Raw genomic sequence first — 57671 nt, 5'->3', positions numbered from 1 at the left:
TGCGAGCTGGGGCACTGGAGTTTTATACGGTGTCGGGCGCAAATACCTTGTCGACTCTGGTTCCGAAGGCATCCATTTCTGGCGTCGGCTTCGCGTATAAAGACTATGACCAGGTATTCGCGGCATTCGATGGTGACCTTGGCGCCCATATTCGCGGGCTTATTGGAAAGGCGAATCTGGTTGTTCAGGACAAGATCTGGAACAATGGGTTCCGCCAGATCACGACCAGTACGAAGCCCATCAAGACTCCTGCTGACCTGCAGGGCATGAAAATCCGGGTACCGGGTGGTCGTCTCTGGATCTCGCTGTTCAAGTCGCTTTCCGCCGCCCCGGCGTCGATCAGCTTCAACGAAGTCTATTCCTCATTGCAGACAAAGGTCGTCGACGGACAGGAGAACGCGCTGGCTGTAGTAGACGCCGCGAAGCTTTATGAAGTCCAGAAATACTGCTCGATGACAAACCACATGTGGGACGGCTACTGGTTCTTGGGTAACAAGGCAGCGTGGGAAAAAATGCCGCCCACCGTCCGTGACATTGTCTCAAAGCACCTCAATGCGGGGGCACTGAAGCAACGACAAGACGTGATCCAGTTGAACGCCTCCCTGCAAAAGACGCTTGCGGGCAGAGGGCTTGCGTTTAACACCGCTGACACGAACGCGTTCCGCCAAACCCTGAAATCCGCGAACTTCTACACGGAGCAGAAGCAATTCTTCGGAGACGAAGAATGGAGTCTCATGGAGAAATACACGGGGAAGCTCGCATGAGAACGCAAATGCTGAAAGACGTGGATGACGCACTCGAACAACAGACCAGCGCAACAGTCCATCACGCAACGAAGACTATGCCACGCTGGCTGTCCCGTGTGGACTTTGCGCTTGGCGTAATCGTCTCTGTGCCTGCGGCACTGCTGGTGCTAGCAGAAGTTATCCTGCTTTTCAGCGGCGTTGTTGCTCGTTATGTCCTGCACCACCCGTTAATCTGGAGCGACGAACTCGCTGCCATCCTGTTTCTCTGGCTAGCAATGACAGGTGCCGCTACGGCGTTGCACCGAGGAAGCCACATGCGCATGACGGCACTTGTCAACCGCATGGGCGAGCACTGGGATCCGTTCTGGGACACCATTTCGACGGTGGCGAGCATGCTTTTTCTCGGGCTCATACTTGTTCCATCGATCGCTTACATCAAGCAGCAGTGGGACATTTTGACCCCGACAATGGAGATCAATGACGGCGTACGCGTTGCGGCTATCATCTTCGGGGTTGTGTCGATGCTGCTGATCTGCGTGGTCAAGTTGTTAGCAATCGGCTGGAGGACCGCTATCGCTGGGGTTGCGGTGTCGCTAGTAAGTGTGTTTGCGTTGGAACATGCCGGACCCGTTTTGCAATCGCTTGGAAACCTTAACCTGGTGATTTTCTTCGTTGGAGTGGTCGGCTTCACGGTCTTGAGCGGCATGCCCATCGCATTCTCCTTCGGTCTTTCCGTGTTTGCTTACCTTTCAATGTCAACCTCCATGCCGCTGGAAATCGTCGTCAGCCGCATGGACGAAGGAATGTCTCAAATCCTTCTGTTGGCGGTGCCGATGTTTATTTTCCTCGGGCTTCTCATTGAGATGACAGGGATGGCACGGGCGATGATCAACTTCCTGGCATCGTTGCTGGGCCATGTGCGCGGTGGTCTTTACTATGTCTTGGTCGGTGCGATGTATCTGATTTCGGGGATCTCCGGCTCGAAGGCAGCCGATATGGCAGCTGTTGCTCCGATTCTGTTCCCTGAGATGAAGAAGCGTGGCGAGAATCCCGGCGAGCTCGTGGCGTTGCTATCGGCTACCGGCGCGCAAACTGAGACGGTCCCACCAAGCATTGTGCTCATCACGATCGGATCGGTTACGGGGGTATCAATCTCTGCGCTCTTTACGGGCGGTCTGTTGCCGGGCCTTGTACTGGCGTTCATGTTATGCATGCTCGTCTGGTGGCGGGCTCGAAAGACTGAACCCACGTCGTCCGGGAGACCCGCGTGGTCCTTTGTCGGGAAAGCGTTTGTGGTATCGATCCCGGCACTCGCACTTCCGGTTGTCATCCGTTTGGCGGTGGTGGAGGGAGTGGCAACGGCAACGGAGGTCTCAACGGTTGGAATCGCCTATGCCGTCGTCGCCGGACTCTTGGTGTATCGATGCTTTAATTGGAAGCGAATCGGCCCCATGCTCGTGGAGACGGCTGCTCTTTCGGGAGCTATCCTTATCATCATTGGTACGGCTACCGCGATGGCGTGGGCGCTCACCCAGTCTGGCTTCTCCCATGGACTGGCCGACTTCATGCAGCATCTGCCTGGCGGCGCATTCTCCTTCATGGTCGTGTCAATCTTCATGTTCATCATATTGGGTAGCGTCCTTGAAGGAATCCCTGCAATCGTGCTCTTCGGCCCGTTACTGTTCCCGATTGCTCGAGCTGTTGGCATCCACGAAGTTCAATATGCAATGGTCGTGATTCTCTCGATGGGACTGGGGCTGTTCTCGCCGCCGTTCGGAGTCGGCTACTATGGGGCGTGTGCAGTCAGCAAGATCTCGCCGAATCTGGGCATCCGACCCATCATGGGTTATATGGCCGCGTTGTTTATTGGGATCACGATGATCGCCGCAGTGCCTTGGATTTCCACCGGCTTTTTGAAGGGTTAAGAGTCGGGGCATCATGACGGAGCCGAAGAGGCGGGGTGCAAGCCCCGCCTCTTTTTTGGTTCTTCGTGGATTTCCGTGGACGTCGCTTGCCAACCCGTTGCAGCCGGTCGAGCAGTCTCTGTCCTAAGGGTAGGTATCGGAGTGGAGCGGTCATTCCGTGCCGTCGCCTGGAGGACAAGTCATCGGCCTCTGCGGACGCTTAGACCCCTGAGTTCGTGAGGCGGCTTAAGCCGTGCAAGGATGCCTGCCTGCGCGGGCAGCCTTTGCGCTCATGTAGCGGCCTCGCGCATCAGTCGTTCGCGCGTCATCCAAAGATTGCTCAAAGCGAACAGCGTGTGCAACTCTGCGGGTTCTTCATCAAGCCGCGTTAGCGCACCCTTAGATGTCACCGTGCGAGGCGATGAACATGGTGACGGCCGACCGGCAGTAGGATTCGATTTCGTTGCTGTCCTCTGCTCTCGCCTCATCGAAGCGTGCGATAAGCAGTAGATCGGATCCTTTGAAAAGCGCGGCAAACAAGCGGGCGGACCGGAGAGGATCGGGTACGTTCAGCAGCCCTTTCGCGTGCAGCTGAAGCAACACGGCCTCGATGTGGGCGATGACACGGGCGGGCCCGGCTTCGTAATGAAGCTTGCTTAAGGACTTTTGATTCGTCTTGTCGGCCAAAACCATGGCTTCCACACTGCGGACATCGGGGCTCAACAGCGTGCGAAGCAGGGATGATCCCACCACCATGAGCTGATCTTCGGCCGAACCGTCGACGCCTTCAGAAAGGGCCTGCGGTGCAAACTGATCACAGCGGGCCACCATGGCCGCGCTGAACAGCGCCTCCTTGTTCTCGAAGTGCCGATAGATGCTGAGCTTGGATATCTTCGCCCGCTGGGCGACTTTGTCCATGGTCGTCGCTTGAAACCCCAATTCCACAAAGAGTTCGCAGGCGGCGTCGACAATCGTTTGGCGAAGCGCCTCGTTGGCGGGCCGGCCGCGCCGGCCGTGGCTGTTTTCGGTCACGACAATTCCAGTACTTGACAGTATTTAAATTCGCGCATTAGGATACCATGTGGTATCGCAATGTGCACGTCAAGGGCAGGTTTGAACCGGTTGTCCAGATCAGGTTTCCCCGGGCCGCCCGGCGATATCGAGCGGCATTGTCGAGCAGGTCAATACAACATGGGCAACTTTGTCGCCAATGCCGAAGGCCTGTTCGCTGACCATCTCAAGCGAGTATCGCCGGACGATCTTGCACACCACGCGCGGCCCACCCCTCCATCCACCACTCGGAGCCCATCACCATGAATGACGTCGTCATCATCGGCGGCAGCTTTGCCGGTCTCGCCGCCGCCCTGCAGCTCGGCCGTGCCCGCCGCAAGGTCACCGTTCTCGATACCGGTCGGCCGCGCAACCGCTTTGCCGGACATTCACATGGCCTGCTCGGCCACGATCACAAGCCGCCGCTGGATATCCTGGTGGAGGCTCGGCAGCAACTGGCGCGCTATCCAACGATCAGCCTCGTCAATGCCCGTGCCGAGAGTGTGTCTGGCGCCATCGACGATTTCTGCGTCGTCACTGACGATCACGAAAGCCTGAGGGCGCGCCGCCTGATCCTGAGCTATGGCGTCGCCGACCAGATGCCTGATGTTCCGGGCTTTGCCGAAAGCTGGGGCACGTCCATCGTGCCCTGCCCATATTGCGACGGCTTTGAAGTCGCCGGCCAGCATTGGGGTCTCGTTTGGTCCGGCCCCCAGTCGCACCAGTCTGTCAGGCTGTTCCGCGATTGGACTGACAAGTTGACTGTCTTCGCCGATGGTCACGACATTGCGCCCGATATCCAGTCTGATCTGGCGCGCCGCAACATACCTGTCGTCGATGGCCGGATCGTCGGGATCGCCCATCACAACGGCCATATCACCACCGTCAATCTCGATACCCGCCGCAATGTCGCGGTCGACATCCTGTTCGCCCAGCCGCGCAACAAGCCGTCGGCAAGCCTGCATGAATCGCTGGGTCTCGCCACGGTTGATACGTCCACCGGCATCGTCCTCAAGGTCGATGAGCGTCGCCAAACCAGCATGCCTGGCATCTACGCCGCCGGGGACCTCGCCACGCCCTTCTTGCCCTCGGTCACCCAGGCATCATCGCAGGGCGCAATGGCGGGTATCTTCGCCCAACAGTCAATGGTGGTTTGAGAGCACAGATTCCCCTTTCTCGTTGCGTCGTCGCCTTCGAAAAGGTTGGCGTAGATCGGCGCGGCGAAGGACGGATCGTCGAGTCAAGGAGATGACGTGACAAAGCAAAGTGCTGATCAGGTGGGTGACTGGAATGGTCAAAGCGGGGAGCGCTGGGTCGCCAACCAGGACCGGCTCGACGCGCTGGTGGCGGTGTTCGGCCAGGCCGCGATAGAAGTCGCCGCGCCCGCGACGGGTGAGCGCGTGCTGGACATCGGCTGCGGCGCAGGCGCGTCGAGTCTGGCTTTGGCCGCCCGTGTCGGCGCGGGGGGCCAAGTGCTGGGCGTGGACATATCCGAACCCCTGATCGACCGAGCGCGCGCGCTTGCGCGACACGATACGCCGGCCCTGTTTCAGGTGGCCGATACCAGCAGCGCAGAGCTGCCCGAGGGCGCGTTCGATATCCTGTTCTCGCGTTTCGGCGTGATGTTCTTCGACGATCCGACAGCGGCGTTCACCCATATGCGACGCGCACTCCGGCCGGGCGGCCGGGTCGCCTTCGTCTGCTGGCGCGGTGCGGCTGAGAACGATTGGATGCGCCTGCCGGTGGGCGCGCTCGAGGGCATCCTCCCGCCGAGTGCGCTGCCCGATCCCGAAGCGCCCGGCCCGTTTTCGTTCGGCGACCGGGAGCGCGTGGCACGCATCCTGACGACGGCCGGCTTTACCGATATCGCTATCTCGCCCTTCGACGCGGCCGTCCGATTCGGCGAGGGCGAAACGCGGGACGCTGCGATCGACGACGCAGTGAAGATGACGCTTGAGGTTGGCCCGCTGTCGCGTGCGCTCGCTGATCAGCCCGACGACATCCGCGCCCGCGCCTCGGCCGCGGTTCGTGCCGCCTTCGCGGGCCTCCCCGGCGACCGGTCGGTGATGATCAACGGCGCGGCGTGGATCGTCATGGCACGCAATCCGGCAAGCTGACAGGTTACGTCGACCAATGTGTCAGAACCGGCAACTCCTCGTGTCTCGGGGAGGGGCTACCTTGAGCGCCGAACGGCCGGAACGCGGCGCTGATTGGCCATTGAGGGCGAAAGGAGCAGTGGCTCTTGATGGCCGAACGCCGACGTTCCTCCCCGGCGTTCCCCGGAATTCCGCGATGAACCTCTTTTTTGAGGTCTACGACTGTTCCGAATGGCTGACGTCGCCGCTCGAGTCGCAATTCTCGTATCGTCAGTGCGATGGATCTCGGATGGCCGGTGGCAACGCCACATGTGATACAAGTGCGAAGAAAATTTGCATCATGCGGCACGTTCGCCGGACGAGTACGGCATGCTGGATGGACCTCAATCCCCATCGGTTCAAACCGCTCGGATGGCGTCATCGCGCTGTACTAAAGTGTCCCCGAATCGGACGACCAACTCGCTGAGGAGGTGCTCCAGCTTTGTGTGGCATCGTGCGAAGAGCCCCGACGATATACCAGCCAAGCTGGCTGTCGTAGATACAAACGATTTTCTCGAGAATGCACCTGGCTTTCTCACTGAGCGTCCACGGCCCGCCACTTGCGTGACCAGCCGCGATAGCCTCTATCTCGCGCTCAGCGTCACAGTAAAGCTGATAGTTGCCGCCGCCCAATCCTTCGTTCCACATCAAATATGAGAGATACGTCGTTCGGATCAGTTGATATACCAGATGCTGGCTACCATGACCGGATTGAAACGAAGCGAGGGCGAGGTGCGAAACCGGTGACCACTCTTTGACGAACGATAACGGAAGCGGGAGAAGCATCTGTCGCGACTGCGTTGGCCCGTGCCGTGTTTTTTTGAGATTCCGTTTTGTCGTTACCATCGCGAATACCAACGCCCGTCGAATTTCATTGAGACATATGCTGTGAGTCCATGACTGTCAGGAGGGGTAGACAATTCTGAGAAGATTGCTGACGCCGGGCGTGCCAAACGGGACCCCTGCGGCGATCAATAGCGGTTTGTGGCGGGCGACACCGATCCGATGCGCCGCAGCTATAGCTTTCGTGACCATATCTTCGATGTTGTCCGCGTCGTCGACACGCAGAGGACAGACGCCCCACGTCAACGCAAGTTGACGCGCAACGACCTCATCAGGCGTGAGTGACAGAATGCGAGAGCCGGGACGCTCGCGAGCAATTCTCGCTGCGGTTGCGCCGGAAGTGGTATAGGCAACGATCGCTGAAACCGACAACATCGAGGTAATGGTAAAAATCGCTGAACTGACCGCTTCTGGTGTGTCGGCGGTGGCAGGAGGTGCCACCGCTTTCAGCAGTTGACGATATGTCGGTGCATTCTCCGTGTGCTCGATGATTCTATTCATCATCGAAACCGCTTCAAGGGGAAAGGCACCGGACGCCGACTCCGCGGACAGCATGACGGCATCGGCACCGTCAAAAACGGCGGTCGCGACATCGGACGTCTCTGCTCGGGTGGGCATGGCAGAACTAACCATCGACTCCAGCATTTGCGTCGCCACAACGACTGGTTTTCCTGCCTCCCGACATAGACTCACGATTCGCTTCTGGATGACAGGGACTTCCTCCGGTGGCAACTCAACACCCATATCGCCACGCGCGATCATGATTCCGTCGGAGGCCTCGATAATCTCTTCGATCGAATCGACAGCGGATGGCTTCTCGATTTTCGCCATGATCTTCGCCCGGCCTCTAATCAGATTACGCGCATCGCGCACATCGTCCGGCCGCTGTACAAATGACAGTGCGATCCACTCTACGCCTTGCTCAAGGCCAAATTGCAGATCTTGCCTGTCCTTATCGGTCAGTGCCGGAATGGGGAGGACGACGCTCGGAACATTGACTCCTTTTCGGTCCGAGAGGACTCCACCGACAACGACTTCGGTCGTAATGCGGGTGAGCGACGTGTCGACAATCCTGAACGTCAGCAGGCCGTCGTTGGCGAGTAGAGTATCGCCATTCGCGGCGACTGCGAAGATTTCCGGGTGCGGCAGGCAGACCCGCGACGCGTCGCCTGAGGCGCTATCAAGGTCGAAGCTGAAAGTCTGTCCTGGCCGCAGCTCGACTTTCCCATCTTTGAATCGCGCCACACGTAGCTTTGGTCCTTGCAGATCGAGCAGTACGCCGACCGGCCGCCCATGCCGGGCCTCGATGCGTCGAATTGCAAGCAGTCGTTGAGCCTGCTCCGCGTGGCTGCCGTGACTCATGTTCAACCGGAAGACATCGGCGCCGGAGATATAGAGGCTCTCAATCAAGCTTTCGGACGAGCTAGACGGTCCGAGCGTCGCCACGATTTTCGTGGAGCGGTTTCTATTCATCGATGAAAATCTTTACGTTGAGGTGAGACTTCCTGCGGGAGAGGCGAGACGAGATGTTCGCGCAAGCAGAGATGAGGCTACTCGGCATTGCGAGCAGCCTTCTAACTTCGAGATGCGACGCGATATTGCAACTGGTCCATATCCGTACGGTAAGAGGGCTGACCGACGTGGTGCAGCGCCTAGCAGGCTGTTGAAATTCGGAACGGTGTAAACGGGCGTTGCGAGCGGTGCGTTAGAGATATCGTGTTCATGACCTTGGGCAGATAAGAGCGATGCGCGGAATGGACGAGATGCAGGAACCGCTGTTCACGACGGTGAAGCTGGAAGATTTCGTGCCGGCCGATCACCCGTTGCGGCCGCTCCGGCTGCTGGTCAATCAGGCACTGAAGCGGCTCAACGGGTTGTTCGGCACGATCTACGCGGACAGCGGCCGCGCGTCGATTGCACCGGAGAAGCTGTTGCGTGCGTTGTTGCTGCAGGTGTTCTACTCGGTACGCAGCGAGCGCATGCTGATGGAGCAGATGCGCTACAACCTGCTGTTCCGCTGGTTCGTCGGCTTGGCCATCGAAGACGCCGTGTGGGACCACTCGGTGTTCTCGAAGAACCGGGATCGACTGCTGGAGCACGACGTGGTCGAAGCGTTCTTTACCGAAGTCATGAGCCTGGCCGACAAGCAAGGGCTGCTGTCCAGAGAACACTTCTCGGTCGATGGCACGCTGATCCAGGCTTGGGCCAGCCACAAGAGCTTCCGGCCCAAGGACGGTTCGGACGATCCGCCAGCCGGCGGTGGCCGCAATGTCGACACCGACTGGAAGGGCAAGCGGCGCAGCAACGACACGCATGAATCGAGCACCGATCCGGATGCGCGCCTGTTCCGCAAGGGGCGGCAAAGCGGAGCCATCCTTTGTTATCAGGGGCACATCCTGATGGAGAACCGCTCGGGCTTGGTGGTCGGCGCAGTGGTCAGCCACGCTGATGGTTTCGGCGAACGCGCGAGTGCGTTGCGCCTGCTCGATTGCGTGCCGGGTCGTCACGCCAAGACGCTCGGCGCCGACAAGGGTTACGACATGCGCGACTTTGTGCGGGATTGCCGAGCGCGCAAAGTGACGCCACACGTCGCGCGCAACGACACGCATCAAGGCGGCAGTGCGATCGACGGCCGCACCTCGCGGCACGCCGGTTATGGCATTAGCCAAGTGATTCGCAAACGCATCGAAGAGCACTTCGGCTGGGGCAAGACCGTCGGCAGGATTCGACAGACCGCGTATCGCGGCCTCAAACGGGTCGACCAGCACTTCAAGCTGACGATGCTGGCGAGCAATCTGACTCGAATGGCGCGAATGCTGACGGTGGTGCCGCCGCAAGGAGCGGTGCAATGAGCCGCCCAAGCGCGGCCGTCGTACGGCAACGCGCCGGCTGGATCGCTCGCGAACGGTCCAGCTTCGGCGATTCGTTGGCAACTCGGCAGCCAAGCGCATACGAAATCCTTTTAAACAGTGCCCCAGTCATCAAAGCGAGGCGCTTTTCAACAGCCTGCTAGGTCCTGCTGCTTTCAATCACCGTAAGGTCGACCGTCTTCCCACATTTCTGGGTGATGCAGTGGGGGGCATGCTTTCCGTGGCGGTTCCCGATGTGAGGCTCCACTTTACGGAGCAAGCAATGTTGCAGCATCGCGCCGGAGTCATCTCGTGATGCCATCGCGTGCGATGACAAAAAAGTTTTGGTCGCCCATTTGCCCACCTTTCAGAGCAAGCTGAAGGTTTCGCAAATGAGGCTTTTCGGAAATTACACGGCACAGCGGTGCGCCCACGGCCAGGCGACCGTCAATCTCAAGCGCGTCAGGGCCAAGGACTTGTGTGACCTGGCTGGACGTATCTCCGCCTGAGAGAACCAGTCGTTGCAGGTGAGTGGCTTCGAGGACATCATTCGCAATTGCGCCAAGCCGTTGCCCAAGCAATCGACCACCTTGATGCCGAGCGTCGTCCTGGGTCAGTCCGCGAGCGGTAAAGTACTCGAGCATTTCGACGATGCGTGCATCGCTCGGGCCACGGGCGGTATGCAAAATGACGCTGCGCCCTTCACTGAGCAGCGCAATCGCGCGGACGGCGATATCTTGAGCTGTCCGTTGCCAAGAATCTTCTCGAACGAGCGCTTTTGCGTCGATGGCGATTTCGGCGAAGCCTGCAGTGATCGCCGCGTCGATCTGTGCGGACGACAGCAGTGAGGCGCTCCCGGAAATGGCAAGGATCTGATTCGTCGGCGCAATACGGTCATAACACCGCTGCGTTTCGGGAAGGCTACCGAGTTCCCGCCACCATTGAGTCAGCGCATATTCGACACCAGACGAGCCGATTGTAAATACGGAGCCGACCGCCGTAGCGTAGTTGTCGAGGAGCCGGCCGACTTCGGTTAGATGACGTGGAGTCACTGAATCGAGCAAGATTCCCGAGTCGCCCGTTGAAATTGCTTTCGACCATGCCAGATCGACTTCTTCGCGAGTACCTTCCAGATTCGGCAGCTGGAAGCCGGAGAGAGGCAAAGCGGTCTGCAGGGCCAGATGACGCAGAAGATCTCCCTCGGCCATCGGTGTGACCGGGTGGGCGCTCATAATTGGATGGCGATCGATTCGATAAGTCTTGTTGTCGGTACCAGACCGAGCGAACAAATTGCCAAATGCGCAGTAGCGCTTCAATGCCGGCGTACCGGCAACAACCGGAACTGGATTCCGAGTGATGCCCGCCCGGGCTATCTCCAAGACTCTGCCGATGCTTCCTATCGCCGGGCCGCTATCGAAAGTCGAACAGACTTTGTAGTGAAGGATCGGAGCATCGAGGGCGTGCAGAGCTTCGAAAAGCGGTGGAAGAGACCGATCCATTTCGGACGGACTCATGCCTCGGCTGTCGCCTGCGACACCGATGGCGTCGAATCCGCCGAGTTGCGATAGTTTTTCGGACGAAGGCGCTTTCAAAAAAAGCGCGCACCTAAGCCCCGCGAAGGCCAGGACCTCGAGAGCGTCCGTCGATCCGGTAAAGTCGTCGCCGTAGAAAGCCAGCCTCAGTGCCGCAGCTGATTGTTCGGATTTTGCGCTCATCCGGGTCACGCCGATTGAAAGTGAGACAGCGCAGCACGCAGCGCAGGTCGGGACTCCGCGAAGGTGTTCAGGTCGATCCCTTCGACAGCTGCTTCCCACCCTTCCCGCATACTTGCAACGCCCGCGGCAATTCCATGCGGATGTCCGATGATTCCGCCGCCCGCCAAATGCATCAGGTCTACGGAACCCAACTGAGCATAAAGATCAGGGGCTTGCGACGCCCACTGGCCAGATGAAAAAACGGGCATCAACGGCTGCACGCCCGCGAACGGTGTCAGGCAGGCACGGGCCGATTCGATGACGGACGCGTCTGGTTCCCAGAACTTGCTGCGAATGCCGTTGACGTGCAGTTGATCCACCCCAGCAAGTCGCCACAGCTTCTGATACGCCTTAAAGGAGAACCCGAGTTGCGGATAGCGGGTGAGTGCGCCCCAACCATTGCGGTGACCGTGGATGGGCAGCTGGGCATGCTTGCGAAGGTGCTCGACGCCAGCAAAGCCGACCCAATTAATGCAAACCATCACGCAAGTACCGCCCGCCCGTACCACCGCGTCGTGTCGCTGGAGCATCTCTTCGATTGTGCCCGAGATGTTGATTGCGTACATGGGCATACGTCCCATGCGGTCGGCGTGCCGATGCAGGACGGGCATGACGGCTGCGAGACGCTCGTCGAAGCTCGCGTATGTGGGATCAGCGAGAAGCTCGTCGTCCTTGATGAAATCGATGTCTGCGGCACAGAGACTGTCGACGATCTCTGCCGTCTGTGCGGGAAGCAAGCCAATGCTCGGCTTAATGATGGTGCCGATCATTGGTCTGTCGTAGACCTTAGCGAAGTCGCGGGTTCCGCTAATGCCGAATTGAGGGCCGGGGAACTGGGCGGCGTAGGTTGCTGGCAGATCGATATCGAGCAAGCGTAGCCCTGTCACTTCTCCCAACTCAAACAGATTACCCGCGACCGTTGACAGGAGGGTCGGCAAGTTAGGACCAATGTTGTCGACCGGAAAGGCGATCTCGATCTCACCCCGGAAATATACACTCGGGGATCCCTTGCGTTCGACATGAGCACTGTACAGGGAGGGCTCCAGAACAGGAGAGTGCGAATCCACCTTCACTACACGGGCCCTGGCACGGTTCTTCAGCGCATCAGTCTCCCCCGGCAGCGCAAGAAACGTCCCGCTGGACTGTTCGCCTGCGATTACCTCTGCGGCTTTTGCAATCGGTACTGAACTCTCGACGAAATAGCGCGCAGTGAATTCGGCTCTTCGATGGGGGATTTCGACCATGTTTGTCTCTTCGTACTAGGTATTCGAGCTGAAACCGGGCACATGAGGCCTGCGTGGCCGCGTGCGCTTTAGCCGGGGGATGAGCAGAATATAGATTTGACGTCTCGCGACATCAAACGATATGATTTCTTGACCCTGAGCGAAAAACTCACAATAGGCAGCTTCCGCAAGCAGTGGGCTTCGGGCCCAACAGGAGTCCAGGTGCCTCGTCTTTCATTGAATGCGCTGCGAGCTTTTGAAGCCACGGCGCGCCTGCGAAGTTTCGGTGCTGCCGCTGAAGAACTCAACGTGACTCACGGCGCGGTGAGCAGACATATACGCGCACTTGAAGACCAACTGGGTGTCCTGCTGCTGTCACGCAATGCACACTCGACGGAGCCGACGCCCGAAGGTGCCCAGATGGCGGAAGGCCTGAGCGTGGCGTTCAACCTCATCCAAAAGACCGTCGATCAGTTGAAGCCGGGTCCGTTGACGCTCTCGTGCTCGGCTTCGATCATGATGTACTGGTTGCTGCCACGCCTCTCAAAGCTGAAGAATGCGATCCCGTCGCTTGACCTGAGTTTCAACACCGGTCATGGTGAAATCGACTTCACGCGGGACAAGATAACGGTAGCGATACGGCTGTCCTCCATCCCTGTACCCAAAGGCGTAACCCCTGTTCCGTTGATTGAGGAATGGATCGGCGCGGTTTGCTCCCCGGAATACATGCGCACGAACCGGATCGAAAAACCGGGCGACCTAGCGCGCGCGCGGCTTTTGGCAACCAATACACGACCGTCCGCGTGGGCTGACTGGTACAAAGCGACCTCGACCGTACTCGAGCCTCCGCCCGATATTGCTGAATCGTTTGATCATTTCTATCTTCAGATTCAGGCCGCCAAGTGCGGGTTGGGAGTTGCGGCAGTGCCGAGAATGCTCGTCCGAGACGAACTGGACTCAGCTGGTCTTGTCGCGCCGTTCGGTTTCGTCCCGGGACCGGTGCACCTTGTGCTCTGGGTTGCTCCTCATGCCGAAAATCAGCCGAAGACAGTCGCCCTAGTTGAATGGCTGAGGAACGAGCTGCGTGAGATGGAGACATGAAGCCAACTGCGGCGTGCTTTCTTGTAGACGAAATCTCTGCATCCTGGCTGTGACTTTTTCTCACTGCCTGTTGCTTTATTATCCTTTGACCTAGCCCGCTGCGGCTTCAATAATCTGCTCATGAGATGGCGCGTAGCGCCATCATTCGATCCGCTTCCAGGTATCGGAATCGAAGCCTGCAGCGGTCTTACGCTAAAGGAGACAGCGTGGAGCAGATGAAGCAAAGCGACGCGAGCCGCGTTGCAGTGGTTACAGGTGGCGCGATGGGCATCGGGGCCGATTCGGCGGAACAGCTCGCGAAACGTGGCTATCACGTTGTTCTTGCCGATATCAATAAGAGCGCGGCTGAAGAGGCGGCGTCGAGATTTCAGCGCGCGGGCCTGTCAGTGTCGGCCATTGAGATGGACGTTTCAAATTCAGAGTCGATTGCCGCTGCGTTCGGTGAACTTGACAAAAGACATGGGCGTTGCGACGTGTTGGTCAACGGCGCCGGTATTGCGAAGCTGGTGCCGTTCATCGACTATCCACTGGACACGTTTCTTAAAACGATGCAGGTCAATGTAACGGGGGCGTTCTTATGCTCCCAGCACGCCGCACGTCTGATGGTAAAGAATCGCTGGGGCCGCATAATCAATATCGCCTCGGTGGCAGGCATGCGAGCGGTCGGTAAAGGCCGCACGGCATACGGCACCTCGAAAGGGGCCGTTATTGCTTTAACCCGCCAGATGGCAGTGGAGCTCTGCGATTACGGCATTACAGCTAACGCAATCGCGCCAGGCCCAGTCGATACGCCGATGACCAAGGCGCTGCATAGTGAAGAGTTCCGCGCCGAATATTCAAATGCGATTCCTATGAAGCGCTACGGCACGACGTCGGAAATCGCTGCGGCGGTGTGCTATCTGGCGTCGGAGGAGGCGGGGTATACGAACGGAATTGTGCTTCCGGTGGACGGCGGATTCCTTGCGTGGGGAGCGGGTGCGGTTTGAACGGGACATGACGACGCTGGCTCGAAGCGCGTCAGAACAATCTGCTGGTTGTGACGTGGTTGTCGCTCGCCAATCACCTTCAGCCGTCTCCGATATCAAGGCACTGTGAATAATTTGCTCACCGAACGAATGCTCGATGACGATCATTCGACAATCGTCTTTCCGAGCACGCGAGGCGGTGGCATCTTTTAGCCGTGGTTCCCGAGAAGAACCTTTGTTACCTTCCGGCTGCGGCTATAAGGTCTCGGGATGGATTTGTAACGGAGGAGCGCGTTCCAATAGAGCACGTGAGGCGATGAGGACGCGTCCTACATTTTCTCGGCCAGCACGGCCTTTTGCCGTCGCAAGTGCGCTAGAAAAAGGGCCTGATAATCTACAGAAACGGCGCCGATCACACTAGCTCTTCCTCGGAGATTTCTACGCCAGGCGTTGATTTTGGGAACGTCCGCGAAAATTGACGCGACACCATCTATCTCTAAAGTGTCGAAGTAGCGAAAGATGGGGGCAAAGACCGCGTCTACCATGCCAAAGGTCTCACCGTCGAAGTACGGACCGAGGCCTGGGACGTTTTCGAGTTGGACCAGCCGTTCTTTGAACGACGTGGCTTTTACTTCGGCGCTGGCATGGTCCTTGGCGTTCAAGTACCCCCACGCCTCGCCCAGGGTCGCTGAGCCAAATTCAATCCAGGCTCGATGCTTGGCGCGTGCCAATGGATTGGCCGGGTAGAGATGTGGGCCGGGTTGCGTTTCGTCCAGATATTCGCAAATCGCCATACTTTCAAACAAGATCTCTTCTTCGCCGTCGGGCTGCTGGATTTGGAGCAAAGGGACCTTGGCAGTCGGTGACAGTGCCAAAAACCAAGCCGGCTTGGCGTTGAGATCCACGTTGATACGCTCGAACGCAACTTGCTTTTCAAGCAAAACGATGGCGGCCCGCTGGACGAACGGGCACAGAGGGTGACTGATCAGAGTAAGCGAGGGCATTGTCATGTAAGGCTCGAATGGTCTGTATGCAGCGGCAGTGCACCAGGATGTTTTCCGTGTCTCTGCTCTTTTTGCTTCGCGGGAGGGGAAAGCGTGATGCCGAACGCAGCGCCTGCCACTCGTGCGCGAACAGAAGACGCTTTCCCCGGGCTCCGGCGTTGCTCGATCAGCGGTTGAGCATGCGACCGCCATCCACGACGATTTCCGATCCGACCGTCCAACGGGACTCGTCGGAGGCCAGGTACAGCACGGCTTTGGCCACCTCCTCCGGAGTACCGAAGCGGCCGAGTGGGATGGTGGCGGCAATATCCCTGTTGACTTGTTCGCGGTAGGCGTCGGGGATGCCGAGCTTGTCGTACAGCGGCGTGTCGACCGGGCCGGGGCTGACCGCATTGACGCGGACGCCGCGTCCAAGCAGTTCCGCCGAAAGCGTCTTCGACATATTCAGCACCGCAGCCTTGGTGGCCGCATAAACGGAGGAGCGCTCTGCGCCAACATGCGCACTGACGGACGTGTTGAGCACGACCGACGCCGGGCGAGCGAACACCGGAAGCAACGCCTGGAGCAAGAAGTACGGCCCCTTGACATTGACATCGAACGAGCGATCGAACATCTCTTCCGTCCATTCCTCAATCGGCAACCAGACGGATACACCAGCATTGAGAAAGGCAACGTCTAGTTGACCATAGTGGTCCTTGATGGCTTGTGCCAGTTCCTTTTGGGCAGCGACACTGGCCGAGTCGGCCCGTAGAACCGGAACCTCGGATCCAAGTTCGGCTTGCGCCTTGGCGATCGAATCGGGATTGACTCCCGTGACGACGACGCGGGCGCCCTCGGCCAAAAACTGCTTCGCGGTTTCCAGACCGATGCCGCTGGTGCCGCCGGTGATAAGGGTGCGTTTACCTTGCAAGCGCGACATTGACTTCTCCTATAAGTGACAACCAACCGTGGTCGACAGGGAGAAATGTGCACCTATGCTGGTGTGGCGATAAGATGTCTGCTTTGAATATATTTCATGCTTCCATTGCATGAATTGGGGGCCGCGTGAACCGATTTCTCTTGATGACGTGCTTCGCACGGGCAGTCGAGACGGGGAGTTTTTCTGCTGCAGGGCGAGATTTGGGATTGGGCCAGCCCAACGTCAGCCGCTATGTAGCCGCGCTGGAGGACCATCTCCAAACGCGGCTGCTGCACCGATCCACACGAAAGCTTGCCCTGACGCCCGAGGGTGAACGCTACTACGCAGATATCCGCCGGATTCTTGACGCGGTGGACGAATCTGAATCGTCTTTCAGGAACAGTGTCGATCCATCGGGACTCTTGCGCGTGGCCTGTCCCACGGCGCTAGCGCATGCATATGTGTTGCCTCAGGTCCCGGGTTTTCTGGAGCGGTATCCCAGATTGACGCTGGATCTTCAGATCAGCGATCGCTACGTGAACCTGGTAGACGAGGGAGTCGAGCTCGCGATTCGCATCGGGCATCTGGAGGACAGTGCGCTACGCGCCAGGCGCATAGGAATGTACGAGCGTGTGGTCGTGGCCAGCAAGGACTATCTGGCGAAACGCGGAGTTCCGGACACACCTGATGACCTGCGCGAACATGATTGCGTGGTCTACACTTTGCTGTCGTCCGGTGCGACATGGCGCTTTCGTGACGGCGATATTCCGGTCTCTGGCCGGCTGAGGGTTAACTCACCCGAGGCCGTTCGCGCAGCGGTCACCGCGGGGTTAGGGGTCGGGCATGGGCCGGAATGGCTGTTCGAGGAAGGGTTAAAAAGCGGTCGTTTGCAGTTAATTCTGACCGGGCACTTTGCTCCGGCCGTCCCTGTTCAGATTGTCTATGTTGCAAACAGGTTGCTTCCAACACGGGCCATGGTTTTTACTGAATTCATTTCCGACGTATTTTCAGGGATTCCGGCTTTCAACAAAATCGCATTTCCGAAGCCTTAGAAGCTGTTGCGAAATTACGGATTAGGTCTGTTAATTTTTTCGATAGGGTGTTAGGCAGTATGACTCCGCGTGGCAGGGGCTGACCTCTCGTGAGGAATCAAACGTGGGTTAGCATTTCTGCCAGAGCGACACGGTGTGGACAGGGCCACACCCGGCAATTTCCGGCACGGAGGCCCGCAATGGAACACGATAGCACGCTTCTCTATGTAGGTTTGGACGTCCACTCGCGCAGCCAGGCGGCACACTGTGCGGCTTCGGACACGGGCCAACTGACCGTGATCGACTGATCGCCCCGGCGCACCTCGATGCGGATCTCGTCGATGTGTTACCGCGCGAAGGTCGGGCTCGAATGAATCGATGGACCGTGAGCCACTGCACTTGAGCGGTATACGTTCGTGGCCGCAGCACCGCCGTGCCTTAATTCGCCTGCGACAGGGTGCGAGCGGCGATGGCCACAGCTGGTTTTGCCGCACCACATTTGTAGGCCATACGGTCCATGAACGGCGAGCGCTTCCCGAAGTTGTAGGCCATTGGATCGGCGAAGAATGACGCCAGGGCATGGCCTTGAGGAGCTTGGTTGGTTTGCGAAATACTTTCGGTTGGGCGCTCTGGAATTGGCCATTGACGTGTGCGCGGCAATGTGCGGGCTTTCCGAAAGGACCTCCAGAAGCCGCTTTCGAATAGATACGGATACGCCTTGTGCCATGGGCGTTCCAGCGATGCTTCAGGCTCCCGTATCCAGATCTAATCGAAAGTCGTATCCGCATCTAATCGAAGGCTACACTGCGGGTCCGATCCGTCCGTATTAACCCTGATTAAAAACCCTTATCACGGTGAAAAATTCCGCATCTTATTGAACCGATATCGGCTGGCTATAGTGGCTCGCTTTCCCGCACGCGCCACCGGCGTGCGCAGACAAACGCAGGAGCCCCTTGATGACCACCACCGATACCCGCTTCACCGAAGTCGAGGATCTGATGCCCGCCGCCGGCGGGCTACGCGAGATCCGTCACCACATCCATCACCACCCCGAACTCGCGTACGAAGAGCACGACACGGCCGCGCTCGTCGCCGACAAGCTCGAGCAATGGGGCTGGCAGGTGACGCGCGGGGTCGGCAAGACGGGTGTGGTCGGCACGCTGCGGGTGGGCGACGGCACGCGCAGCATCGGCATTCGCGCCGACATGGATGCGTTGCCGATCGTCGAGGCGACCGGCCTGCCGTATGCGAGCGGCACGCACGGCAAGATGCACGCGTGCGGCCACGACGGCCACACGACGATGCTGCTCGGCGCCGCACAGCATCTCGCGAAAACGCGTCACTTTTCGGGCACCGTGCACCTGTATTTCCAGCCGGCGGAAGAGCACGGCGTCGACAGCGGCGCGAAGAAGATGATCGACGACGGCCTGTTCGAGCGCTTCCCGTGCGATGCGGTGTTCGGCATGCACAACCATCCGGGCGCGGCGCCCGGCGTGTTCCTCACGCGGCGCGGCCCGTTCATGTCGGCGGGCGACAAGGCGATCATCACGATCGAAGGCGTCGGCGGCCACGCGGCGCGGCCGCACCTGACGGTCGATCCGGTCGTCGTCGCCGCGAGCATCGTGATGGCGCTGCAGACGATCGTCGCGCGCAACGTCGACCCGTCGCAGCCGGCGGTCGTCACGGTCGGCTCGATGCACGCCGGCACCGCGAACAACGTGATCCCGAACGGCGCGCGCCTCGAACTCAGCGTGCGTTCGTTCAGCCCCGAAGTCCGCGCGCTGCTCAAGCGCCGCATCACCGAGCTGGCGCAAACGCAGGCCGCGAGCTACGGCGCGAGCGCGAACGTCGAGTACATCGAAGGTTATCCGGTCGTCGTCAATACGGATGCCGAAACGGATTTCGCCGCGCAGGTCGCGCGCGAACTCGTCGGCGATGCGCACGTGGTCGAGCAGACCGACCTGCTGATGGGCAGCGAGGATTTCGCGTTCATGCTGCAGCAGCGGCCGGGCTCGTTCGTGCGGCTCGGCAACGGCGAAGGCGAGGACGGCTGCATGGTGCACAACCCGAAATACGACTTCAACGATCGCAACCTGCCGATCGGCGCGGCGTTCTGGACGCGCCTCGTCGAGCGTTACCTCGGGCAGTGATCGCGGCGGCGGCGCGCGGTCGGCGCTTCCGGCCGCATTGACAGGAGAGGATAGCGATGCAGAAAGACCATCTCGCGCTGCACCCGGCGTCGGCGGGCGTGGCCGAAGCCGACACGCCTGCCGTCACGCGGCGCGGCGCGATCGCAGCGGCCGTGATCGGCAACTGGCTGGAATTCTTCGATTTCACCGTGTACGGCTTCTTCGCGGTGCTGATCGGCAAGCTGTTCTTCCCGTCGAGCGACCCGACCACGTCGCTGCTGCTGTCGGTCGCGACGTTCGCCGCCGGGGCTTCTTCACGCGGCCGCTCGGCAGCGTCGTGCTCGGCGTGTACGCGGACCGCAAGGGGCGCAAGGCCGCGCTGAACCTGACGATCATGCTGATGGCGCTCGGCACCGGCCTGATCGCGATCGCGCCGACCTATGCGCAGGTCGGCGTGGCCGCGCCGTTGCTCGTCGTGTTCGCGCGGTTGCTGCAGGGCTTCTCGCAGGGCGGCGAATTCGGCGCGGCGACGTCGACGCTGCTCGAACAGGGCGGCACGTCGCGCCGCGGATTCCGCGCGAGCTGGCAGCTCGCGACGCAGGGCGGCGCCGCGCTGATGGGCTCGGGCTTCGCGGCGCTGCTGTCGAACACGATGACGAAGGACGCGCTCGAAGGCTGGGGCTGGCGGCTGCCGTTCCTCGTCGGCGTGCTGATCGCGCCGGTCGGAATGGTTCTGCGTCGCCGGCTCGCGGACGACGCGCCCGGCGACCGCCATCACGGGATCGAGCGCGGCGTGCTGCACGAGCTGTTCTCGAAGCACACGCGCACGGTGGTGCTGCTGATGCTCACGGTGATGGGCGGCACGGTGTCGACCTACATCCTGACGTTCTACATGCCGACCTACGCGATCCATACGCTCGGCCTGCCGATGAAGCTGTCGATGTTCGTCGGCGTCGCGTCGGGCTGCGTGATGCTGGTCACGTGCCCGCTGTTCGGCTGGCTGTCGGACAAACTCGGCAGCCGCCGCCTGCCGATCTTCGTCGGCCGCGGCGTGCTGGTCGCGCTGCTGTTCCCGGCGTTCTGGCTGATGAACCATCATCCGACGCTGTCGGTGATCCTGCCGCTGACCGCGCTGATGCTGCTGTTCTATTCGCTCGGCTCGGCATCGGAAATGGCGTTGATGTGCGAGTCGCTGCCGCGCCACGTGCGCGCGACGGGCATCTCGATCGCGTATGCGCTCGCGGTGACGATCTTCGGCGGCACCGCGCAGTTGATCGCGACCTGGCTCGTGAAGACGACCGGCAGCAAGCTCGCGCCGGCCGGCTACGTGGCCGCATGCGTGGTGCTGTCGCTGATCGCGGTCGCGATGCTGCGCGAGACGGCGCGGGAATCGCTGGACTGACGCGCGAGGCGGGCGGCAGCCTGACGTGACCGGGCAGACTGGTCGGCATGACCGGCAAGGATCTGTATCGCCAGATCTACGACATCACGTTCGTCGATAAGTCGGGCGCGACGTTCCAGGGCATCACGAGTAGCGAAGCGTCGTCCAGCGAATGCTCGATGAGCGGTGTGGACGTTTATGTGGTCACTCAAAAGATCGACGGTGGGCAGTAACACTATCGGCCCTAATCTTACTGTGTCAATAAATTCATGCCATTATAGGAACTTCTTCATCCATGACGTGAGGAATGATGGACTGGGAAAGATCATTCGATGCGTATCTGGAACATTTGTGTGAAGCGCTTGGGCATAACGATCGTGAATCAGGATTGAAGGGCATTGCCAAGGGCTGATGCTGCCAATTCGGCGCAAGAGCGTCGAGCCGCTGGCGGCACATCTGGAACCGGAGCATGTGAGCGCGCGGCACCAGTCACTGCATCATTTCGTGGCGAAGTCGGAATGGTCCGATACGGCGCTGCTCGAGCAGGTGCGGCGCTGGGTGCTGCCGCACATGGACCCGGCTGGCGGGTTGTACTGGATCATTGACGACACGGGATTTCCCAAGAAGGTTAAGCATTCGGTCGGCGTGGCACGGCAATACTGCGGTCAACTGGGCAAGCAGGACAACTGCCAGGTCGCGGTGAGCCTGTCGGTGGCGACGGAAGGCGCGAGCCTACCCGTGTCGTATCGACTGTATCTGCCGCGTGAATGGAGCGACGATCCCGTGCGACGACAGAAAGCCGGCGTGCCCGAGGAAATCGAGTTTGCAACCAAACCAGGGATTGCGACCGGGCAGTTGCACGAAGCACGGCAAAGCGGTGCGCCCGACGGTATCGTGTTGGCCGATGCGGGCTATGGAGACGACACCTCGTTTCGCGAGGCCGTCAGCGAGCTCGGGCTGCAATATACGGTGGGCATTCGCTCGAACACGCGCGTATGGGCGCCGGGCACGGCTCCTCTCCCTCCCGAGCCCTCCACGGGGAAGTCGGGTCGGCCACGCAGCTTGTTACGGCGCGCACCGGGACATGAGCCGACCGGAGTCAAGGATCTGGCCTCTACGCTCGATGCCTCGTGCTATCGTAACGTTATATGGCGCGAAGGCACGTGCGCCGCGCTCAGTTCGCGCTTTGCTGCCGTGCGCGTGCGTGCTTCACACCGAGATTACTGGCGCTCCACACTGCGCGATGAGGAATGGCTGTTGATCGAATGGCCCGAAGATGATGCGGAGCCACTCAAGTACTGGCTTTCGACTTTGCCCCAGACACGACGCTCGAACGACTGGTTCATGTCGCCAAGATGCGCTGGCGTATCGAGCGGGACTATCAGGATCTCAAGCGGGAGTTTGGCCTGGGACACTTCGAAGGACGTGGCTGGCGTGGCTTCCATCACCATGCATCGTTGTGTATTGCTGCCTATGGATTTCTTGTTGCTCAACGCCTCATTCAAGGCGACAGTAAAAAAAACTCCGCGATCGGCGACCCGTTTGCCTTACCCTCGGATTACGTGCCACGCGGGTCCCCAGCGCGCACAGCGCCACGTGGCTGATTCCATCACCACGCTGCGCTGGCGTATCGCTGCATACATCGCGCGCCGGCTTGAGCGATGTCCGTTTTGTTCAGCATCCAATGCTGATTTATTGACACAGTAAGATTAGATGCCGGTCGGCTGGCGACAGTCGATCGAGCGCGAGGTGCGGGGCAATGCGGCCAGCGATCTCAATAGCGTCAGGTTGTAGGTTGCCATTGGTAGCGGCAGCAGTTGTTCCACTTTCTCGAGTCCGCGAACCATGCTTGTCCGAGCGGGCCTATCGTTTTGCCGCTACTAACCCGCTATCAGGAGTGAAATCAGGGGTCAATTATACGGGCCCACATTGTCAAGAACGATTCCAAGGCACGTCATCTTTGCGATATATCGATGGCCATCGGATCGATACGGAACCTTCCATTGGTGGAGATCAGTGACGTATTCGAAATTCTCGTCAAAAATTACTTGAGATAAGCCATTCTGTTTGGCGTATTTTTCAACGAATTCCGTTATTTCGTGGCGAGTCATTTTGGGGCACGTACCATCGCCGCCGTCCCAATTCCTTACGTAAGCTAAAATTGCAAATAAAACTAATGCGCAGGCTAGTAATGCGCCGCCGGCGGCTATCGTGTATTTGAGTATTTTTTTAATCAAAATTCTCTCCGCAATCAAAAAATCCAGTTTGTCGATGTGAGGAAAGCTTTTGAGCTTTCCTCATGCCGGTTCACGGATCAGCAAAATTGACTCATGGTCTGCGCCCGAAACCACCAGGCCTTGCCGTATGGATCGCCGCTGGCGTTCCGTCTGGATTCGTTGCTTTGATGCTGGCTCTGGTTCCATTGACGTTGAGTGGCTGCGATCCAGTAAAATAGATCATGAAATCTTTGTGATCAGTAAATTCTCCAATCTTACGGACGAAAGTAGTCAAGGCCTCTTGTATCGACGGACGAGACCGCGATGCATCAAAGTCGAATTTGTCTGGGTTGAGTGTGTATTCGCCTCTGAAATAGAAACTATCATCACTTCCTAAAAATAGCTCACCCTGGATGTGGCCGCTCACTCGTCCGAGTGCCGATCCGACAATTAATTCTTGGTTGCTCAATAAATTCGTGCTGAACTGGGCGTCGATCCGATAGGTTCCTGGGCCCATGGCATCGTTGACAATAATGTCTCTTATTGGGGAGATCTGCTGAACACCGATTCCGAGTTTCAAAGATTTTAGGTCGACCGATTTCGGGTCTCCGTTTCCTCTGATCCAGTTATAGTAAGCTGAAAGGGTGAAGAATGGAGTGGCGTAGAATTTGAAGCTCTCAATGGGTGGAGCTGGGAGGTGACTGAAATAATAGTCGCTGAACAACCCGAATGCTGTTGTGAGACCACTAAACGTCGTATCGGAGAGGCCATACTGGGTCGCGCCAGTGATGCCTTGCCAGCCCATGTCTGCAATCCACGAAGTGAAAAGGGCATAGGTTGAAATTTGCGCTTGCACAACTTGCTTGCTTGCAAGTTCCATCCCATACCCAAATTCAGAAAGCACGTACCGGGAACGTCCGGCGGCGGCAGCTTCGAGAATCTTTTTCCCATTGACTAATCTGAATTTGCCAATTTGAAATATGCCACCGCGAATATTATCTCCATTTATTGCCCAATGATAACCTCCAGCGGGGCCATTGGGTGTTGCTATGGGGAGTGCAAGTTCGGTGGGTGCCGTAACGCTGATTGGTGGCAAAAGATCGTCGGCTGGACCGTGTCCTTGCGCGAGTGATCGAACAGGATTGCTTACTAAAAAAGCAGTGGAGGCGCCAAGAAAGTTTCGTCTTTTCATCTAATGGTCCCAGTAGCGTTTGGTTTTCTGTGAAAAAGTTACATCGATTTTAGAGTTGACGAAGTCAAAACGCTTTGCCCTCGGAGTTGCAGCAGGCATGACACGCGTGACTGAGATTGTTGCCACTCGGCCATTCTTTCAATGTGACTTCATCAACATTACTAGTATCTAACCAATTCGTATGATGTTGCAACCAGAGTGAGATAGGCGTCCAATCGAACTCGTACGATGTCGTCAACAAAACTCCCATGACGTCGGCGGCAGTGCCCCGAGCAGCCGGTCCCGGTCGACGAGCTTGCGCGCGATCAGATGCCGCACGTTACCCTCGGCTTGCCATACGCCATGGATCGCAAGCAGCGCGCGCGGCGCAGTGACCCCGTGTGCTTACCGCCCGCGCACCACCCTCAGATACGACGCGAGCATCGTCGCAAGTTCCTGCGCGGCCGGCGTCAGCGGCACGGCCGCGCGTTGCAGCAGGCAGACGTCCTGCGCGTCGGCCCGTTCGCATACGGGTACTTTCGCAAGCGCGCCGGCGAACGGCCCGTGCCGCGTGATCGCCTCGGTTTCGAGCGCGAGGGAATCGGTCTGCGTGACGATCTGCAGCGTCTCGAACATCCCTTCGACGGTCGCGAGAATCCTCGGCGGCGGCTGGCCGTGCGCGTCGAAGTACGCGAGCAGCCGGTTGACGACCGGATCGGCGCTCAGGTTCGGCGAGCGCGTCGACACCCATCCATAGTCGGCCAGCTCGGCGAGCGATTGCGCGTGCATCGCCGGGTGCCCGTTGCGGCACACGACCACCGGCGCCGACGTGCGCAGCGGCGTGACCGCGAGATCGGTCGTGTCGGTCTGCTTCGCGACCAGCGCGATCGCGAAATCGACCGCGCTTTCGCGCAGCCAGCCGATCATCATCCGCGACGTGCCGGTGCGCAGGTGCACGTCCACCTTGTCGAAGCGCGCGCGGAACGCGGTCAGCACGGGCGCGAACGCGTCGATCAGCGGCTCGGTCACGAGGCCGAGCGTGACGGTGCCTTCGTAGGCGCCGCTCAACTGACGGATTTCCCGCTCGACCTGCTCGCATTCGCCGAGGATCGAACCGGAGCGCGCGAGCAGCCGCCGGCCGACCGCCGTCGGCACGATTCCGCGATTGGTCCGCGTGAACAGCGTCGCGCCGAGCGTCGCCTCGAGGCCCTGCAGTTGCTGCGTGACGCCGCTTTGCGCGAGGTCGAGCGCGCGGGCGGCCGCGCGCAGGCTGCCGTGCTCGACGACGGCCTGGAAGATGCGGAGCTGGGACAGCGTGAACGCCATGGGAAGCAGCGAAGCCGGTGATCGGAAATACCGATCATGATAAGTCAGCCGATGGTTCCGGCGTGGGCCCCGCGCTTCTACGATCGCAGGCAGTCCGGCTCATGCCGTTTGCCTCGCTTCCTGCCCATCGTCGACCATGAAACGTTTCCTCGTCCCGCTCGTTTCCCTGTGCCTTGGCCTGGCCGCCACGTCCGCGTACGCGCTCGACGCGCACGTGGTGCGGCTCGGCATCGACCCGACCTATCCGCCGATGGATGCGAAAGCGCCCGACGGCAGCCTGAAGGGCTTCGACGTCGATCTCGGCAACGAAATCTGCCGCCGCGCGCAGTTGCGCTGCCAGTGGGTCGAGCTCGAATTCTCCGGGATGATTCCCGCGCTGCAGGCGCGCAAGATCGACGCGATCCTGTCGTCGATGGCGATCACCGCGAAGCGCGAGAAGCAGATCCTGTTCTCGTCGAAGCTGTTCCGTTTCAAGTCGCGGCTCGTCGCGCGGCCCGGCAGCGGGCTCGACGGCACGGCGGCGTCGCTGGCCGGCAAGCGCGTCGGCGTGCAGTCGGGCACGCAGTTCGAATCGTGGGCGCTCGCGCACTGGGCGCCGGCCGGCGTCGGCGTGGTGCCGTACAAGAGCCAGGACGACGTGTTCGCCGATCTCGTCAACGGCCGCCTCGACGCGGCGCTGCTCGGCACCGTGGAAGCCGATTACGGGTTCCTGCGCCAGCCGCGCGGCAAGGGTTTCGCGTTCGTCGGCGCGCCGCTCGACATGGGCGATCGCGGCGTCGGCATCGGCATGCGGCAGTCGGATACCGCGCTGAAGGCGTCGATCGACGGCGCGATCGCGTCGATGCTGAAGGACGGTACGTACGAGCGGATCGCGAAGCAGTATTTCGATTTCAACCCGTACGGCGACTGAACGCCGGGCGACCTCGACGTTTCACCCGCTTCTTCGTTTTCATTTCGTTCGAGACCATCGATGCAGATTCGCACTACGCCGCTCCTGTCGCCGTCGATCGGCACGCAGCGCACGCTGACGAGCTTTCATTTCGGGCCGGCCGACAGCGGCCGCAAGATCTATCTGCAGGCCGCGCTGCACGCGGACGAGACGCCCGCGATGCTCGCGGCGTTCGTGCTCAAGCAGCGCCTCGCGCAGCTCGACGCCGAAGGCCGGCTCGCGGCCGAAATCGTGCTCGTGCCGGTATCGAACCCGATCGGCCTCAATCATCATCTGCTCGGGCAGTTCATCGGCCGTTTCGACCTCGCGAGCGGCCGCAACTTCAATCGCGGCTTCCTGCCGCTCGCGGAGATCGCCGCGAGCGCGCGTGACCGGCTCGGCGACGACGGCGCGCACAATCGCGCGATCGTGCGCGAATGCGTCGGGGCGGCGCTCGCGGAAATCGCGCCGCGCACCGAATTCGATGCGCTGCAGCTTGCGCTGCTGAAGCTGTCGCACGACGCCGACGTCGTGATCGACCTGCATTGCTCGCTTGAAGCGGTGATGCACGTGTACACGAGCGATAGCGCGTGGCCGGACGTCGAGCCGCTCGCGCGTTATCTCGGTGCACAGGTGTCGCTGCTCGCCGAGGACTCGGGCGGGCACGCGTTCGACGATGCGCATCACCTGCTGTGGTCGCGGTTGAGTGCGCTTTTGCCGGCCGGTACGCCGATGGCGGCCGGCACGGTGGCCGTGACGGTCGAGTGCCGCGGCCAGCGCGACGTGACGTACGAATATGCGCAACGCGACGCCGACGCGCTCGTCGACTATCTGGTGTGGCGCGGCGCGGTGCGCGGCGAACCCGCGCCGCTGCCGCCGCTGGCCGCGCCGGCCACGCCGCTCGCGGGCAGCGAGCAGTTCTACGCGCCGGTGAGCGGGATTCTCGTGCACCGTGCGGCGATCGGCGCGACGATCCGTGCGGGCGATCCGCTGTTCGACATCGTCGATCCGCTGACGGATGCGGTCACGACGATCTCGAGCGCGACCGACGGCGTGTTCTACATGCGCCGCGCGATCCGCTTCGTGACGGCCGGCGCGCCGCTCGGCCGCGTGACGGGCACGGTGCCGGTGCGCAAGGGGATGCTGCTGGGCGCGTGAGCGGCGGGACGGGCGCGTGTCCGAGTGGTGCCCCGCAATTTCGTTCTCGTCAAATTGACCGGGCGTGGCCGCATCCCTAAATTGATTGATGCGGAGCGCGCTCCGTGTTCCGTGAGAAGGACGTTGCAAGCAGAGTCAGAGAGTTGAGCGGGCGGCCCATGCCGCCCGTCTTTTTATCCGCGCGATCCGCGAATGACCGTCGTGCCGGTCCCGCGAGCGAAGTAACCGCTCACCCGCGCCGCGCGACCAGTTCCGACACCGTCTGCGCGGCCTGCTGCAGCGGCCCGAGAAACTCCTTCACCATCTGCTTCGCGGTATGCCGCTGCGCGTTGCCGCTGATGTTCATCGCGGCGATGATCTGCCCGCGCCGGTTGCGGATCGGCGCGGACAGCGACATCAGCCCCACTTCGAGTTCCTGGTCGACCACGGCCCAGCCCTGCTGGCGCGCCTGAGCGATCGCCGCCTTCAGCTCGCCGAGGTCGGTGATCGTGCGCGGCGTGTGCGCGCGGATGCCGCTCTGCGCGAGCGTTTCGTCGAGCGCCGCGTCGTCGAGCGCGGACAGCAGCACGCGGCCCATCGACGTGCAGTACGCGGGCAGCCGGCTGCCGATCGACAGGTTGATCGTCATGATCTTGCGGGTCGGCACGCGCAGCACGTAGACGATCTCGGTGCGATCGAGCACCGCGGCCGAGCAGCTTTCGTGGATCTGCGCGGACAACTGCTCCATTACCGGATCGGCGAGATTCCAGAACGGCATCGACGTGAGATACGCGAAGCCGAGCTCGAGGATCTTCGGCGTGAGCCGGAACAGCCGGCCGTCGGCCTCGACGTAGCCGAGCGTCTGCAGCGTGAGCAGGATCCGGCGTGCGCCCGCGCGCGTGAGGCCGGTGGCCGACGCGACCTCGGTGAGCGTCTGCTCCGGGCGCGTCGCGTCGAACGCGCGGATCACCGCGAGGCCGCGCGCGAACGACTGCACATAGGAGTCGCCGGGTTTCTGGATGTCTTCGGTTGTCATGAACGGTTGGTTTGTCGTGCAGCCGAGAAGATAGCGCATGGGGCCTGACACGCCAACCGCCCGGCGGACCGCGCGCTTGACAGGTCGTCCCCGCACTCCCTATGATGCGTTGAACGTTCGATACACGATCTTATGTTCGTATATAGAACATTTAAGCGCATCCCGGCGGGCAATGCAAGGGGCGCGCCCTGTTCATTTCCCAGCCTTCCGTGGGACCGGAGACACTGATGACCGAAGCTTTTCTGTGTGATGCGATCCGTACGCCGATCGGGCGTTACGGCGGTGCACTGTCCGGCGTGCGCGCCGACGATCTGGGCGCGGTGCCGCTCAAGGCGCTCGTCGAGCGCAACCGCGACGTCGACTGGACGGCGATCGACGACGTGATCTACGGCTGCGCGAACCAGGCCGGCGAGGACAATCGCAACGTCGCGCGCATGTCGGCGCTGCTCGCGGGCTTGCCGGAAGGCGTGCCGGGTTCGACGATCAATCGCCTGTGCGGGTCGGGGATGGATGCGGTCGGCGTGGCCGCGCGCGCGATCAAGTCGGGCGAAGCCGCGCTGATGGTCGCGGGCGGCGTCGAGAGCATGACGCGCGCGCCGTTCGTGATGGGCAAGGCCGCGAGCGCGTTCGCGCGCCAGGCCGACATCTACGACACGACGATCGGCTGGCGCTTCGTCAATCCGCTGATGAAACAGCTGCATGGCGTCGATTCGATGCCGGAGACCGCCGAGAACGTCGCGGTCGACTACAACGTCAGCCGCGCGGATCAGGACCTGTTCGCGCTGCGCAGCCAGCAGAAGGCCGCACGCGCGCAGCAGGACGGCACGCTCGCCGAAGAAATCGTGTCGGTCACGATTGCGCAGAAGAAGGGCGATCCGCTGGTCGTGTCGCGCGACGAGCATCCGCGCGAAACGTCGCTCGAGACGCTCGCGAAGCTGAAGGGCGTCGTGCGCCCGGACGGCTCGGTCACGGCCGGCAACGCGTCGGGCGTGAACGACGGCGCCGCCGCGTTGCTGCTCGCGAACGAGGCAACCGCGAAGCGCTTCGGCCTGACGCCGCGCGCCCGCGTGCTGGGGATCGCGACGGCCGGCGTCGCGCCGCGCGTGATGGGTATCGGCCCCGCGCCGGCCACGCAGAAGCTGCTCGCCCGACTCGGGATGACGATCGACCAGTTCGACGTGATCGAGCTGAACGAGGCATTTGCGTCGCAAGGTCTTGCGGTGCTGCGCATGCTCGGCGTCGCCGACGACGATCCGCGCGTGAACCCGAACGGCGGCGCGATCGCGCTCGGCCACCCGCTCGGCGCATCGGGTGCGCGCCTCGTGACGACCGCGATGTACCAGTTGCATCGTACGAACGGCCGCTTTGCGCTGTGCACGATGTGCATCGGCGTCGGCCAGGGCATCGCGATCGCGATCGAACGCGTGTGAGCGGCGTGATGCGGTGAAGCGGCCGGATACGCGCCGCTTTGCTGCTGCGCTGTTTCCCCTACGAAGGGCGGCACGAGACATCTCGCGCCGCCCTTCGTCGTTAACCACCGGCCCGCGACAGTTGCCTGAAGCGCGCGCCGCCATCCGCGCGCCAGCCGTCAGGCCATCGGCCCTTCCAGATGAATGTCGTCGGGCTCGAGCGCGTAAAGCTCGGGATCGGGCGACGCGCTGACCGTGAAGCCGAGCCGCAGGTAGAAGTCGATCGTGCGCTGCGACGGCGTGGCCGATACGTACAGCCGCTCGGCGCCCATTGCACGCGCCTGCGCGCGGGCCGTGCGGTAGAGCTGTTCGCCGAGCCCGCAGCCGCGCCAGTCGTGGCTCACGTGCAGGAACTTCAGCTGCAGCATGTCGCGTTGCGGGCCGAGCCGCCGGCTGTCGACGACCGCCGCCGCGACGAGCCGCGCGCCGTCGAACCTGCCGAGAAACCAGCCGCCGCGGTCGTGGCAGTCGAGCAGGATCGGCGTGTAGTGATCGGCTTCGCCGTCGGGCCAGCCGGCCACGTCGTAGAACTCGGGCACGAGATGCAGCGTGCCGTCGCGCAGCACGTACAGGTGTTCGATGATTTCGCGCCGGTCGATGGTCCATACGAGCGGTACGTCGTCGCGCGCAAGCGGGCGGGCCGACAGCGCGTCGCGTTCGGCGGCGGTGCGGCGCGTCATGCGGCCCTCCGGTGCGCGGCGATCGTACCCGTCGGCGGCAGGCGCGGCATGCGGTCGGGCGGCGCCATCCGATAGCCGTCCGGTTCGCGTTGTCCCGGAAACCGCGTGGCGTCGCCATTCCGGAAAAACGCGGCCTGATCGCGTTGATGGCGCTCATGCGCGGCCGTCGCGGTATTCCAGGACAGCCGATTCAGCTCATGCAATGCCTTTTTCATCGAATTCGAATTCCAGTGGAATGGAGCAGGATAGGCCAATCGTTTCGCTGCACGCAACAGCGGCCGGCATTGCCAATGTCGTTCGGCGCTTCGTGACCGACAGATAAACGTGCGCGGGGATTATCGGCGGATTATTTGATCTGAATCATGGTAATGGCCGGATTGCCCGTTTTATTCGCATCGAAATTAAGGTTTGCCGGTGAATTGCCGACAGTAAGGACGAGAGTGTCGTAAAGCGAACAACCGTTTTTCGGCTACTGAGCGCGATTTCAGCGCGGCGCGGACGACAGATCCGCCTTTCGGAGCCTTGCATGCGCAACAACCAGCCCGTTACCCAACAGGAATTCGATTTTCCCGACGACGTCACGCTGATGTCGACGACCGATGCCGACAGCATCATCACCTACGCCAACACGACGTTCGCGCAAGTGAGCGGCTTCTCGACCGAGGAGCTCGTCGGCCAGCCGCACAACGTGGTCCGTCACCCGGACATGCCGAAGGAGGCGTTCGCCGACATGTGGGCGACGCTGCGGCGCGGCGAGCCGTGGACCGCGCTCGTGAAGAACCGCCGCAAGAACGGCGACCACTACTGGGTGCGCGCGAACGCGATTCCGGTGATGCGCAACGGCGCGCCGCAGGGCTATATGTCGGTGCGCACGAAGGCGCCGCACGACGAGAGTACTGCCGCGGACGCGCTGTATCGCTCGTTTCGCGACGGCAAGGCCGGCCGGCGCCGGTTCCACAAGGGGCTCGTGATCCGCACCGGGCTGCTGCGAGTCGCGTCGCTGCCGCAGACGATGTCGGTGCGTGCGCGCGTTCATGCGGCACTGTGCGTGCTGGCGCCGGCCGTCGTCGGCGCGGGATGGGCCTGCGGGCTCACCGGCGGCGGGCTCGCGGCGTTTGCCGGCGTGACGGCCGGCGTGGCGGTCGCGGCAGGCTGGTGGCTCGACGCGCAGATCGTGCAACCGCTGAAGCGGCTGCACGAGCAGGCGCTGAACGTCGCGACCGGCGAGAGCCGGCGCGGCGTACGGATGAACCGCGTCGACGAGATCGGCATGACGCTGCGCACGATCAACCAGCTCGGGCTGATGTTCCGCTGGCTCGTCGACGACGTCAGCGAGCAGGTGCACAACGTGCAGCGCGCGAGCAACGAGATCGCGCAAGGCAACAGCGACCTGAGCGCGCGCACCGAACAGGCCGCGTCGAGCGTGCAGCAGACGGCCGCGTCGATGGCCGAGATGACGGCGACCGTATCGAGCAACGCGGAGACGGCGCTGCAGGCGAATCAGCTGTCCGTTTCCGCGAGCGGCGCGGCCGAGCGCGGCGGGCAGGCGGTGAGCGAGGTCGTCGCGACGATGAGCGAGATCACCGACAGCTCGCGCAGGATCGCGGACATCATCGGCGTGATCGACGGCATCGCGTTCCAGACCAACATCCTCGCGCTGAACGCGGCGGTCGAGGCCGCGCGGGCCGGCGAACAGGGGCGCGGTTTCGCGGTGGTGGCCGGCGAAGTGCGCGCGCTCGCGCAGCGCAGCGCGAACGCGGCGAAGGAAATCAAGACGCTGATCGGCGCGAGCGTCGAGCGCGTCGAGTCGGGTGCGCGGATCGTCGACGGCGCGGGCAAGACGATGGAGGACATCGTCACGCAGGTGAAGCGCGTGTCGGACCTGATCGCGGAGATCAGCTCGTCGACGGCCGAGCAGAGCACCGGCGTCGCGCAGGTCGACCAGGCAGTCGTCCACCTGGACAACATCACGCAGCAGAACGCGGCGCTCGTCGAGCAGAGCACGGCGGCGTCGGAAAGCCTGAAGCAGCAGGCGACGCGGCTCGTCGATGCGGTGAACGTGTTCAGGTGAGGGTTGCAAGCGTGCGCGACGTGCGGATTCGATCAATGAATCCGGCATGTCGCGCACGATACATGTTCGGATTGGCGAATTCGATCGAATGACGCCAAACGCGAAATATTCGTATTTACGACTTTATCGTTACGCGCTAAATCGGGCCGAACGCATTACGTCGAACGATCGGGCGAATGGCCGTCAGGCCGTTGTCCGGCCACGCATTCTGGTTTATCCATAAACAAATCATTCGGCAAAAACACGATCATGCATCTTTAATGCATATTTACCCGAGTACGGCATCATGTTTTGGCGGAATTTGCCGAAAGCGCAGGAGTCGACTCACACGCGGGCGAATCGATCGCCATGCGTGGAGTCTCGAATCAATCGACGAACGGACGCAAGATCCGTCACCCGGAGCTCCACACCATGCGCAACAACCAGCCTGTCACGCAACGCGAATTCGAATTTGCCGATGATGCGACGCTGATGTCGACGACCGACGTCGACAGCCACATCACGTACGCGAACGCGGCGTTCATCCAGGTCAGCGGTTTTTCTCCCGAGGAGATCGAGGGCCAGCCGCACAACGTGGTACGGCATCCGGACATGCCGAAGGAAGCGTTCGCCGACATGTGGGCGACGCTCAAGGGCGGCGAGCCGTGGACCGCGCTCGTGAAGAACCGCCGCAAGAACGGCGATCACTACTGGGTGCGCGCGAACGCGATTCCGGTGATGCGCAACGGGCAGCCGAAGGGCTACATGTCGGTGCGCACGAAGGCGACACGCGACGAGATCGCGGCCGCCGAGGCGCTGTATCGCGATTTCCGCGAAGGCAAGGCCGGCAGCCGCCGGTTCCACAAGGGATTGATCGTGCGCACGGGCGCGATGCGCGTCGCGTCGCTGTTCCAGACGATGTCGGTGCGGGCCCGGCTAGTGTCGACGCTGTGCGTCCTCGCGCCGGCTGTCGTCGGCGCCGGCTGGGCGGCCGGGTTGACCGGCGGCGCGTTCGCGGCGTTTGCCGGTGCGGCGGTCGGCGTGACGGCGGCGGCCGGGCTGTGGCTCGATGCGCAGATCGTGCGGCCGCTGGGGCAACTGCGCGACGAGGCGTTGCGCGTGGCGACCGGCGAGAGCCGCAGCGGCGTGCGGATGAACCGGGTCGACGAGATCGGCATGACGCTGCGCACGATCAACCAGCTCGGGTTGATGTTCCGCTGGCTCGTCGACGACGTCAGCGAACAGGTGTTGAACGTGCAGCGCGCGAGCAACGAGATCGCGCAAGGCAACAGCGACCTGAGCGCGCGCACCGAACAGGCCGCGTCGAGCGTGCAGCAGACGGCCGCGTCGATGGCCGAGATGACGGCGACCGTATCGAGCAACGCGGAGACGGCGCTGCAGGCGAATCAGCTGTCCGTTTCCGCGAGCGGCGCGGCCGAGCGCGGCGGGCAGGCGGTGAGCGAGGTCGTCGCGACGATGAGCGAGATCACCGACAGCTCGCGCAGGATCGCGGACATCATCGGCGTGATCGACGGCATCGCGTTCCAGACCAACATTCTCGCGTTGAACGCGGCCGTCGAGGCGGCGCGCGCGGGCGATCAGGGGCGAGGCTTCGCGGTGGTGGCCGGCGAAGTGCGCGCGCTCGCGCAGCGCAGCGCGAACGCGGCGAAGGAGATCAAGACGCTGATCGGCGCGAGCGTCGAGCGGGTCGAGTCGGGCGCGCGGATCGTCGATGGCGCGGGCAAGACGATGGAGGACATCGTCACGCAGGTGAAGCGCGTGTCGGACCTCATTGCGGAGATCAGCTCGTCGACGGCCGAGCAGAGCACGGGCGTCGCGCAGGTCGACCAGGCAGTCGTGCATCTGGACAACATCACGCAGCAGAACGCGGCGCTCGTCGAGCAGAGCACGGCGGCGTCGGAAAGCCTGAAGCAGCAGGCGACGCGGTTGGTCGAGGCGGTGAACGTGTTCCGCTGATCGCGGGAGGGGAAGGTGACGCGGGCACGGCGGAGAGGGATACCGGCCCGCGTCGGGCCGCCCGGTTCCGGCCGGGCGGCCAGGGCCTGTCGCCGAGGCGGCAGGCCCCGAACCGTCAGACGGCGAGGCAGAGGTACTTGATCACGACGTAGTCGTCGATGCCGTAGTGCGAGCCTTCGCGGCCGAGGCCCGACTGCTTGACGCCGCCGAACGGCGCGACTTCGTTCGAAATCAGGCCCGTGTTCACGCCGACCATCCCGTATTCGAGCGCTTCGGCCACCTTCCACACGCGGCCGATGTCGCGGCTGTAGAAGTACGCGGCCAAGCCGAACTCGGTGTCGTTCGCGAGGCGGATCACCTCGTCGTCGCTGCCGAACTTGAACAGCGGCGCGAGCGGCCCGAACGTCTCTTCCTTCGCGACCTTCATCGCCGGCGTGACGCCCGTCAGCACGGTCGGCTCGAAGAAGCCGTGGCCGAGCGCATGGCGCTTGCCGCCCGTCACGACGGTCGCACCCTTCGCGAGCGCGTCCTCGATGTGCGCCTCGACCTTCAGCACGGCCGCTTCGTTGATCAGCGGGCCCTGCGTGACGCCCGGCTCCGTGCCGCGGCCGACCTTCAGCTGGCCGACGGCCGCCGCGAGCTTCTGCGCGAACGGGTCGTACACGGCTTCGTGCACGTAGAAGCGGTTCGTGCACACGCACGTCTGGCCGCTGTTGCGGTACTTCGACGCGATCGCGCCCTGCACGGCCGCATCGAGATCGGCGTCGTCGAACACGATGAACGGCGCGTTGCCGCCGAGCTCCAGCGACACCTTCTTGACCGTCGCCGCGCATTGCGACATCAGCAGGCGGCCGACCGGCGTCGAGCCGGTGAACGACAGCTTGCGCACGATCGGGTTCGACGTCAGTTCGCCGCCGATCGCCTTCGGGTCGCCCGTGACGACGCTGAACACGCCGGCCGGCACGCCCGCGCGCTCGGCCAGCACGGCCATCGCGAGCGCCGAGAACGGCGTCGCTTCGGCCGGCTTCACGACGATCGGGCAGCCTGCGGCGAGCGCCGGGCCGACCTTGCGCGTGATCATCGCCGCCGGGAAATTCCACGGCGTGATCGCCGCGCACACGCCGATCGCTTCCTTCGTCACGACGATGCGCTTGTCGCTCGCCGGCGTCGGGATCGTGTCGCCGTACACGCGCTTGCCTTCTTCCGCGAACCACTCGAGGAACGACGCCGCGTAGCCGATCTCGCCCTTCGCTTCGGCGAGCGACTTGCCTTGCTCGGTCGTCAGGATCAGCGCGAGGTCGTCGGCGTTTTCCATCATCAGGTCGTGCCACTTGCGCAGGATCGTCGCGCGCTCCTTCGCGGTCTTCTTGCGCCACGCGGGCCAGGCGGCGTTCGCGGCTTCGATCGCGTGACGCGTCTCGGCCGTGCCCATCGCCGGCACGGTGCCGAGCAGGCCGCCGGTCGCCGGGTTGCGGACCTCGAACGACTCGCCGTTCGTTGCGCCTTGCCATTCGCCGTTGATGTACGCCTGCTGGCGGAACAGCGACGGATCTTTCAGTGCCAGGGTTTCCTGAACAGTGCTCATATGAATCGCCTGCTATGAAAAGGACGGATGAAAACGGCCGCCGCCGTCTTCACGACGGCGGCGGCGCATTCAGTGGAAGCGGACGGGCACTCAGGCCGGCACGCCGACCGTTTCCTTCAGCACTTCCTCGAGGATCACGAGCGCTTCGTCGAACACGGCTTGCGGGATCGTCAGCGGGAACAGGAAGCGCACGACGTTCGAGTACACGCCGCACACGAGCAGCAGCAGCCCGCGCTCGAGCGCACGCGTCTGCACGCGCTTCGTGAATTCGGCATCCGGCTCGCCCGAACCCGGCTTCAGGAATTCGACCGCGATCATCGCGCCCGGGCCGCGCACGTCGGCGATCTGCGGCACGTCGGCCTGCAGCGCGTTCAGCTTCGCCTTCAGCACGTCGCCGAGCTGCGTCGCGCGCTCGCACAGCTTCTCTTCGTCGATGATCTCGAGCACCGCGTGCGCCGATGCGACGGCCAGCGGGTTGCCCGCGTAGGTGCCGCCGAGGCCGCCGGGAGCCGCTGCGTCCATCACGTCCGCACGGCCGACGACGCCCGACAGCGGCATGCCGCCCGCGAGGCTCTTCGCCATCGTGATCAGGTCGGCCAGCACGTCGTAGTGCTGCATCGCGAACAGCTTGCCGGTACGCGCGAAGCCCGTCTGCACTTCGTCGGCGATCAGCAGGATGCCGTGTTCGTTACAGATCTTGCGCAACGCGCGCACGAATTCGGCCGGCGCCGGGTTGAAGCCGCCTTCGCCCTGGACCGGTTCGAAGATGATCGCGGCGACGCGCTTCGGATCGATGTCGGCCTTGAACAGCATCTCGATCGCCTTGATCGAGTCGGCCGTCGTCACGCTGTGCACGGCGTTCGGGTACGGCGCGTGGAACACGTCGCCCGGGAACGGGCCGAAGTTCAGCTTGTACGGCGCGACCTTGCCGGTCAGCGCCATGCCCATCATCGTGCGGCCGTGGAAGCCGCCCGAGAACGCGATCACGCCCGGACGGCCGGTGGCCGCACGCGCGATCTTGATCGCGTTCTCGACGGCTTCGGCGCCGGTCGTGAAGAACGCGGTCTTCTTCGGGAAGTCGCCCGGCGCGCGCTCGTTGATCTTCTCGGCCAGCTCGACGTACGACGCGTACGGGACGATCTGGTAGGCGGTGTGCGTGAAGTGGTTCAGCTGATCGGCGATCGCCTTGACGATCTTCGGGTGGCGGTGGCCTGTGTTCAGCACCGCGATGCCGGCGGCGAAATCGATGAAGCGGCGGCCTTCGACGTCCCACAGCTCCGCGTTCTCGGCGCGGGCTGCGTAGAAATCGCACATCACGCCGACGCCGCGCGGGGTGGCGGCGTTCTTGCGGGCCTGCAGGTCGGCATTCTTCACGGTCATCTCCTTGATGCTCTGTCCGGTGGGTAGGAAATCGGGCGCCTGGGCAGCCCATGGAGGCGACTATAATCACATTTGGCTCTGGCAATCAGAGCCATTTCAATAAATATTCAGGAGCCAATCATGCGCGCAAGCGTGTTGTCGGACTGGCTGGCGCAGCGCCTCGTGCGCGGCGGCGAACAGCCGATCTACCGGCAGCTGCATCGCCTGCTGCAACAGGCGATCCTGTCGCGCGAACTGCCGGCCGGCACGCGCGTGCCGTCGTCGCGGCTGCTGGCCGCCGAGCTCGGGATCGCGCGCAACACGGTCACGCAGGTTTACGAACAGCTTGCGCTTGAAGGCTATGTGAACTCGGCGACGGGCCGCGGCACCTTCGTCGCCGACAGCGCGCCGGACGAGATCGTCGGCGCGCCGTCCGACGCGGCGGCCGGCCCGGCCGTCGCGACGCCGTCCGCGCGGCGGCTGTCCGCGCGCGGCACGCGGCTCGTCGAAGGGGCCGGCGTGTCGAAGCGCCAGGGCGGCGCGTTCATGCCGGGCGTGCCCGATGTGTCGCGCTTTCCGGCGCGCGTGTGGACGCGGCTGCACAACAAGTACTGGCGCCGCCTGCGCCCGGACCTGCTGACCTACGCGCCCGGCGGCGGGCTCGCGCTGCTGCGCGAGGCGCTGGCCGACTACCTGCGCACGTCGCGCTCGGTGCGCTGCACGCCCGAGCAGATCGTGATCACGACCGGCATCCACCAATCGATCGACCTCGCGGTGCGCCTGCTGACCGACCCGGGCGACGCGATCTGGACCGAAGATCCGTGCTACTGGGGCGTGCGCAGCGTGCTGAACGTGTCGGGGCTGACCACGCGGCCGATTCCGGTCGACGACGAAGGCATCGCGCCGTCGGCGGCCGATCTGGCCGAGCCGCCGAAGCTGATGCTCGTCACGCCGTCGCACCAGTATCCGCTCGGGATGGTGATGAGCCTCGCGCGGCGGCGGATGCTGCTCGAATACGCGCGCCAGCACGGCTGCTGGATCATCGAGGACGACTACGACAGCGAATTCCGCTATGGGAGCCGGCCGCTCGCGTCGCTGCAGGGCCTCGACACGGCCGGGCAGGTGATCTACGTCGGCAGTTTCGGCAAGACGCTGTTCCCGGGGCTGCGGGTCGGTTATCTGGTCGCGCCGGAGCCGCTCGCGGAGAGTTTCGCGACCGCGAGCGCCGAGCTGTATCGCGAAGGGCAGTTGCTGCAGCAGGCGGTGCTCGCCGAATTCATCGCGGAAGGGCATTTCGTGTCGCATATCCGCAAGATGCGCACGCTGTACGGGCAACGCCGCGAGGTGCTGCTCGACGCGGTCGCGCGCCGCTACGGCGATACGCTGCACGCGCTCGGCAGCGACGCGGGGCTGCATCTGGTCACGCAATTGCCCGATGGCGTCGACGATCGCGCGGTCGCGCAGGCGGCGCTCGAGCGCAACATCGTCGTGCGGCCGCTGTCCGGGTATTACGCGGATCGCTCGCGCGCTGCATCGGGATTGCTGCTCGGCTATGCGTGCGTGCCGGAAGACGAGATCGCGACCGCGTTCGCGACGCTTGCCGAGGCGATCGACGAGCGGGCGTTCGGCGGGGCCGTTGCGCTGGCTTGACGGGTGAGCACAAGCGATATCGACGCGTTGCGATTCCGTCAAAGGCCGGTCGAAGCGCGATTCTCTCCGCAACGTGGAGTGCGTATCGGGCGCGCTCGCGCCGAATTGTCGATAATAGAACGTTGTTATTCACCGGATGCCGACGATGACCGAAGCCACCCAAGCCCAGCCTGCCGTTCCGCGCCTCACGAGCCTGTCGCACGGGGGCGGCTGCGGCTGCAAGATCGCGCCGGGCGTGCTGTCCGAGCTGCTCAAGCGCGCGACGCCGCCCGCGCTGTTCCCCGATCTGCTGGTCGGCACCGAGACGTCCGACGACGCGGCCGTCTACCGGCTCAACGACGAGCAGGCGATCGTCGCCACCACCGATTTCTTCATGCCGATCGTCGACGATCCGTTCGACTTCGGCCGTATCGCGGCCACCAATGCGCTGTCCGACGTCTATGCGATGGGCGGCAAGCCAATTCTCGCGCTCGCGCTGGTCGGCATGCCGATCAACGTACTGCCGCACGAGACGATCGCGGCCGTGCTGCGCGGCGGCGAATCGGTGTGCGCGGAGGCCGGCATTCCGGTCGCCGGCGGCCATTCGATCGATTCGGTCGAGCCGATCTACGGGCTCGCGGCGATCGGCGTCGTGCATCCGTCGCGCGTGAAGCGCAACGCGGCCGCGCGCGCGGGCGACGTGCTCGTGCTCGGCAAGCCGCTCGGCGTCGGCGTGCTGTCGGCCGCGCTGAAGAAGAACCAGCTCGATGCCGACGGCTACGCGCAAATGGTCGCGACTACAACGAAGCTCAACCGGCCGGGCGCCGAACTCGCCGCGTTGCCGGGCGTGCATGCGCTGACCGACGTCACCGGCTTCGGGTTGCTCGGCCATACGCTCGAACTGGCGCGCGGCGCGCAGCTCACCGCGCGCGTGCACTACGCGTCGCTGCCGTGGCTCGCGGGCGTCGAGACGTTCGTTGCCGACGGCGTGTTCACCGGCGCGTCGGGCCGCAACTGGGCCGCGTACGGCACGGACGTGCGGCTCGCCGACGGGCTGCCGCCCGTCGCGCAGGCGCTGCTGACCGATCCGCAGACGTCCGGCGGGCTGCTGGTCGCGTGTGCACCGGAAGCGGTCGACGACGTGCTCGCCTGCTTCCGCGCCGACGGTTTCGACCGCGCGGCCGTGATCGGCGAGATGGTGGACGGGCCTGCGCGCGTCGACGTCGCCTGATTCCGGATTCACACGCCGGATCGTTTCGACGTCGCTGGAATCGATGCCTTCCATCGACGGTATTGATGCCTTCGACGACCGATGAACGACTTCCTGTTCGGGCTGATGATCGCGCTGTCGGTCGGGCCCGTCGCACTGATGATCGCGAACTACGGCATGCGCGCCGGCACTGGCTGCTCGGCGCAGCGTGCGTGTTTGCGGGCAGCCTCGCGGGGCAGCTCGTGTTCGCGTTCGGCGGCAGCGCGATCGGGCGCTTCGTGAAATCGCCGGGGTGGCTCGCGGCGAGCCACGTGGTCGCCGCATTCGTCGTGCTCGGTTACGGCGTCGCGGGGTTGATGCGCGTGTAGTGCGGCGAGAGACGGCCGACGTCGCGCGTGGCGAAGAACCCGATAGCATTCCTGATGTTTGAAAGGCCGCGGCGAACGTACGATTTTCGATCACGCAACATGCGTTCGTTCGCACGAAACACCACCCGTCGTTTCGTAGTCGGGTTCCGCATCGCGCACGCCCGTTCTATACTCCCTCGCGCAGTCTCCGACAGCCGTTCTCACCCCACACCATCGAAACAAGGAACGCCGATGCTGACTCGCTCCATTCTTTCCGCCGCTGCATTCTCGCTCGCCGCCTGTGCGACCGCGCCATCGATCGCGCAGGACAATCAGGGCAACGACGCAGGCAACGCCGCATTCGCCGAGACCGGCTCGCATGGCCGCCCGGTCAAGGTCATGATCATCACGATGTTCGGCCCGGAAGGCCAGGCGTGGCTCGACCGGCTCGGCCCGTGGCGCGACATCGCCGTGCCCGGCCTGTCGCCCGACTATCCGGCCGTCCACTGCAACAAGCAGGACGTATGCGTGGTGACGACCGGCATGGGCTATGCGAATGCGTCGGCGACGATCATGGCGCTCACGTTCTCGCAACGCTTCGATCTGCGCCGCACGTATTTCCTGGTCTCGGGCATCGCGGGCGTCGACCCTGCACAGGGCACGGTCGGGTCGGCCGCGTGGTCGAAATACCTCGTCGATTTCAGTCTGCAGTGGGAGCTCGATGCGCGCGAGATTCCGGCCGGGTGGAACACCGGCTTCCTCGGCATCAACACGAAGAGCCCGAGCGACAAGCCGCCGCTCGACTATCGCACCGAAGTGTTCCAGCTCAACCCGCAGTTGACCGATGCCGCGTATGCGTTGTCGCGCAACGTCGTGCTCGCCGACAGCGCACAGGCGCAGGCCGCGCGCGCGAAGTTCACGTATGCGCCGGCGAACCGGCCGCCGACGGTGATCCAGTGCGACACGTCATCGGGCAACACGTGGTTCTCGGGCACGCTGATCGGCGAGCGCGCGCGCCAGTGGACCAAGATCCTGACGGACGGCAAGGGCACCTACTGCATGACCGCGCAGGAAGACAACGCGACGTTCGAAGCGCTCAAGCGCGCGGCGAGCGTGAAGCGGGTCGACCTGTCGCGCGTGGCGGTGCTGCGCACGGGGTCCGACTTCGACCGGCCGTATGCGGGGCAGACGAGCGCCGACAACCTGCTGAACTACGCGGATCAAGGCGGCTTCGCGCCCGCGACCGAAAACCTGTATCGCGCCGGCAATCCGCTGGTGCAGGACATCGTCACGCACTGGGGCGAATGGCGTGATGGGGTGCCGCGTCGTTGATCGCCGCAGGACGGTATCAGCGACGCGTCGACGCGAGCCTTAATGCGATTGCGGCCCGGAACGGAACGGCGTCCACACCGGCGTGGTGTCGTCCCAGTGATCGAGCGGCGAAGGAAGTTGATCGTTCATCATGTGCTCCTGTAACTCACTGATTCAGCAAAGTCGTCGATAAGGTCGTTCGAGACGCCGCGCACGGGGCAACCCGCTGCGCGGCGTCGCGCGTTTACCGGCCCCCGCCGGCGAGCTGGTTGCCTTCCGGCATCGGGCGATACGGGCCTTCGGCGAGTTCGAGCCCTTGCGGATACGAGGTCGCCTTGCGCAGGTACGCGAGCGTGCCGTCCTTGCGTGCCTGCTCGACTTCCGCGCTGACTTCGGCGCGCGTACGCGGGCCGTTGTGTTGCGAGTACCACGACGTGTTGGCGTAGTCGCCGGCGTGCGGGGTGCCCGAGTCGGCAAAGGCCGGTGCGGACACGGCAAGTGTGAGAGCGAGGGCCGAGAGAAGATGGCGGCGGTTCATGGCGTAACTCCTAGAGATGTCGGAGCTGGCGCCCGAGCGCTGACTCCGGTCCCGCCAGGCGGGATCTGTTCGATGCGCAACGAGGTGCGCGACAGGGTTTACTCTAGGTGTCCGTTCCGTCGCGATAAATGCGGCAGACGCGAATTGAATTGTCGCTGTACAGGAACAATTGGAATCCGCACACGCAGTGAGGACATGCGCGCAGCCTTGCCCGGCGGCGCCGACAGCGAGATACGGCAGGTCCGCCGGAACGCGCCGCGACGATCGGCGCGTGTTCAGCAACAGTCCATTGCGTACGGTGTCAGGATGCCGCGGCGCGCGCCGTTCATCGCGCATCGTGTCGACGGGAACGGCCGGCTGCGGTACGCGATGATGGGACGGCGAATCAGATCGCTTCGAGCCTGTAGCCCAGCGTATAGACCGCGCTGAGGCGCACGCCGTTCGACGGCTGCAGCGCGAGCTTCATCCGCAGCCGGTAGATATGCGTGTCGAGGCTGCGCGACACGCCAGCCATGTCGCGGCCCCAGAGCGAGCGAATCAGCGCGTCGCGCGGCATGATCCGCCCGGGATTGCGAAACAGCAGCACGGCGAGATCGAATTCCCGCGGCGTCAGCTTGACCGGCGCGCCATGCAGCAGCACGGTTCGCGTTCGCGTGTCGATCAGATAGCTGCCGAGCCTGAGCGTGTCGTGCCGGCCGGCGCCGCCGTGATACGCGCGCCTGAGCAGCGCGTTGGCGCGCGCCAGCAGCTCGAACTGATTGATCGGCTTGACCATGTAGTCGTCGGCGCCCGCGTTGATCGCGGAGAAGACTTCATCGTCGCGCGCGCGTTGTGTCAGGAACAGGATCGGCAGACGGCCCCCGATGCGCTCGCGTGTCCATTGGAGCACTTCGAATCCGGACATGCCGGGCACCCGCCAGTCGAGAATCAGTAGATCGACCACCGAACTCTCCAGATGGCGAATCGCCTGATTTCCGTTGCTGACTGCATGCACGCGATAGCCTGCCGTTTCCAGTGTCGACGTGATCAACTCCACATAGGCGGGATCGTCCTCGAGATAGAGAACGTTCATGTTACGTACTCCTTCGATGTTGATCGTAACGATCGGGCCGTGTCGAGCGTCCGGGCGGGAAAGGGAGATCCGGCTCACGCACGCGACGATCGACAGCACGTAATTTGCCGCGATATTCGTCTCGATGCGTCGGAAAAATTGTCAACGATTTTGAACGTGTGGAATTCGTTAAGTTAGTGCTATTGATCATTTTTCGGTTTATGGAAGGCGCGAGGTTTGGTCTCTTTGTTGACAAAGGTTGTCAATGTCCGTGAATGGCTCGATTACGCTTGGTCGTGCCGGTAGCAGGCCGGCGCACGACAGGAATGAGCGATCCAGGGGGCATGCATGTTGATTTACAAGTCGTTTGTGGAAAAGAAGGCGCTGCTCGAGGCCCAGCTGGAGCGGGAGCGTCTTGCCATTGCAGCGACGGTATTGACCGAAGTGCGACGTTGCATCGAAGAGTTCGGTTTCACGCCGCAGGAGATTTTTTCGGGCGACGGCGGTACGCCCGGAAGAAAGCGTCGCGCGAAATACTTCAATCCGGAGACCGGACAGACGTGGTCCGGCGTCGGCCGTGAACCGGCATGGATACGCGGTCAGGATCGAAGCCGGTTCGCGATCGATGCGCCGCCTGTCGATTCGAATCAACCTGAGTACTCCTGATCTCGTATGAACGATGAATCGGCATGTGGGTTCCGGCGGTGCGGTAACGCTGATGTTTCCCCGTGCGTCCCGCCCGCCTCGCAGGCCGGTCACCGACAGCGCGATCGCCGGTCGGTGGGTTGACTTGCTATGGCCCGATTACCATCATGAATGGAACCGGTTTCCAATACAAATATATTACATCCGTAGTGTGACATTTCGTGGAACTGACCAAGGTCCTGCCGGCAAGCGGGCGGGATACGGGTCGGTAGCGAGGGGAAATGCGTATGAACAATGGAACGGCCGGTCGGCATCAACCGGGGCTGGCACCCGCACCCGTGTGCGTGGGTATCGGCGTGGCGCACGAGACGCTCGAGATATGTATTTCGTCGCTGAGCGTGATTTTCGGTTACCGGAACGAGACGTTCGGCATCGAGTCGCTGGCCGATGGGATCGTCGCGTGGGCGCCGGCGCTCATCGTGCTGGAGTCGGCCGGCGGGGCCGAGCATGAAGTGGCGTGTGCGCTTCAGGCGCTGCGATTGCCGCTCGCCATCGTCAAGCCGCAACAGGCGCGGGACTGGCTCCCGGATTCGGTGACGCTACCGCTCGACGGAAAAGGGGCGCGGGCACGCGTGCTGGCGGCGCTCGCCGATGCGCTGAACCGGCATCCGTCGGGCGGGCGCCTCGTCGAGCCGCTGTCCGATCCGCAACTGGGGCACGTGCAGGCGCTGGTTCAGCGCCGACGTCAACTGGCGCGCATGCAGATCGCGGAATATCAACTGCTGACGTTGTGTCACGGGAGCGTGCGCAACGGCATCGTGCAGACGATCGCGTTCCTGAAACACCAGATCGCGGTGGTCGATCGCCATTGCGCGCGGCATGTGAACACGCAGCGCGACGCGTTCGCGCGGTTGCTGGCGCACGAGGTGCGACCCGGCCGCGTCGCGCGTCACGTGCAGGTGGGCGCGTTCATCCGCAACTGGCGGGCGAAGTGACGCGGCGGTGCGCCGCGTTCAGGCAACCCACTCGTTGATGACCGGCGTATCGAGCACCGGCGCGCGTTCGGCTTCCTCGAACGTCCGCTTGCTGCACGTCGCGTCGAGGCTGCCCTTGCCGCTCAGTAGCGGGCAGCGGTCGAACACTTCGGCAATCCAGTCGACGAACACGCGCACCTTCGGCGACAGATGGCGGCTGTGCGGATACACGACCGAGATCGGCATCGGCAGCGGCTTGACGCCGGGCAGCACTTCCTTGAGCCGGCCTTCGCGCAGGTGCGGCAGCACCATGAACAGCGGCGGCTGGATCAGCCCGAAGCCCTCGATTCCGCACGTCACGTACGCGTCGGCGTCGTTCACCGACACGATGCCCTCCATCTTCATCTCGACTTCCTTGCCATCGATCAGGAACGTCCAGTCGATCGTGCGGCCCGTGCGGCTCGAGAAGTAGTTGACGGCCTTGTGCTGGCTGAGGTCGTCGATCGTCTGCGGCTCGCCGTGGTGCTCGAGATAGTTGGGCGACGCGACCGTCACGCATTCGAACAGGCCGACGCGGCGCGCAACGAGCGACGAGTCCTGCAGCGCGCCGACGCGGATCACGCAGTCGACGCCTTCCTGCAGCAGGTCGACCGGCCGGTCGGACAGGCCGAGTTGCAGGTCGATGTCCGGATAGCGCGTATGGAATTCGCACAGCGACGGAATCACGAGCAGCCGCCCGATCGAGCCCGGCATGTCGATACGCAACTTTCCGTGCGGCTTCCGGTTGTTGGCCTGGAAGCTTGCTTCGGTTTCCTCGACGTCCGCGAGGATTCGCACGCATCGTTCGTAGTACGCGGCGCCGTCCGGCGTGAGCGACAGCCGGCGCGTGGTCCGGTGCATCAGCCGCACGCCGAGGAAGGCTTCGAGATTCTGGATGATCGTCGTGACGGACGCCCGCGGCAAGCCGAGCGTTTCTGCTGCCTTGGTGAAGCTGCTTGTATCGACGACGCGAGTAAACACCTGCATGGCCTGAAGCCGGTCCATCACAACCTCCGCAATTTAATTTGCCGCCGGAACAAGAAGGCTGCGCTACCTCGTGGGTAAACGCAGCCTCGGATTGTTCGGGGGCGTTGAATTGTGTTGCCGGATTATAGGCATTTATCCCAATGTCTGCCGGACTCAGAATTCGTTCCATCTCGAAATGGACGCTGCATCGTCATGGACGCTTCTGAATTCAGCAAATTCCTGAAAGCCGCGCTGCCCGCTCAAGCCATAGCGGGCGCGGCGCTGACGGTTGCCGAAGTGGAAATTCCCGGCTACGCGCAGGACATCGTGCTGCGCCTCTACCGCCGTCCGGACAAGACCGGGCTGCCGGTAGTGCTTTATTTCCACGGCGGCGGCTTCGTCCGCGGTTCGCTCGAAGACGCGGATTTCGCCGCGCGCTTTTTAGCAGAACGCTTACCAGCTCTCGTAGTGTCGGTCGATTATTCGCTCGCGCCGGCCTTTCCTTTTCCGGCCGCGCCGGAGGATGCGTATCGCGCCGCCGTGTGGGCCGCGACGCGCGCCCGCGCGTTCGGCGGCAACCCGAAAAAGATCGGCGTGGCCGGGCACGACGCGGGCGGCCAGCTCGCGAACTGCCTGGCCTTCATCGCCCGCGACCGCGGCGAAGTGTCGATCGCTGCGCAGGCGCTGTTCGGGCCGATGCTCGATCCGAGCATGACGCGCATCGGCGACGCCGAGCGCCTCGCGTCCGACATCACCGCGCGCGAATGCGCGGCCTGTTATCGCGCATATCTGCCGCAGGCGGCGCAGCGCATGCACCCGTACGCGGCGCCGATCGAGTCGGTGCGCCTCGCGGGGCTGCCGCCGACGCTCGTCGTCACCGCGCAGAACGACGTGCTGCACGTCGAGGCGGAGAAATATGCGGGCTGCCTGATCTCGTCGGGCGTGCTCACGCAGGTGATCCGCTATCCGGACATCACGCACGCCGCGCTCGCCACGCACGAAGCCGCATTCGAGGAAGCCGTGCGCTTCTTTCAGTGCCGCTTCCAGGCGCGCCAGCCGAACCGTTCCGAATAACCAGAACCAATCCACGCTTACCGGAGATCCACATGGCCATCCTACGCACCTCCCGCTCCCGAATCGCGACCGCGGCGATCGTCACGCTCGCCGTCGTCGGCCTCGGCACGTTCGGCGCGATGCGCGTGAACGCGAACGCCCCCGAGAAAGCGGCGGCGCCGCTGCCCGAAGTCGACGTTGCGACCGTCGTGCCGCAGACCGTCACCGACTGGCAAAGCTATTCGGGCCGCCTCGAGGCGGTCGAGAAAGTCGACGTGCGCCCGCAGGTGTCGGGCACGATCGTCGCGGTGAACTTCAAGGACGGCGCGCTCGTGAAGAAGGGCGACGTGCTGTTCGTGATCGACCCGCGCCCGTACCAGGCGGAAGTCGACCGCGCGGCCGCGCAACTCGCGGCCGCGCAGGCGCGCAACGGCTATGCGCAGACCGACTGGCAGCGCGCGCAGCGGCTGATCGGCGACAACGCGATCGCGAAGCGCGACTACGACGAGAAGCAGAACGCGGCGCGCGAAGCGAACGCGAACCTGAAGGCCGCCGAAGCCGCGCTGGAAACGGCGCGCATCAACCTCGGCTATACGCGCATCACGGCGCCGGTATCGGGCCGCGTGTCGCGCGCGGAAATCACGCTCGGCAACGTCGTATCGGCCGGCGCATCGGCCGCGCCGCTGACGACGCTGGTGTCGGTGTCGCCGATCTACGCGTCGTTCGACGCGGACGAGCAGACCTATCTGCAATACATCAACGGCGCGCGCAGCGGCCGCAAGGTGCCGGTCGAGCTCGGCCTCGCGAACGAAACCGGCTACTCGCGCAGCGGCGAGATCGATTCGGTCGACAACCGGCTCGACACGTCGTCCGGCACGATCCGCGTGCGCGCACGCTTCGACAACGCGGACGGCACGCTCGTCCCGGGCCTCTACGCACGCGTGAAGGTGGGCGGCAGCGCGCCGCACGAGGCGCTGCTCGTCGACGACGCGGCGATCAACACCGACCAGGACAAGAAGTTCGTGTTCGTCGTCGATCAGCAGGGGCGCGTGTCGTACCGCGAAGTGCAGCCGGGGATGCAGCACGGCAACCGGCGCGTGATCGTGAGCGGCCTTGCCGCCGGCGATCGCGTGGTCGTGAACGGCACGCAGCGCGTGCGCCCCGGCGCGCAGGTGAAGCCGCACATGGTCCCGATGACGGGCGGCGACGAGCCGTCCGCGCCGCTCGCGGATAACGCGAAGCCGGCCGCACCGGCGAAGGCGGATTCGTAAGCGGCGCGCCGCTTCGCATCCGCGTTCAACCAGACAGAGCAACCCATGAACATTTCCAAATTCTTTATCGACCGGCCGATCTTCGCAGGAGTCCTATCGGTGATCATCCTGCTCGGCGGGGTGATCGCGATGTTCCTGCTGCCGATTTCGGAATATCCGGAAGTCGTGCCGCCTTCCGTGATCGTGAAGGCGCAGTACCCGGGCGCGAACCCGAAAGTGATCGCCGAGACGGTCGCGTCGCCGCTGGAAGAACAGATCAACGGCGTCGAGGACATGCTCTACATGCAGTCGCAGGCGAACAGCGACGGCAACATGACGATCACCGTCACGTTCAAGCTCGGCACCGATCCGGACAAGGCCACGCAGCTCGTGCAGAACCGCGTGAACCAGGCGCTGCCGCGTTTGCCGGAAGACGTGCAGCGGCTCGGCATCACGACGGTGAAGAGCTCGCCGACGCTGACGATGGTGGTCCACCTGATCTCGCCGGACAACCGCTACGACATGACCTACCTGCGCAACTACGCGCTGATCAACGTGAAGGATCGCCTGTCGCGGATCCAGGGCGTCGGCCAGGTGCAGCTGTGGGGTTCGGGCGACTACGCGATGCGCGTGTGGCTCGATCCGCAGAAGGTCGCGCAGCGCGGGCTGTCGGCCGAGGACGTCGTGCAGTCGATCCGCGAGCAGAACGTGCAGGTCGCGGCCGGCGTGATCGGCGCATCGCCGTCGCTGCCCGGCACGCCGCTGCAGCTGTCGGTGAACGCGCGCGGCCGTCTGCAGACGGAAGACGAATTCGGCGACATCGTCGTGAAGACGACGCCGGACGGCGGCGTCACGCACCTGCGCGACATCGCGCGGATCGGGCTCGACGCATCCGAATACGGGCTGCGCTCGCTGCTCGACAACAAGCCGGCCGTCGCGATGGCGATCAACCAGTCGCCAGGCGCGAACTCGCTGCAGATCTCGGACGAAGTACGCAAGACGATGGCCGAGCTGAAGCAGGACATGCCGGCGGGCGTCGACTACAAGATCGTCTATGACCCGACGCAGTTCGTGCGCTCGTCGATCAAAGCCGTCGTGCACACGCTGCTCGAAGCGATCGCGCTGGTCGTGATCGTCGTGATCGTGTTCCTGCAGACCTGGCGCGCGTCGCTGATCCCGCTGATCGCGGTGCCGGTGTCGATCATCGGCACGTTCTCGCTGCTGCTCGCGTTCGGGTATTCGATCAACGCGTTGTCGCTGTTCGGGATGGTGCTCGCGATCGGGATCGTGGTCGACGATGCGATCGTCGTCGTCGAGAACGTCGAGCGCAACATCGAAGGCGGGATGAACGCGCGGCAGGCGACCTACAAGGCGATGCAGGAAGTGAGCGGGCCGATCATCGCGATCGCGCTGACGCTGGTCGCCGTGTTCGTGCCGCTCGCGTTCATGTCGGGCCTGACCGGCCAGTTCTACAAGCAGTTCGCGATGACCATCGCGATCTCGACGGTGATCTCGGCGTTCAACTCGCTGACGCTGTCGCCGGCGCTGTCCGCGATCCTGCTGAAGGGGCACGGCGACAAGGAGGACTGGCTCACGCGCGTGATGAACCGCGTGCTCGGCGGCTTCTTCCGCGGCTTCAACAAGGTGTTCCATCGCGGCGCGGAGAACTACGGCCGCGGCGTGCGCGGCGTGCTGTCGCGCAAGACGCTGATGCTCGGCGTGTACCTCGTGCTGGTGGGCGCGACCGTGCTCGTGTCGAAGGTCGTGCCGGGCGGCTTCGTGCCCGCGCAGGACAAGGAATACCTGATCGCGTTCGCGCAGCTGCCGAACGGTGCATCGCTCGACCGCACCGAGAAGGTGATCCGCGACATGGGCTCGATCGCGCTGAAGCAGCCGGGCGTCGAGAGCGCGGTCGCGTTCCCGGGGTTGTCGGTGAACGGCTTCACGAACAGCTCGAGCGCGGGCATCGTGTTCGTCACGCTGAAGCCGTTCTCGGAACGGCACGGCAAGGCGCTGTCGGCCGGCGCGATCGCCGGGGCGCTGAACCAGAAGTACAGCGCGATGAAGGATTCGTTCGTCGCGGTGTTCCCGCCGCCGCCGGTGCTCGGCCTCGGTACGCTCGGCGGGTTCAAGATGCAGATCGAGGATCGCGGCGCGGTCGGTTACGCGAAGCTGTCGGATGCGACCAACGACTTCATCAAGCGCGCGCAGCAGGCGCCCGAACTTGGCCCGCTGTTCACGAGCTACCAGATCAACGTGCCGCAGCTCAACGTCGATCTCGACCGCGTGAAGGCGAAGCAGCTCGGCGTGCCGGTGACCGACGTGTTCAACACGATGCAGGTGTATCTCGGTTCGCTGTACGTGAACGACTTCAACCGCTTCGGTCGCGTGTACCAGGTGCGTGTGCAGGCCGATGCGCCGTTCCGCCAGCGCGCGGACGACATCCTGCAACTGAAGACGCGCAACGACAAGGGCGAGATGGTGCCGCTGTCGTCGCTCGTCACGGTGACGCCGACGTTCGGCCCGGAAATGGTCGTGCGCTACAACGGCTACACGGCGGCCGACATCAACGGCGGCCCGGCGCCCGGCTTCTCGTCGGGGCAGGCACAGGCCGCGGTCGAGCGCATCGCGCACGAGACGCTGCCGCGCGGCGTGCGGTTCGAATGGACCGACCTCACGTACCAGCAGATCCTCGCGGGCGATTCGGCGATGTATGTGTTCCCGATCAGCGTGCTGCTCGTGTTCCTCGTGCTCGCCGCGCTGTATGAAAGCCTGACGCTGCCGCTCGCGGTGATCCTGATCGTGCCGATGAGCATTCTGTCGGCGCTGACGGGCGTGTGGCTCACGCAGGGCGACAACAACATCTTCACGCAGATCGGCCTGATGGTGCTGGTGGGGCTGTCCGCGAAGAACGCGATCCTGATCGTCGAATTCGCGCGCGAGCTCGAACACGACGGCAGGACGCCGCTCGAGGCCGCGATCGAGGCGAGCCGGCTGCGGCTGCGCCCGATCCTGATGACGTCGATCGCCTTCATCATGGGCGTGGTGCCGCTCGTCACGTCGACCGGCGCCGGTTCGGAAATGCGCCATGCGATGGGTGTCGCGGTGTTCTTCGGGATGCTCGGCGTGACGCTGTTCGGGCTGATGCTGACGCCGGTGTTCTACGTCGTGCTGCGTACGCTCGCGGGCGGCAAGATCCACGTCGCCGGCAAGGATTCGACGGGGTACGGCGTGCCGGCGCCCGATGCTTGAGGACCAGAAAATGAATAACTTGCACAACACGAACGGCCTGATGCGCTTCGCGAAGGTGGCGGCCGCGAGCACCCTGCTCGCGACGCTGCTCGCCGCGTGCGCGGTGGGCCCCGACTACAAGCGTCCGGACGCGGCGGCGCCGGCCGCGTTCAAGGAAGCGCCGACCCTCGCCGCGGGCGAGCAGGCCGGCACGTGGAAGACGGCCGAGCCGTCGGACAACGAACATCGCGGCGAATGGTGGAAGGTGTTCGGCGACCCGGTGCTCGATTCGCTCGAGACGCAGGCGCTCGCCGCGAACCAGAACCTGAAGGCCGCGGCCGCGCGGGTCGAGGAAGCGCGTGCGGCGACCCGTTCCGCGCGCTCGCAATGGTTCCCGCAGATCGGCGCCGGGTTCGGGCCGACGCGCGAAGGGCTGTCGTCGGCGTCGCAGTTCCAGCCGCAGGGCACCGGCCCGACCAACGCGACGCTGTGGCGCGCGCAGGGCACGGTGTCGTACGAAGCCGACCTGTTCGGCCGCGTCGGCCGCAACGTCGAGGCGTCGCGCGCCGACCAGGCGCAGAGCGAAGCACTGTTCCGCTCGGTGCAGCTCGCGCTGCAGGCCGACGTCGCGCAGAACTACTTCGAACTGCGCCAGCTCGATTCCGATCAGGATCTGTACCGCCGCACGGTGGAGTTGCGCGAGCAGGCCCTGAAGCTCGTGCAGCGTCGCTTCAACGAAGGCGACATCAGCGAGCTCGACGTGTCGCGCGCGAAGAACGAGTTGGCGAGTGCGCAGGCCGATGCGGTCGGCGTCGCGCGTCGGCGTGCCGCGTCTGAGCATGCGCTGGCCATTCTGCTCGGCAAGGCGCCGGCGGATTTCGCGTTCAAGGAAACGCCGATCGTGCCGGTCGCGGTGAAGATTCCGCCGGGCCTGCCGTCCGCGCTGCTCGAACGGCGTCCGGACGTGTCGGCGGCCGAGCGCGCGATGGCGGCCGCGAACGCGCGGATCGGGCTCGCGAAGTCGGCGTACTTCCCGAAGCTCGATATCACCGGGGCGTTCGGGTATGAAGCATCGACGCTCGGCAACCTGTTCCTGTGGTCGAGCCGCACGTTCCTGCTCGGGCCGTTCGCCGGCACCGCGCTGACGTTGCCGCTGTTCGACGGCGGACGGCGGGCTGCCGGTGTGCAGCAGGCGCGCGCGCAGTACGACGAGCAGGTCGCGAACTACCGGCAGCAGGTGCTCGTCGCGTTCCGCGAGGTCGAGGACAATCTTGCGGACCTGCGTCTGCTCGATGATCAGATCCGCGCGCAGGATGCGGCCGTCAACGCGTCGCGTCGGGCGGCGACGTTGTCGCGTACGCAGTATCAGGAAGGCGAAGTGGCCTATCTCGACGTGATCGACAGCGAGCGGTCGGTGCTGCAGTCGCAATTGCAGGCGAACCAGCTGACCGGCGCGCAGGCCGTATCGACGGTCAACCTGATCCGGGCGCTGGGCGGCGGGTGGGGGCCGGCGCCGGCGCCGGCTGCGGTTGGCGACGCGGCGACCGGCAAGGCGGAGGTGGCTGCGCGCTGAGCGTGAGCGGCGGGCGATTCGGGCAATTCGTTGCCCGGCCGTCGGCCGCGAATCGAAGAACCCCGGCATGCAGGCTCAGGCCTGCGTGACCGGGGTTTTTTCATAGTGCGTCGAGCTGATATCGCAACTAACGGTCAAACTCGCCCGGCACCGGCGGGCGGAGCGTGCGGCCGTGTCCCGCCGCACGCCCGATCAAGCTAGGTGGCCTTCAGCCCGCAGCGCCCGCACCAGTTCGCCGGCCGCCTTGCCGAGCCCCGAGTGCTTCGGCCGGCGCAGATACACGGGCAGCGGCAGCCCGTTGCGGATGTTCGCGAACACGAGCGGTGCGAGCGCGGCGACATGCCGGCCGATCAGCGATTCGGGAAAATTCGCCCAGCCATGCCCGGCCTTCACGAGCGCGATCGCGGTCGCCATGTCGGTCACCTTCCACGTGCGGTTGCCGATCACCGGGCGCACGTCGGTGAGCGGTCGCCCGGGATCGGCGATCACGATCTGCCGGAACCCCGACAGTCGCTCGATTGCCTCCGGATGCGCGGCTTCGGCAATCGCCGGATGATCGGGCGCGGCGACCGCGATCAGCGTCTCGGTCCACAGCGCGTGAATCTGTTCCTGCGGATGAAGATCGAGCCCGCCGTACGCGACGCAAAGATCGACGGCGCCGCGATGCAGCGCATCGACGATCGCATCCTGCGGCGCGATGACGACGCTGACCGCGAGCGCCGGATATTTCGCGGCGACGGCGGTCAGCGCGCGCGCAATCGGCGCGCCGTCGATTTCGGCCGCGAGCCCGAGCCGAAGCGTGTCCTCGACACCGTCCGACAAGTGCTGCGCATGCGCACGCAGCGCATGCAGCCGTTCGGCGATCGCGCGCGCGTCGGGCAGCAGCGCGGCCATCGCGGCGGTCGGCGTCGGCTCGCGCGAGCCGCGATCGAACAGCACGAGGTCGAGTTCGGCCTCGAGGTTCGCGATCGCCATGCTGACCGCCGACGGCGTGCGGCCGAGCGCACGCGCGGCCGCCGAGAACGAGCCTTTGTCGATGACGGCCAGCAGCATGTCGATGTGATCGCTGGTCAGCATGGTCCGCCGCCTCCTGTCAGAAAAATTGAAAGGACCTGACTTTTGCGGACGCAGTGCCCGCTGTAGTCTCGCCACCTTGTTCGATATGAAGGTGGCCGGTCATGCAAGGATGGAAGAGACGCATAGTCTACGTCGTGATGTTCGAGGTGCTCGGCATCCTCGTCGCATCGTCGGTGCTCGGCATGCTGAGCGGCGCGAGTGCGGCGACGAGCGGGCTGCTCGGCGTGATGATCTCGACGACGGGCGTCACCGTCAATTTTCTGTACAACCTCGGGTTCGAGGCGTGGGAGCGGCGGCGCACCGAAACGACGCGCACTGTCGGGCGACGTGTCGTGCATGCGATCGGGTTTCAGGTCGCGCTCGTGACGTTCCTGATTCCGTTGATCGCGTGGTGGCTCGACGTGTCGTTATGGCAGGCGTTCCTGTACGACGCGGTGCTGATCGTGTTCTTCCCGATCTTCACGTTCACGTACAACTGGGCGTTCGACAGCGTGTTCGGGTTGCCGGATGCGGTGACGCGCAAGGCAGCGTCGGCTGCGTGATGCAGACGGATGCGAAACGATGCGGACTGCCCACGCCGTTTCGCTTCTGCAAGAGGGAGGAAGACGGGGCGGCGCGTATGCCGCCCGCTCGCGTTACGCGGCGACGAACTCGTGCACGTAACGGTTGAACACCGCGGGGCTCGCCGCATTCATCCCGTGCGATGCGCCGGCAACCGTCTGCCGTTGCGCATGGCCGATCCACTGCGACAACGTGTCGACGTTGTGGCGGAACATCTTCGGGCTGCGCTGGCCGTCGATCAGCAGCGTGCGGCATGCGATATCGCCGGCCGTGTGCTGCGAATACGCGGGCAGCGGGTCACGCAGCTGCTTCGGCAGCGTGCTCGCATTGTCGATCGCCATCGTGCGGAAGCGCGACGTGCTTTTCTTCCACGCGCCGGGCAGGCTCACGGAATCGACGAACATCTCGAGGCCGGCTTCGACTTCGCCTTGATCGATCAGGTTCACGGCCTTCGTGCGCAGTGCGATCGCGGTGGCCGGCATCGCGGCTTCGCGCACGCCCGGCTGCTGGAGCGGGCCGCCCGGATCGGCGAGCGTCAGCGATTCGACGAGGTGCGGATGCTGGCGCGCAACGTTGAACGCGACGCTGCCGCCGCGCGAATGGCCGACCAGATGCACGGGGCCGAGATCGAGCGCGTCGATGAATTCGGCGAGTTCGTCGACGTGGTTCTGCCAGCTGAACTCGTCCTGGATGCCCGCTTCGACGGCCGGCCAGTAGTGGCTCAGGCTCGGCGCGATGCAGCGGTAATGGGCCGACAGCGCCGCGAGTTGCGGATCCCAGTAGCGGTAGTCGCACAGCGAGCCGTGCACGAACACCATCGGCGCACCGCCGCCCCGCTCGACATACGGCAGGCTGATGCCTGACGAAAGCGTCGCAAATTGCAGGTCGGGGTTCGCGAGCACGGACGGCTCGATTCGCATGTTCATGACTGAAAGACTCAAGGGTGCGTCAACACGACGCAACTATGCATCACGGCGACCTGCAAGGAAAACGCATAATTTTCATCGTCACGATCAATTTTATTGATGACTGCGCCGGAAACCCCTGTCGCAGCGTGGTCATGCATCGAAACCTTCAATCATCTGACGATTGATTGCTGCACCGAAAGGGGCGTGCGGCGGCCTGCGCGCACGCGCCTTTGCATTGAGAAAGGGAGGGTGGCGCGTCAGCGCACCGTCAACGCCGGCACGCGCTGAAGCTCGACCGGCAAATCATTATCGGCCGCGAACTGCATCGCGAACTCGAACGCATCCGCACACACGGCGCGCAATTCGTCGGACACGAACAGGCATTTGACGCCTCCATCGACGACCGGCATCGCGAGCCGCGACAGCGCGCACGGATAGCCGGGCCGCCGTTCGCCGACGAACAGCGTGATGACGCCCGCGAGCCGCTCGGGCCAGTCGCTCGGGCGGAAGGTTTTCTGCGCGCGCGTGACGCCGCGGATCAGGTGGCCGGCGATGCGGCCGTGCTCGGTGATGTCGATGCGATCCATGCTGTTGTGCGTGTCCTCGTGCGCGTCATTCGCCGCCGTCGGCCGCCGCGTCGCCGCGCGCGGGAATCCGCAGGTTGCGCAGCTTGTGATAGAGCGTTTTCTTCGGCATGCCGAGCGCCTCGCTCGCGTCCGCGACGTTGCCGTTGTGACGCCGCAGCATGTCCTCGATCAGCATCCGCTCGAAATACGCGAGCTGCTCCGCGAGCGTGCTGCCGGCCGTCGGCGTGCCGCCGGACGACAGCAGGCTGTCGCCGGTCAGCCCGAGCACGAAGCGGTCGGCCACGTTCTGCAGCTCGCGCACGTTGCCGGGCCACGCGTGCGTCATCAGTTCGGACACCTGCGCGGCGGTGACGACCGGCGCCGGCTGCCCGAAGCGCCGCGCGGCCGCGAGCACGAAATGCTCGAACAGCAGCGGCACGTCCTCGCGCCGTTCGCGCAGCGGCGGCAGCTCGATCTGCGCGACGTTGAGGCGATACAGCAAGTCCGCACGGAAACGCCCGTCGGCCGCGAGTTCGGCGAGATCGGCCTTCGACGCGGCCACCACGCGGCAGTCGACCGGAATCAGGTCGTTCGCGCCGAGCCGCTCGACCACGCGCTCCTGCAGCACGCGCAGCATCTTGATCTGCAGCGCGATCGGCATCGTCTCGATCTCGTCGAGGAACAGCGTGCCGCCATCGGCCCATTCGATCTTGCCGATGCGCTTCTTGATCGCGCCGGTAAACGCGCCGGCCTCGTGGCCGAACAGCTCGCTCTCGAACACCTGCTCGGGCAGGC

At 63.5% G+C, this 57671-nt stretch carries 44 protein-coding genes and 5 pseudogenes (2 of these 49 cut by a window edge); 28 read left to right on the top strand and 21 right to left on the bottom strand.

The window, feature by feature from the left end:
* Both GJG85_RS24000 and GJG85_RS23995 read left to right on the top strand, forming a co-directional pair.
* On the top strand, positions 1–764 hold the 3' portion of the coding sequence (locus GJG85_RS24000) for a TRAP transporter substrate-binding protein (RefSeq protein WP_089490010.1). It extends 268 nt beyond the left edge of the window; 764 of the gene's 1032 nt are visible here — the last part of the coding sequence; the start codon falls outside the window, past its left edge; its stop codon occupies positions 762–764.
* A gap of 77 nt (positions 765–841) precedes the next feature.
* Positions 842–2671, top strand: coding sequence for a TRAP transporter large permease subunit (locus GJG85_RS23995; protein ID WP_239468998.1), 1830 nt, complete (start codon positions 842–844; stop codon positions 2669–2671).
* 269 nt (positions 2672–2940) lie between these two features.
* Here the strand turns inward: GJG85_RS23995 and GJG85_RS23990 are convergent.
* Both GJG85_RS23990 and GJG85_RS23985 read right to left on the bottom strand, forming a co-directional pair.
* A pseudogene (locus GJG85_RS23990) lies at positions 2941–3056 on the bottom strand (IS5/IS1182 family transposase); the annotation flags it as partial.
* Complete coding sequence (locus tag GJG85_RS23985; RefSeq protein WP_089489828.1) at positions 3050–3682, bottom strand: TetR/AcrR family transcriptional regulator; 633 nt, start codon at positions 3680–3682, stop codon at positions 3050–3052. The pseudogene GJG85_RS23990 and the gene GJG85_RS23985, both read right to left, overlap by 7 nt.
* A gap of 281 nt (positions 3683–3963) precedes the next feature.
* Between GJG85_RS23985 and GJG85_RS23980 the strand changes: the two genes are divergently transcribed.
* Together GJG85_RS23980 and GJG85_RS23975 are read left to right on the top strand one after the other, a co-directional pair.
* A complete protein-coding gene (locus GJG85_RS23980; RefSeq protein WP_089489827.1) occupies positions 3964–4857 on the top strand; it encodes an NAD(P)/FAD-dependent oxidoreductase in 894 nt (297 codons plus the stop codon).
* Positions 4858–4953: 96 nt separating this feature from the next.
* Positions 4954–5817, top strand: a complete 864-nt coding sequence (locus GJG85_RS23975; RefSeq protein ID WP_089489826.1) for a class I SAM-dependent methyltransferase — start codon at positions 4954–4956, stop codon at positions 5815–5817.
* A gap of 921 nt (positions 5818–6738) precedes the next feature.
* Here GJG85_RS23975 and pyk read toward each other — a convergent pair.
* On the bottom strand, positions 6739–8151 hold the full coding sequence (pyk, locus tag GJG85_RS23970) for a pyruvate kinase (RefSeq protein ID WP_204383912.1): 1413 nt from the start codon (positions 8149–8151) through the stop codon (positions 6739–6741).
* Positions 8152–8432: 281 nt separating this feature from the next.
* Between pyk and GJG85_RS23965 the strand changes: the two genes are divergently transcribed.
* A complete protein-coding gene (locus GJG85_RS23965; RefSeq protein ID WP_080334439.1) occupies positions 8433–9530 on the top strand; it encodes an IS5-like element ISButh6 family transposase in 1098 nt (365 codons plus the stop codon).
* Positions 9531–9832: 302 nt separating this feature from the next.
* Here GJG85_RS23965 and GJG85_RS23960 read toward each other — a convergent pair whose 3' ends face one another.
* Both GJG85_RS23960 and GJG85_RS23955 read right to left on the bottom strand, forming a co-directional pair.
* Positions 9833–11242 carry a four-carbon acid sugar kinase family protein gene (locus tag GJG85_RS23960; protein ID WP_089489824.1) on the bottom strand — a complete coding sequence of 470 codons (1410 nt, stop codon included), beginning with the start codon at positions 11240–11242 and terminating at the stop codon, positions 9833–9835.
* Between the two features lie 5 nt (positions 11243–11247).
* The gene (locus GJG85_RS23955; protein ID WP_089489823.1) at positions 11248–12525 is read right to left on the bottom strand and encodes a ribulose-bisphosphate carboxylase large subunit family protein; all 1278 of its coding nucleotides are present in this window, start codon (positions 12523–12525) and stop codon (positions 11248–11250) included.
* A gap of 129 nt (positions 12526–12654) precedes the next feature.
* Between GJG85_RS23955 and GJG85_RS23950 the strand changes: the two genes are divergently transcribed.
* Complete coding sequence (locus GJG85_RS23950; RefSeq protein WP_012366934.1) at positions 12655–13605, top strand: LysR substrate-binding domain-containing protein; 951 nt, start codon at positions 12655–12657, stop codon at positions 13603–13605.
* 215 nt (positions 13606–13820) lie between these two features.
* Positions 13821–14591, top strand: a complete 771-nt coding sequence (locus tag GJG85_RS23945; protein WP_041490210.1) for a 3-oxoacyl-ACP reductase family protein — start codon at positions 13821–13823, stop codon at positions 14589–14591.
* Positions 14592–14899: 308 nt separating this feature from the next.
* Here GJG85_RS23945 and GJG85_RS23940 read toward each other — a convergent pair whose 3' ends face one another.
* Together GJG85_RS23940 and GJG85_RS23935 are read right to left on the bottom strand one after the other, a co-directional pair.
* A complete protein-coding gene (locus tag GJG85_RS23940; protein ID WP_089489822.1) occupies positions 14900–15580 on the bottom strand; it encodes a glutathione S-transferase family protein in 681 nt (226 codons plus the stop codon).
* Between the two features lie 160 nt (positions 15581–15740).
* On the bottom strand, positions 15741–16493 hold the full coding sequence (locus tag GJG85_RS23935; RefSeq protein WP_089489821.1) for an SDR family oxidoreductase: 753 nt from the start codon (positions 16491–16493) through the stop codon (positions 15741–15743).
* A gap of 143 nt (positions 16494–16636) precedes the next feature.
* Between GJG85_RS23935 and GJG85_RS23930 the strand changes: the two genes are divergently transcribed.
* The 5 genes and pseudogenes from GJG85_RS23930 to GJG85_RS23910 all read left to right on the top strand — a co-directional run bounded on the left by GJG85_RS23930 (position 16637) and on the right by GJG85_RS23910 (position 22617).
* Positions 16637–17524 carry a LysR family transcriptional regulator gene (locus GJG85_RS23930; protein ID WP_089490009.1) on the top strand — a complete coding sequence of 296 codons (888 nt, stop codon included), beginning with the start codon at positions 16637–16639 and terminating at the stop codon, positions 17522–17524.
* 935 nt (positions 17525–18459) lie between these two features.
* Complete coding sequence (locus GJG85_RS23925) at positions 18460–19653, top strand: M20 aminoacylase family protein (protein ID WP_050012115.1); 1194 nt, start codon at positions 18460–18462, stop codon at positions 19651–19653.
* Between the two features lie 56 nt (positions 19654–19709).
* A pseudogene (locus tag GJG85_RS23920) lies at positions 19710–21034 on the top strand (MFS transporter).
* A gap of 47 nt (positions 21035–21081) precedes the next feature.
* On the top strand, positions 21082–21246 hold the full coding sequence (locus tag GJG85_RS23915; protein ID WP_160300496.1) for a hypothetical protein: 165 nt from the start codon (positions 21082–21084) through the stop codon (positions 21244–21246).
* A gap of 77 nt (positions 21247–21323) precedes the next feature.
* Positions 21324–22617: pseudogene (locus GJG85_RS23910) on the top strand (IS701 family transposase).
* Positions 22618–23341: 724 nt separating this feature from the next.
* Here GJG85_RS23910 and GJG85_RS23905 read toward each other — a convergent pair.
* Both GJG85_RS23905 and GJG85_RS23900 read right to left on the bottom strand, forming a co-directional pair.
* Positions 23342–24421 (bottom strand): lipid II-degrading bacteriocin, encoded by a 1080-nt coding sequence (locus GJG85_RS23905; protein ID WP_204383910.1) that lies wholly within the window; start codon positions 24419–24421, stop codon positions 23342–23344.
* A 384-nt stretch (positions 24422–24805) separates the two neighbouring features.
* Complete coding sequence (locus tag GJG85_RS23900) at positions 24806–25726, bottom strand: LysR family transcriptional regulator (protein WP_124555303.1); 921 nt, start codon at positions 25724–25726, stop codon at positions 24806–24808.
* A gap of 136 nt (positions 25727–25862) precedes the next feature.
* On the opposite strand from GJG85_RS23900, the gene GJG85_RS23895 reads away from it, so the two are divergent.
* Positions 25863–26636, top strand: a complete 774-nt coding sequence (locus GJG85_RS23895; protein WP_089489818.1) for a transporter substrate-binding domain-containing protein — start codon at positions 25863–25865, stop codon at positions 26634–26636.
* Between the two features lie 60 nt (positions 26637–26696).
* On the top strand, positions 26697–27812 hold the full coding sequence (locus tag GJG85_RS23890) for a succinylglutamate desuccinylase/aspartoacylase family protein (protein ID WP_050012110.1): 1116 nt from the start codon (positions 26697–26699) through the stop codon (positions 27810–27812).
* 229 nt (positions 27813–28041) lie between these two features.
* Here GJG85_RS23890 and GJG85_RS23885 read toward each other — a convergent pair whose 3' ends face one another.
* Complete coding sequence (locus GJG85_RS23885; protein WP_050012439.1) at positions 28042–28827, bottom strand: IclR family transcriptional regulator; 786 nt, start codon at positions 28825–28827, stop codon at positions 28042–28044.
* A gap of 227 nt (positions 28828–29054) precedes the next feature.
* Between GJG85_RS23885 and pcaF the strand changes: the two genes are divergently transcribed.
* Positions 29055–30257, top strand: coding sequence for a 3-oxoadipyl-CoA thiolase (pcaF, locus tag GJG85_RS23880; protein WP_124555307.1), 1203 nt, complete (start codon positions 29055–29057; stop codon positions 30255–30257).
* A gap of 158 nt (positions 30258–30415) precedes the next feature.
* Here the strand turns inward: pcaF and GJG85_RS23875 are convergent, their stop codons facing one another.
* The gene (locus tag GJG85_RS23875; protein ID WP_204383908.1) at positions 30416–30976 is read right to left on the bottom strand and encodes an N-acetyltransferase; all 561 of its coding nucleotides are present in this window, start codon (positions 30974–30976) and stop codon (positions 30416–30418) included.
* Between the two features lie 83 nt (positions 30977–31059).
* Positions 31060–31191 (bottom strand): annotated as a pseudogene (locus tag GJG85_RS35065) (SAM-dependent methyltransferase); the annotation flags it as partial.
* 311 nt (positions 31192–31502) lie between these two features.
* Between GJG85_RS35065 and GJG85_RS23870 the strand changes: the two are divergent.
* Together GJG85_RS23870 and GJG85_RS23865 are read left to right on the top strand one after the other, a co-directional pair.
* Entirely contained in the window at positions 31503–33047 is a 1545-nt protein-coding gene (locus GJG85_RS23870; RefSeq protein ID WP_204383907.1) for a PAS domain-containing methyl-accepting chemotaxis protein, read from the top strand.
* Between the two features lie 411 nt (positions 33048–33458).
* Positions 33459–35003: a PAS domain-containing methyl-accepting chemotaxis protein gene (locus GJG85_RS23865; RefSeq protein WP_060733346.1), complete on the top strand. Its 1545-nt coding sequence runs from the start codon at positions 33459–33461 to the stop codon at positions 35001–35003.
* 115 nt (positions 35004–35118) lie between these two features.
* Here the strand turns inward: GJG85_RS23865 and gabD are convergent, their stop codons facing one another.
* Positions 35119–36588 carry an NADP-dependent succinate-semialdehyde dehydrogenase gene (gabD, locus tag GJG85_RS23860; protein WP_050017344.1) on the bottom strand — a complete coding sequence of 490 codons (1470 nt, stop codon included), beginning with the start codon at positions 36586–36588 and terminating at the stop codon, positions 35119–35121.
* 90 nt (positions 36589–36678) lie between these two features.
* A complete protein-coding gene (locus GJG85_RS23855; protein WP_204383906.1) occupies positions 36679–37962 on the bottom strand; it encodes a 4-aminobutyrate--2-oxoglutarate transaminase in 1284 nt (427 codons plus the stop codon).
* A 126-nt stretch (positions 37963–38088) separates the two neighbouring features.
* Between GJG85_RS23855 and GJG85_RS23850 the strand changes: the two genes are divergently transcribed.
* The 4 genes and pseudogenes from GJG85_RS23850 to GJG85_RS23835 all read left to right on the top strand — a co-directional run bounded on the left by GJG85_RS23850 (position 38089) and on the right by GJG85_RS23835 (position 42465).
* Positions 38089–39597, top strand: coding sequence for a PLP-dependent aminotransferase family protein (locus tag GJG85_RS23850; RefSeq protein WP_050017342.1), 1509 nt, complete (start codon positions 38089–38091; stop codon positions 39595–39597).
* 145 nt (positions 39598–39742) lie between these two features.
* Positions 39743–40807 carry a selenide, water dikinase SelD gene (gene selD / locus GJG85_RS23845; RefSeq protein ID WP_080334371.1) on the top strand — a complete coding sequence of 355 codons (1065 nt, stop codon included), beginning with the start codon at positions 39743–39745 and terminating at the stop codon, positions 40805–40807.
* Positions 40808–40888: 81 nt separating this feature from the next.
* Positions 40889–41154, top strand: a pseudogene (locus GJG85_RS23840) (hypothetical protein).
* Between the two features lie 231 nt (positions 41155–41385).
* Positions 41386–42465: a purine nucleoside permease gene (locus GJG85_RS23835; protein WP_089489811.1), complete on the top strand. Its 1080-nt coding sequence runs from the start codon at positions 41386–41388 to the stop codon at positions 42463–42465.
* 223 nt (positions 42466–42688) lie between these two features.
* On the opposite strand, the gene GJG85_RS23830 is transcribed toward GJG85_RS23835, so the two are convergent.
* Positions 42689–42982 (bottom strand): DUF4148 domain-containing protein, encoded by a 294-nt coding sequence (locus tag GJG85_RS23830; RefSeq protein ID WP_089489810.1) that lies wholly within the window; start codon positions 42980–42982, stop codon positions 42689–42691.
* Positions 42983–43367: 385 nt separating this feature from the next.
* Complete coding sequence (locus GJG85_RS23825) at positions 43368–44054, bottom strand: response regulator transcription factor (RefSeq protein ID WP_050017338.1); 687 nt, start codon at positions 44052–44054, stop codon at positions 43368–43370.
* Positions 44055–44381: 327 nt separating this feature from the next.
* Here GJG85_RS23825 and GJG85_RS23820 point away from each other — a divergent pair, with 327 nt between their 5' ends.
* Complete coding sequence (locus GJG85_RS23820) at positions 44382–44699, top strand: H-NS histone family protein (protein WP_124555316.1); 318 nt, start codon at positions 44382–44384, stop codon at positions 44697–44699.
* Positions 44700–44965: 266 nt separating this feature from the next.
* Positions 44966–45673 carry a hypothetical protein gene (locus tag GJG85_RS23815; protein ID WP_050017336.1) on the top strand — a complete coding sequence of 236 codons (708 nt, stop codon included), beginning with the start codon at positions 44966–44968 and terminating at the stop codon, positions 45671–45673.
* A gap of 18 nt (positions 45674–45691) precedes the next feature.
* On the opposite strand, the gene ceoR is transcribed toward GJG85_RS23815, so the two are convergent.
* The gene (ceoR, locus tag GJG85_RS23810) at positions 45692–46696 is read right to left on the bottom strand and encodes a putative multidrug efflux transcriptional regulator CeoR (RefSeq protein ID WP_050017335.1); all 1005 of its coding nucleotides are present in this window, start codon (positions 46694–46696) and stop codon (positions 45692–45694) included.
* Between the two features lie 174 nt (positions 46697–46870).
* Between ceoR and GJG85_RS23805 the strand changes: the two genes are divergently transcribed.
* From GJG85_RS23805 to opcM, 4 genes are read left to right on the top strand one after another with little or no spacing between them, the layout of a single operon-like run.
* Positions 46871–47731, top strand: coding sequence for an alpha/beta hydrolase (locus GJG85_RS23805; RefSeq protein WP_050017334.1), 861 nt, complete (start codon positions 46871–46873; stop codon positions 47729–47731).
* 32 nt (positions 47732–47763) lie between these two features.
* Positions 47764–48981, top strand: a complete 1218-nt coding sequence (gene ceoA / locus GJG85_RS23800; RefSeq protein ID WP_050017333.1) for a multidrug efflux RND transporter periplasmic adaptor subunit CeoA — start codon at positions 47764–47766, stop codon at positions 48979–48981.
* Between the two features lie 45 nt (positions 48982–49026).
* On the top strand, positions 49027–52212 hold the full coding sequence (gene ceoB / locus GJG85_RS23795) for a multidrug efflux RND transporter permease subunit CeoB (protein WP_050017332.1): 3186 nt from the start codon (positions 49027–49029) through the stop codon (positions 52210–52212).
* A 10-nt stretch (positions 52213–52222) separates the two neighbouring features.
* A complete protein-coding gene (opcM, locus tag GJG85_RS23790; RefSeq protein ID WP_124555320.1) occupies positions 52223–53764 on the top strand; it encodes a multidrug efflux transporter outer membrane subunit OpcM in 1542 nt (513 codons plus the stop codon).
* 192 nt (positions 53765–53956) lie between these two features.
* Here opcM and GJG85_RS23785 read toward each other — a convergent pair whose 3' ends face one another.
* The gene (locus GJG85_RS23785; RefSeq protein WP_204383905.1) at positions 53957–54841 is read right to left on the bottom strand and encodes a LysR family transcriptional regulator; all 885 of its coding nucleotides are present in this window, start codon (positions 54839–54841) and stop codon (positions 53957–53959) included.
* A 101-nt stretch (positions 54842–54942) separates the two neighbouring features.
* Here GJG85_RS23785 and GJG85_RS23780 point away from each other — a divergent pair, with 101 nt between their 5' ends.
* Positions 54943–55383 (top strand): PACE efflux transporter, encoded by a 441-nt coding sequence (locus GJG85_RS23780; protein WP_027790477.1) that lies wholly within the window; start codon positions 54943–54945, stop codon positions 55381–55383.
* 93 nt (positions 55384–55476) lie between these two features.
* Here GJG85_RS23780 and GJG85_RS23775 read toward each other — a convergent pair whose 3' ends face one another.
* The 3 genes from GJG85_RS23775 to GJG85_RS23765 all read right to left on the bottom strand — a co-directional run.
* Positions 55477–56328: an alpha/beta hydrolase gene (locus GJG85_RS23775; protein ID WP_050017329.1), complete on the bottom strand. Its 852-nt coding sequence runs from the start codon at positions 56326–56328 to the stop codon at positions 55477–55479.
* 239 nt (positions 56329–56567) lie between these two features.
* A complete protein-coding gene (locus tag GJG85_RS23770; protein ID WP_050017328.1) occupies positions 56568–56897 on the bottom strand; it encodes a DUF3579 domain-containing protein in 330 nt (109 codons plus the stop codon).
* A 25-nt stretch (positions 56898–56922) separates the two neighbouring features.
* A protein-coding gene (locus GJG85_RS23765; RefSeq protein ID WP_050017327.1) for a sigma-54 dependent transcriptional regulator crosses the window boundary here: on the bottom strand, positions 56923–57671 show its 3' portion. 613 nt of this gene lie beyond the right edge of the window; only the last 749 of its 1362 coding nucleotides appear in the window; its start codon lies beyond the right edge, outside the window; it ends in the stop codon at positions 56923–56925.

It is taken from the genome of Burkholderia sp. MS389, from assembly GCF_016899425.1.
In the GTDB taxonomy this organism is placed as follows: Bacteria; Pseudomonadota; Gammaproteobacteria; order Burkholderiales; family Burkholderiaceae; genus Burkholderia; species Burkholderia sola.
This window is presented reverse-complemented; position numbering and strand designations above follow the sequence as displayed.

Bases quoted from the DNA above. Each gene is read 5' to 3' on its own strand.
- GJG85_RS23905 (WP_204383910.1), bottom strand. From the start codon at position 24,421: ATGAAAAGACGAAACTTTCTTGGCGCCTCCACTGCTTTTTTAGTAAGC.
- opcM (WP_124555320.1), top strand. From the start codon at position 52,223: ATGAATAACTTGCACAACACGAACGGCCTGATGCGCTTCGCGAAGGTG.
- GJG85_RS23780 (WP_027790477.1), top strand. From the start codon at position 54,943: ATGCAAGGATGGAAGAGACGCATAGTCTACGTCGTGATGTTCGAGGTG.
- selD (WP_080334371.1), top strand. From the start codon at position 39,743: ATGACCGAAGCCACCCAAGCCCAGCCTGCCGTTCCGCGCCTCACGAGC.
- GJG85_RS23785 (WP_204383905.1), bottom strand. From the start codon at position 54,841: ATGCTGACCAGCGATCACATCGACATGCTGCTGGCCGTCATCGACAAA.
- GJG85_RS23875 (WP_204383908.1), bottom strand. From the start codon at position 30,976: ATGACGCGCCGCACCGCCGCCGAACGCGACGCGCTGTCGGCCCGCCCG.
- ceoA (WP_050017333.1), top strand. From the start codon at position 47,764: ATGGCCATCCTACGCACCTCCCGCTCCCGAATCGCGACCGCGGCGATC.
- GJG85_RS23895 (WP_089489818.1), top strand. From the start codon at position 25,863: ATGAAACGTTTCCTCGTCCCGCTCGTTTCCCTGTGCCTTGGCCTGGCC.
- GJG85_RS23900 (WP_124555303.1), bottom strand. From the start codon at position 25,726: ATGGCGTTCACGCTGTCCCAGCTCCGCATCTTCCAGGCCGTCGTCGAG.
- GJG85_RS23815 (WP_050017336.1), top strand. From the start codon at position 44,966: ATGAACAATGGAACGGCCGGTCGGCATCAACCGGGGCTGGCACCCGCA.
- GJG85_RS23945 (WP_041490210.1), top strand. From the start codon at position 13,821: ATGAAGCAAAGCGACGCGAGCCGCGTTGCAGTGGTTACAGGTGGCGCG.
- pyk (WP_204383912.1), bottom strand. From the start codon at position 8,151: ATGAATAGAAACCGCTCCACGAAAATCGTGGCGACGCTCGGACCGTCT.
- GJG85_RS23850 (WP_050017342.1), top strand. From the start codon at position 38,089: ATGCGCGCAAGCGTGTTGTCGGACTGGCTGGCGCAGCGCCTCGTGCGC.
- GJG85_RS23870 (WP_204383907.1), top strand. From the start codon at position 31,503: ATGCGCAACAACCAGCCCGTTACCCAACAGGAATTCGATTTTCCCGAC.
- gabD (WP_050017344.1), bottom strand. From the start codon at position 36,588: ATGAGCACTGTTCAGGAAACCCTGGCACTGAAAGATCCGTCGCTGTTC.
- GJG85_RS23890 (WP_050012110.1), top strand. From the start codon at position 26,697: ATGCAGATTCGCACTACGCCGCTCCTGTCGCCGTCGATCGGCACGCAG.
- GJG85_RS23935 (WP_089489821.1), bottom strand. From the start codon at position 16,493: ATGTCGCGCTTGCAAGGTAAACGCACCCTTATCACCGGCGGCACCAGC.
- GJG85_RS23805 (WP_050017334.1), top strand. From the start codon at position 46,871: ATGGACGCTTCTGAATTCAGCAAATTCCTGAAAGCCGCGCTGCCCGCT.
- GJG85_RS23965 (WP_080334439.1), top strand. From the start codon at position 8,433: ATGGACGAGATGCAGGAACCGCTGTTCACGACGGTGAAGCTGGAAGAT.
- GJG85_RS23980 (WP_089489827.1), top strand. From the start codon at position 3,964: ATGAATGACGTCGTCATCATCGGCGGCAGCTTTGCCGGTCTCGCCGCC.
- ceoR (WP_050017335.1), bottom strand. From the start codon at position 46,696: ATGGACCGGCTTCAGGCCATGCAGGTGTTTACTCGCGTCGTCGATACA.
- GJG85_RS23775 (WP_050017329.1), bottom strand. From the start codon at position 56,328: ATGAACATGCGAATCGAGCCGTCCGTGCTCGCGAACCCCGACCTGCAA.
- GJG85_RS23955 (WP_089489823.1), bottom strand. From the start codon at position 12,525: ATGGTCGAAATCCCCCATCGAAGAGCCGAATTCACTGCGCGCTATTTC.
- GJG85_RS23915 (WP_160300496.1), top strand. From the start codon at position 21,082: ATGACCGGCAAGGATCTGTATCGCCAGATCTACGACATCACGTTCGTC.
- GJG85_RS23820 (WP_124555316.1), top strand. From the start codon at position 44,382: ATGTTGATTTACAAGTCGTTTGTGGAAAAGAAGGCGCTGCTCGAGGCC.
- GJG85_RS23825 (WP_050017338.1), bottom strand. From the start codon at position 44,054: ATGAACGTTCTCTATCTCGAGGACGATCCCGCCTATGTGGAGTTGATC.
- GJG85_RS23770 (WP_050017328.1), bottom strand. From the start codon at position 56,897: ATGGATCGCATCGACATCACCGAGCACGGCCGCATCGCCGGCCACCTG.
- ceoB (WP_050017332.1), top strand. From the start codon at position 49,027: ATGAACATTTCCAAATTCTTTATCGACCGGCCGATCTTCGCAGGAGTC.
- GJG85_RS23885 (WP_050012439.1), bottom strand. From the start codon at position 28,827: ATGACAACCGAAGACATCCAGAAACCCGGCGACTCCTATGTGCAGTCG.
- GJG85_RS23830 (WP_089489810.1), bottom strand. From the start codon at position 42,982: ATGAACCGCCGCCATCTTCTCTCGGCCCTCGCTCTCACACTTGCCGTG.
- GJG85_RS23940 (WP_089489822.1), bottom strand. From the start codon at position 15,580: ATGACAATGCCCTCGCTTACTCTGATCAGTCACCCTCTGTGCCCGTTC.
- GJG85_RS23995 (WP_239468998.1), top strand. From the start codon at position 842: ATGCCACGCTGGCTGTCCCGTGTGGACTTTGCGCTTGGCGTAATCGTC.
- GJG85_RS23835 (WP_089489811.1), top strand. From the start codon at position 41,386: ATGCTGACTCGCTCCATTCTTTCCGCCGCTGCATTCTCGCTCGCCGCC.
- GJG85_RS23865 (WP_060733346.1), top strand. From the start codon at position 33,459: ATGCGCAACAACCAGCCTGTCACGCAACGCGAATTCGAATTTGCCGAT.
- GJG85_RS23930 (WP_089490009.1), top strand. From the start codon at position 16,637: ATGACGTGCTTCGCACGGGCAGTCGAGACGGGGAGTTTTTCTGCTGCA.
- GJG85_RS23960 (WP_089489824.1), bottom strand. From the start codon at position 11,242: ATGAGCGCAAAATCCGAACAATCAGCTGCGGCACTGAGGCTGGCTTTC.
- pcaF (WP_124555307.1), top strand. From the start codon at position 29,055: ATGACCGAAGCTTTTCTGTGTGATGCGATCCGTACGCCGATCGGGCGT.
- GJG85_RS23925 (WP_050012115.1), top strand. From the start codon at position 18,460: ATGACCACCACCGATACCCGCTTCACCGAAGTCGAGGATCTGATGCCC.